At 45.1% G+C, this 57,671-nt stretch carries 45 protein-coding genes (1 of these 45 running past the window's edge); 19 read left to right on the top strand and 26 right to left on the bottom strand.

The annotated features are described in order from the left end of the window. The 3 genes from AB4161_RS18090 to AB4161_RS18080 form a co-directional block, all read right to left on the bottom strand. Window positions 1-199 carry the beginning of a hypothetical protein gene (locus tag AB4161_RS18090; protein ID WP_372083800.1) on the bottom strand. The gene continues 1,130 nt to the left of window position 1, outside the view, so the window shows 199 of its 1,329 coding nt (coding positions 1-199); it begins with the start codon at window positions 197-199; the stop codon falls past the left edge of the window. Window positions 200-612: 413 nt separating this feature from the next. Next, window positions 613-1,761 carry an L-threonine dehydrogenase gene (gene yiaY / locus AB4161_RS18085; protein ID WP_017066575.1) on the bottom strand — a complete coding sequence of 383 codons (1,149 nt, stop codon included), beginning with the start codon at window positions 1,759-1,761 and terminating at the stop codon, window positions 613-615. Between the two features lie 260 nt (window positions 1,762-2,021). Then, complete coding sequence (locus tag AB4161_RS18080) at window positions 2,022-2,174, bottom strand: hypothetical protein (RefSeq protein WP_017066574.1); 153 nt, start codon at window positions 2,172-2,174, stop codon at window positions 2,022-2,024. A 234-nt stretch (window positions 2,175-2,408) separates the two neighbouring features. Between AB4161_RS18080 and yjjG the strand changes: the two genes are divergently transcribed. Both yjjG and yddG read left to right on the top strand, forming a co-directional pair. After that, window positions 2,409-3,083, top strand: a complete 675-nt coding sequence (yjjG, locus tag AB4161_RS18075) for a pyrimidine 5'-nucleotidase (RefSeq protein ID WP_372083798.1) — start codon at window positions 2,409-2,411, stop codon at window positions 3,081-3,083. A 254-nt stretch (window positions 3,084-3,337) separates the two neighbouring features. Next, entirely contained in the window at window positions 3,338-4,270 is a 933-nt protein-coding gene (gene yddG / locus AB4161_RS18070) for an aromatic amino acid DMT transporter YddG (RefSeq protein ID WP_372083797.1), read from the top strand. A 47-nt stretch (window positions 4,271-4,317) separates the two neighbouring features. Here yddG and AB4161_RS18065 read toward each other — a convergent pair whose 3' ends face one another. Beyond that, window positions 4,318-5,214: a cation diffusion facilitator family transporter gene (locus AB4161_RS18065; protein WP_017060900.1), complete on the bottom strand. Its 897-nt coding sequence runs from the start codon at window positions 5,212-5,214 to the stop codon at window positions 4,318-4,320. A gap of 288 nt (window positions 5,215-5,502) precedes the next feature. On the opposite strand from AB4161_RS18065, the gene AB4161_RS18060 reads away from it, so the two are divergent. Further along, window positions 5,503-5,853, top strand: coding sequence for a hypothetical protein (locus AB4161_RS18060; protein WP_017060899.1), 351 nt, complete (start codon window positions 5,503-5,505; stop codon window positions 5,851-5,853). 34 nt (window positions 5,854-5,887) lie between these two features. Here AB4161_RS18060 and AB4161_RS18055 read toward each other — a convergent pair whose 3' ends face one another. Beyond that, on the bottom strand, window positions 5,888-6,766 hold the full coding sequence (locus AB4161_RS18055) for a LysR family transcriptional regulator (RefSeq protein WP_016797108.1): 879 nt from the start codon (window positions 6,764-6,766) through the stop codon (window positions 5,888-5,890). A gap of 161 nt (window positions 6,767-6,927) precedes the next feature. Here AB4161_RS18055 and AB4161_RS18050 point away from each other — a divergent pair, with 161 nt between their 5' ends. The 3 genes from AB4161_RS18050 to AB4161_RS18040 all read left to right on the top strand — a co-directional run bounded on the left by AB4161_RS18050 (window position 6,928) and on the right by AB4161_RS18040 (window position 10,386). Next, the gene (locus AB4161_RS18050; protein WP_017064785.1) at window positions 6,928-7,527 is read left to right on the top strand and encodes a class I SAM-dependent methyltransferase; all 600 of its coding nucleotides are present in this window, start codon (window positions 6,928-6,930) and stop codon (window positions 7,525-7,527) included. Window positions 7,528-7,849: 322 nt separating this feature from the next. After that, window positions 7,850-9,415 carry a YjjI family glycine radical enzyme gene (locus tag AB4161_RS18045; protein ID WP_017060897.1) on the top strand — a complete coding sequence of 522 codons (1,566 nt, stop codon included), beginning with the start codon at window positions 7,850-7,852 and terminating at the stop codon, window positions 9,413-9,415. Window positions 9,416-9,471: 56 nt separating this feature from the next. Beyond that, entirely contained in the window at window positions 9,472-10,386 is a 915-nt protein-coding gene (locus AB4161_RS18040) for a YjjW family glycine radical enzyme activase (RefSeq protein WP_372083795.1), read from the top strand. Window positions 10,387-10,461: 75 nt separating this feature from the next. Here AB4161_RS18040 and AB4161_RS18035 read toward each other — a convergent pair whose 3' ends face one another. From AB4161_RS18035 to yccS, 5 genes are all read right to left on the bottom strand, one after another. Continuing rightward, on the bottom strand, window positions 10,462-11,373 hold the full coding sequence (locus tag AB4161_RS18035; RefSeq protein WP_017060895.1) for a LysR family transcriptional regulator: 912 nt from the start codon (window positions 11,371-11,373) through the stop codon (window positions 10,462-10,464). Between the two features lie 75 nt (window positions 11,374-11,448). Then, a complete protein-coding gene (locus AB4161_RS18030; protein WP_029235254.1) occupies window positions 11,449-12,711 on the bottom strand; it encodes a hydroxymethylglutaryl-CoA reductase in 1,263 nt (420 codons plus the stop codon). 161 nt (window positions 12,712-12,872) lie between these two features. Beyond that, on the bottom strand, window positions 12,873-13,193 hold the full coding sequence (locus AB4161_RS18025; RefSeq protein WP_017060893.1) for a hypothetical protein: 321 nt from the start codon (window positions 13,191-13,193) through the stop codon (window positions 12,873-12,875). Between the two features lie 121 nt (window positions 13,194-13,314). Continuing rightward, complete coding sequence (locus AB4161_RS18020; RefSeq protein WP_029235859.1) at window positions 13,315-13,500, bottom strand: hypothetical protein; 186 nt, start codon at window positions 13,498-13,500, stop codon at window positions 13,315-13,317. 331 nt (window positions 13,501-13,831) lie between these two features. Continuing rightward, window positions 13,832-16,015 carry a YccS family putative transporter gene (yccS, locus tag AB4161_RS18015; protein ID WP_372083793.1) on the bottom strand — a complete coding sequence of 728 codons (2,184 nt, stop codon included), beginning with the start codon at window positions 16,013-16,015 and terminating at the stop codon, window positions 13,832-13,834. A gap of 177 nt (window positions 16,016-16,192) precedes the next feature. Between yccS and helD the strand changes: the two genes are divergently transcribed. Together helD and AB4161_RS18005 are read left to right on the top strand one after the other, a co-directional pair. Then, complete coding sequence (helD, locus tag AB4161_RS18010; RefSeq protein WP_372083791.1) at window positions 16,193-18,268, top strand: DNA helicase IV; 2,076 nt, start codon at window positions 16,193-16,195, stop codon at window positions 18,266-18,268. Between the two features lie 87 nt (window positions 18,269-18,355). Continuing rightward, entirely contained in the window at window positions 18,356-18,706 is a 351-nt protein-coding gene (locus AB4161_RS18005; RefSeq protein WP_017071128.1) for a VOC family protein, read from the top strand. A 120-nt stretch (window positions 18,707-18,826) separates the two neighbouring features. Here the strand turns inward: AB4161_RS18005 and AB4161_RS18000 are convergent, their stop codons facing one another. Together AB4161_RS18000 and torT are read right to left on the bottom strand one after the other, a co-directional pair. Further along, a complete protein-coding gene (locus tag AB4161_RS18000; protein ID WP_017060888.1) occupies window positions 18,827-19,282 on the bottom strand; it encodes a methylglyoxal synthase in 456 nt (151 codons plus the stop codon). 60 nt (window positions 19,283-19,342) lie between these two features. After that, window positions 19,343-20,371, bottom strand: coding sequence for a TMAO reductase system periplasmic protein TorT (torT, locus tag AB4161_RS17995; protein ID WP_102332911.1), 1,029 nt, complete (start codon window positions 20,369-20,371; stop codon window positions 19,343-19,345). 92 nt (window positions 20,372-20,463) lie between these two features. On the opposite strand from torT, the gene torS reads away from it, so the two are divergent. Then, window positions 20,464-23,469, top strand: a complete 3,006-nt coding sequence (torS, locus tag AB4161_RS17990; RefSeq protein ID WP_017060885.1) for a TMAO reductase system sensor histidine kinase/response regulator TorS — start codon at window positions 20,464-20,466, stop codon at window positions 23,467-23,469. A 135-nt stretch (window positions 23,470-23,604) separates the two neighbouring features. On the opposite strand, the gene AB4161_RS17985 is transcribed toward torS, so the two are convergent. Genes AB4161_RS17985 through AB4161_RS17975 form a run of 3 tightly spaced genes read right to left on the bottom strand, consistent with a single transcriptional unit; the run spans window position 23,605 to window position 27,645 of the window. Then, window positions 23,605-25,185, bottom strand: coding sequence for a hydantoinase/oxoprolinase N-terminal domain-containing protein (locus AB4161_RS17985; RefSeq protein ID WP_017064777.1), 1,581 nt, complete (start codon window positions 25,183-25,185; stop codon window positions 23,605-23,607). Next, a complete protein-coding gene (locus AB4161_RS17980) occupies window positions 25,166-26,314 on the bottom strand; it encodes a DUF917 domain-containing protein (protein ID WP_372083789.1) in 1,149 nt (382 codons plus the stop codon). Before AB4161_RS17980 ends, AB4161_RS17985 begins: the two co-directional genes overlap by 20 nt. A 5-nt stretch (window positions 26,315-26,319) precedes the next feature. Then, window positions 26,320-27,645: a cytosine permease gene (locus AB4161_RS17975; protein WP_017064775.1), complete on the bottom strand. Its 1,326-nt coding sequence runs from the start codon at window positions 27,643-27,645 to the stop codon at window positions 26,320-26,322. A gap of 93 nt (window positions 27,646-27,738) precedes the next feature. Here AB4161_RS17975 and AB4161_RS17970 point away from each other — a divergent pair, with 93 nt between their 5' ends. After that, window positions 27,739-28,677, top strand: coding sequence for a LysR family transcriptional regulator (locus tag AB4161_RS17970; RefSeq protein ID WP_372058269.1), 939 nt, complete (start codon window positions 27,739-27,741; stop codon window positions 28,675-28,677). Between the two features lie 102 nt (window positions 28,678-28,779). Here AB4161_RS17970 and AB4161_RS17965 read toward each other — a convergent pair whose 3' ends face one another. The 3 genes from AB4161_RS17965 to AB4161_RS17955 all read right to left on the bottom strand — a co-directional run bounded on the left by AB4161_RS17965 (window position 28,780) and on the right by AB4161_RS17955 (window position 34,317). Continuing rightward, a complete protein-coding gene (locus AB4161_RS17965) occupies window positions 28,780-31,134 on the bottom strand; it encodes a fatty acid cis/trans isomerase (RefSeq protein WP_372083787.1) in 2,355 nt (784 codons plus the stop codon). A 222-nt stretch (window positions 31,135-31,356) separates the two neighbouring features. Then, window positions 31,357-33,021 carry a VRR-NUC domain-containing protein gene (locus AB4161_RS17960; protein WP_372083785.1) on the bottom strand — a complete coding sequence of 555 codons (1,665 nt, stop codon included), beginning with the start codon at window positions 33,019-33,021 and terminating at the stop codon, window positions 31,357-31,359. A gap of 57 nt (window positions 33,022-33,078) precedes the next feature. Continuing rightward, window positions 33,079-34,317: an OFA family MFS transporter gene (locus AB4161_RS17955; RefSeq protein WP_372083783.1), complete on the bottom strand. Its 1,239-nt coding sequence runs from the start codon at window positions 34,315-34,317 to the stop codon at window positions 33,079-33,081. A 594-nt stretch (window positions 34,318-34,911) separates the two neighbouring features. Between AB4161_RS17955 and AB4161_RS17950 the strand changes: the two genes are divergently transcribed. Further along, on the top strand, window positions 34,912-35,292 hold the full coding sequence (locus AB4161_RS17950) for a hypothetical protein (protein ID WP_017064770.1): 381 nt from the start codon (window positions 34,912-34,914) through the stop codon (window positions 35,290-35,292). A 180-nt stretch (window positions 35,293-35,472) separates the two neighbouring features. Here AB4161_RS17950 and AB4161_RS17945 read toward each other — a convergent pair whose 3' ends face one another. Further along, window positions 35,473-35,817, bottom strand: a complete 345-nt coding sequence (locus tag AB4161_RS17945) for a YajD family HNH nuclease (RefSeq protein ID WP_017060876.1) — start codon at window positions 35,815-35,817, stop codon at window positions 35,473-35,475. A gap of 284 nt (window positions 35,818-36,101) precedes the next feature. On the opposite strand from AB4161_RS17945, the gene yghU reads away from it, so the two are divergent. The 5 genes from yghU to AB4161_RS17920 all read left to right on the top strand — a co-directional run bounded on the left by yghU (window position 36,102) and on the right by AB4161_RS17920 (window position 40,626). Next, the gene (gene yghU, locus AB4161_RS17940; protein ID WP_372083781.1) at window positions 36,102-36,959 is read left to right on the top strand and encodes a glutathione-dependent disulfide-bond oxidoreductase; all 858 of its coding nucleotides are present in this window, start codon (window positions 36,102-36,104) and stop codon (window positions 36,957-36,959) included. 318 nt (window positions 36,960-37,277) lie between these two features. Further along, on the top strand, window positions 37,278-38,414 hold the full coding sequence (locus AB4161_RS17935; protein WP_372083779.1) for a hypothetical protein: 1,137 nt from the start codon (window positions 37,278-37,280) through the stop codon (window positions 38,412-38,414). 16 nt (window positions 38,415-38,430) lie between these two features. Beyond that, window positions 38,431-39,336 (top strand): metal ABC transporter solute-binding protein, Zn/Mn family, encoded by a 906-nt coding sequence (locus AB4161_RS17930; protein ID WP_108189298.1) that lies wholly within the window; start codon window positions 38,431-38,433, stop codon window positions 39,334-39,336. 2 nt (window positions 39,337-39,338) lie between these two features. Continuing rightward, window positions 39,339-40,136, top strand: a complete 798-nt coding sequence (locus AB4161_RS17925; protein WP_372083811.1) for a metal ABC transporter permease — start codon at window positions 39,339-39,341, stop codon at window positions 40,134-40,136. Between the two features lie 166 nt (window positions 40,137-40,302). Then, the gene (locus tag AB4161_RS17920; protein ID WP_017060873.1) at window positions 40,303-40,626 is read left to right on the top strand and encodes a DOPA 4,5-dioxygenase family protein; all 324 of its coding nucleotides are present in this window, start codon (window positions 40,303-40,305) and stop codon (window positions 40,624-40,626) included. A gap of 165 nt (window positions 40,627-40,791) precedes the next feature. Here the strand turns inward: AB4161_RS17920 and fruA are convergent, their stop codons facing one another. The 3 genes from fruA to fruB are packed head-to-tail and all read right to left on the bottom strand — an operon-like array spanning window position 40,792 to window position 44,688. Next, on the bottom strand, window positions 40,792-42,552 hold the full coding sequence (fruA, locus tag AB4161_RS17915; protein WP_372083777.1) for a PTS fructose transporter subunit IIBC: 1,761 nt from the start codon (window positions 42,550-42,552) through the stop codon (window positions 40,792-40,794). A 15-nt stretch (window positions 42,553-42,567) separates the two neighbouring features. After that, on the bottom strand, window positions 42,568-43,545 hold the full coding sequence (gene pfkB / locus AB4161_RS17910) for a 1-phosphofructokinase (protein WP_017090852.1): 978 nt from the start codon (window positions 43,543-43,545) through the stop codon (window positions 42,568-42,570). Between the two features lie 9 nt (window positions 43,546-43,554). After that, the gene (fruB, locus tag AB4161_RS17905; RefSeq protein ID WP_372083775.1) at window positions 43,555-44,688 is read right to left on the bottom strand and encodes a fused PTS fructose transporter subunit IIA/HPr protein; all 1,134 of its coding nucleotides are present in this window, start codon (window positions 44,686-44,688) and stop codon (window positions 43,555-43,557) included. A gap of 385 nt (window positions 44,689-45,073) precedes the next feature. Here fruB and cra point away from each other — a divergent pair, with 385 nt between their 5' ends. Next, a complete protein-coding gene (cra, locus tag AB4161_RS17900) occupies window positions 45,074-46,078 on the top strand; it encodes a catabolite repressor/activator (RefSeq protein WP_050654049.1) in 1,005 nt (334 codons plus the stop codon). A gap of 72 nt (window positions 46,079-46,150) precedes the next feature. Here cra and AB4161_RS17895 read toward each other — a convergent pair whose 3' ends face one another. From AB4161_RS17895 to nirB, 4 genes are all read right to left on the bottom strand, one after another. After that, window positions 46,151-47,941 (bottom strand): protein kinase domain-containing protein, encoded by a 1,791-nt coding sequence (locus AB4161_RS17895; protein WP_372083773.1) that lies wholly within the window; start codon window positions 47,939-47,941, stop codon window positions 46,151-46,153. A gap of 167 nt (window positions 47,942-48,108) precedes the next feature. After that, complete coding sequence (locus AB4161_RS17890; protein ID WP_017060867.1) at window positions 48,109-49,578, bottom strand: NarK family nitrate/nitrite MFS transporter; 1,470 nt, start codon at window positions 49,576-49,578, stop codon at window positions 48,109-48,111. 143 nt (window positions 49,579-49,721) lie between these two features. Beyond that, window positions 49,722-50,066, bottom strand: coding sequence for a nitrite reductase small subunit NirD (gene nirD, locus AB4161_RS17885; RefSeq protein WP_012600889.1), 345 nt, complete (start codon window positions 50,064-50,066; stop codon window positions 49,722-49,724). Between the two features lie 58 nt (window positions 50,067-50,124). Continuing rightward, window positions 50,125-52,707: a nitrite reductase large subunit NirB gene (gene nirB, locus AB4161_RS17880; RefSeq protein ID WP_372083771.1), complete on the bottom strand. Its 2,583-nt coding sequence runs from the start codon at window positions 52,705-52,707 to the stop codon at window positions 50,125-50,127. A gap of 473 nt (window positions 52,708-53,180) precedes the next feature. Here nirB and AB4161_RS17875 point away from each other — a divergent pair, with 473 nt between their 5' ends. Beyond that, window positions 53,181-55,763 carry a molybdopterin oxidoreductase family protein gene (locus AB4161_RS17875; RefSeq protein ID WP_372083769.1) on the top strand — a complete coding sequence of 861 codons (2,583 nt, stop codon included), beginning with the start codon at window positions 53,181-53,183 and terminating at the stop codon, window positions 55,761-55,763. 344 nt (window positions 55,764-56,107) lie between these two features. Next, a complete protein-coding gene (locus AB4161_RS17870) occupies window positions 56,108-57,127 on the top strand; it encodes a hypothetical protein (RefSeq protein WP_133160488.1) in 1,020 nt (339 codons plus the stop codon). The last annotated feature ends 544 nt before the right edge of the window (window positions 57,128-57,671 follow it).

The raw sequence follows: 57,671 nt of genomic DNA, 5'->3' as shown, positions 1-57,671 counted from the left end.
CGGTGGGCTCTCCGCTATCTAAAACGTAGTTCTTATTGAGATCCAGCCAGATAGTGGCATCACGAAGATAACCGTCAATGGCTGTCACACTATAAGAGCTGGTATCACTAGATGAGTCTGTATCTGAGTCGTCAAAACACCCGACCAGACTCACACTAGCGCTTAGCCCTAGCACAATAGTGAGTGGGTTCTTTTTCATTGGTTCATCCTAAACTGACGTTGTATAGAGTTGTTGCATATGAAAGCTAGGAAACGAATTTCAGTTGTGCAAGGTGCGCAAAGTGGCCATTTTTTTATAAGAATATTAAGGCTTGGTATATATTTGTTTAGCTGATATTTCACCAGCCATATAACATCAAGATAAATAAAGGCAATTAATCAGAGTGTTTTTAGCAACAAGAAAGATGTTGATTGTGCGGGGAGTAGTACGGTCTTCGAAAATAACGAGTGCTATTGTTTGAATGTGTGATCTGTTTCACTTTTTAAGTGTGATGTCACTCGATAAAAAAGCGGGCTCACCAGTGGTAAGCCCGCACTAAAACTAGAATATAAAGTTGCTCTCTTATAACGCTTCTATACGGAAGCTCCTCAAGAGGATGCCACTACTGAGAGTTACATTGCCGCTTCGAAAATCGCAGAGATTTCTTCGTGGGTCGCTTGTTTAGGATTAGTAAAACCACATGCGTCTTTCAGTGCGTTGTCAGACAGAGTAGGGATATCTTCTAGCTTCGCACCAAGTTGCGCGATACCTGTTGGGATGTTCACGTCATTTGCTAGTTGAACAATTGCTTCGATCGCAGCTTCTGCACCTTGCTCTGGTGACATACCTTCAACGTTAACGCCCATTGCTTTTGCAACATCACGTAGACGCTCAGGACAAACTTGCGCGTTGTAGCGTTGAACGTGTGGTAGCAAGATAGCATTACACACACCGTGTGGAAGATCGTAGAAGCCGCCTAGCTGATGCGCCATCGCATGAACATAACCTAGTGACGCGTTGTTGAACGCCATACCCGCCATGAACTGTGCGTAAGCCATTTGCTCACGAGCTTCAATGTCTTCGCCGTGCGTAACCGCTGTTCTTAGGTGTGCTTGCACAAGCTCGATTGCTTTGATTGCTACAGCGTCGGTAATTGGCGTTGCTGCGATTGAAACGTAAGCTTCGATTGCGTGCGTTAACGCATCCATACCAGTTGCAGCAGTTAATGATGCAGGTTTAGCAAGCATCAACTCAGGATCGTTTACTGAGATAAGCGGTGTTGTGTGCTTATCAACGATAGCCATCTTAATGTGACGAGCTTCGTCAGTAATGATGCAGAAACGAGTCATCTCAGATGCCGTACCAGCCGTGGTGTTGATAGCGATCAATGGCATCATTGGCTTTTCAGATTGGTCTACGCCTTCGTAATCTGCAATCTTGCCGCCGTTAGAAGCAACCAGAGCGATACCTTTTGCACAGTCGTGTGGAGAACCGCCACCTAGAGAAACAACAAAATCACAATCGTTGTCAGTCAGCAATTCTAGACCATCGTTCACGTTAGTGATGGTTGGGTTTGGTTGAGTGCCGTCGAATACAACTGCGTCTACGCCACGCTGGCTAAGAAGGTCTTGTACCTGCTTAACTACGCCAATTTGATTCAGGATCTTATCAGTAACGATCAGACCTTTTTTAAAGCCTTGAGACTGAATGCTATCAGCAGCATCCTTCAGACAGCCAGTACCCATGAAGTTGATTGTAGGGATGTAAAATGCAGTAGACATTGGAAAACTCCGTTAATTATTATTTTTAATTTCCTACATGTTGTCGGCATTCAAGTGGTCGACCATTGATCTGGAACAACTTTGATTCCGAACTACCACTTTGTGGCTAGTCGTTGTGATAGGGCTCATATAGCAATCGTTTTCATGGTTTTTGGCTGTGTTCTTTGTCAGTAGTGATTAGCGATAAATTGGCTCCACCAAGAGCAGAATGGTGCTCTATAACAATGAAAATTAAGGTTTTTCATTGAAAGCTGTTTTGGTTAGGCTGGTGTCGACGTTTTATCGGAGTCATCACTGCACTCAATTTGAGGATCTTGCGACTCTTCAGACTCAAGGGTGTCTTCTGGCTCCTCGTCATAGTATTTGACAAGAAATGGGGTGAGCATGACAGATGACGGTAAGAAGTGCTTCATAATACCTCCCGGTACTTAAATGTATTTCTTGTATGGTATTGGTTTAATATGTGGCAAAATTTGCGATACATCATGACTTGCTGCTTGTTTTCTATAAATTATTAGATTTATATACAGGCTCACAGATTTACGAGTAAAGTGATTGCCAGCCTACAAGGCGAAGAGAAAAATTAAGCAAAACTACGATAAAAACAAACACAGCACTGCTCAACAACGCGAATAACAGGACAGAAAATGAAGTACGATTGGATATTCTTTGATGCGGATGAAACCTTGTTCCACTTTGATGCTTTTCAAGGAATGAAGCTGATGTTCTCCCGTTTTGGTGTGGACTTTAGTGAACAGGATTATTCGGTTTACCAAGAGGTTAATTTACCACTTTGGGTAGATTATCAAGATGGCCGCATTACGGCAGCTCAACTGAAGCACGCGCGTTTTGAAAGCTGGGCAACAAAGTTAGAGACAACAACAGCAGAACTAAACAGTGCATTTTTGACCGCAATGGCGGATATCTGTTCTCTGCTCCCAGGTGCAAAAGAGTTGATGGAGTCTTTAAAAGGCAAAGTGAACATGGGTATCATCACGAATGGGTTTACCGAGCTGCAATCTATACGTTTAGAACGCACAGGCATGACAGATTACTTTGACCATGTGATCATCTCTGAAGAAGTCGGTGTCGCGAAACCAGACGCTGAAATCTTTAAACATGCACACAAGCTTGTTGGCTTACCAGCAAAACAACGCGTATTGATGGTCGGAGATAACCCGCATTCAGATATTTTAGGCGGCTTGGATTTTGGTATTGAGACGTGTTGGTTGAACAGCCAAGAGAAAGCAGCACCAGCAGGTATTAACCCTCACTACCAAGTGAAGTCTTTGGCTGACTTGCAAGCTCTACTGCTGGCTTAGTGAATAGTTAACAACTGACCGCCACTAGCGAATACACAATCATAATCGGTTGATTTCTTTAATCGACCAATGCTTTGTAAATTGATTGGCGTTTCGTTAATTGACCAGTGATTTGTTAATTGACTGATACTTCGTAGATTGATAGATACTTTGTAAACAAAGTGTTGATGGCCGAGTACGAAAATGTACTCGGCCAATTATTTTGAACTTGGTTTTACCATAGAGTGACCATCAAAACAGATAAAGGAAAAGGTGTGCTGAAATCTCATCGTTATAGCTGCTACGGTATTATCGCCATTTTACTATGGAGCTGCTTGATTGCTCTGTCTCGTAGCGTCTCAGAACAGCTAGGTCCAATTGGTGGTGCGGCCAGTCTTTATACGGTGAGTTCGCTGTTGTTGGTCTGTGTTATGGGGCTACCTAAGTTTTCACGCTTTTCTAAGTCTTACTTGCTGATTGGCGGCGCCTTGTTCGTTTGTTATGAGATCTTCTTGGCTTTGGCGTTGGGAATGGCGAACAGCCGACATCAAGCGATAGAGATGGCGGTAATCAACTATCTATGGCCGGCACTGACGGTGTTATTTGCGGTGCTGCTGAGCGACAAGAAGATTAACTGGCTGGTTTATCCAAGTATCTTCTTGGCATTCTTTGGTGTGGCTTGGAGCATCAGCGGTGACCAAGGTCTCTCTGTCGACCAAATTGCTGCCAACATTGCGACCAACCCTAAAACCTATTCTATGGCGTTTTTCGGTGCGATTATTTGGGCTGTTTACTGTAACTACACCCAGCGTGTCGCGAAAGGGCAGAATGCGATTGTACTTTTCTTTATCGCTACGGCGATCACTCTGTGGATCAAATACGCATTGAGTGATGAAACCGGCATGGTGATGACAACGAGTGCGGCGATTGATTTAGCGCTAGCTGGCGCTTGCATGGGGGCAGGCTACGCACTTTGGAACACGGCGATACTTGGCGGCAATATGGTCTTCTTGGCGACCATGTCGTATTTCACGCCTATTTTTGCGACCTTACTGTCTTCTATTATTTTGGGTTTGTCATTGAGCATGACGTTTTGGCAGGGCGTTTGTATGGTAACGATTGGCTCTTTAGCTTGCTGGTGGGTAACCAGAGACAAAAAGCCGACGGTTACGGCGTCGGCTTCTAAAAAGGTTCAATCAGAGTCTTAGTCAGCGAGAGGTTGATTGGTTAGCTCTTGGTTCTTAACTCTCGACTCTTAACTCGCGATATTGAGATTCAATTGAAGCTCATAAGGCATCTTCGATAAGCGCCGCTTAAGTTGGCGGCGCGTACGTTCAATATCATCGACCGCAATCGCTTGTTGGTCGTTGGTATGAATATCAACATTGATTCGTAATTCTGGACCAACCTTAGTCACACCCATCAGCTCCAAATCTTGCTCCGCTTCTTTGTCTACCGCGACAACGTTCTTATCTACCGCATCACAAATATCTTTGTTTGCCGACATCATAAGCAGTTCGCGCATCGCCTCACGTAACATGTCGAAAGGCACTTTGATGAAGTAGAAAGACATTAGCAACATCATCATTGGGTCGGCATAGACTGCGTATTCTGCAAGCGGAGAAAAAGTAATTAACCAAGCCGCTACGAAACCCGCTGTTACCGCTACACTCAGTAGCGTATCCATCTGCCACTGCTTAGATTCAGCCTGAATCAGACCTGAAGAAATACGTTTGCTCTTATTCGCGATGTACCACCAAGCGTAACCACAACCCAACACGTTGAAAATACCAAACAGAGTTGCAATAGAAGCATCAACTTCACGACCACCCGTCATTAGGGCACCAATCGCAGAGTAAAGTGAATAACCAACCACAAGCAGAATCACAACGGCTTTAATCGCAATCACAATCGGCTCGATGATAGCTCGACCGAACGGGAACTCTCTATCTGAAGGGCGGTTAATGTATTTTGAAGCAGCTAGTGACAATAAAGTTAACAGTAAGCTGATAAGAGAATAGACACCGTCAAACACTATGACCAGAGAGCCAACGAGAAGACCCAACACCAATCCGCCAATTGCGAAGCCTGATGCTAAAAGGGCTGAGAACAATAGTACTCGATTTTCGTTTTGGCTTTTCCTGTCACACATAATATTTTCCAGATGTTTTTGATAACTTCATTGTTCTAATAATGAGCTAACTTTACAAACTTTATCTGATGATGTTTATATGTCTTATTTAATTCGAACATATAAATCAATAAAATTCAGTGATTTAAGATCAGGGTGTGGTGTCAATAAAGTTGACGTTGAGTGTTTTTTGGTGATGGTGTGCAACTGAAATAGGATCGTTTATGATTAATAAAACACATTAGTCGCTAAGGTCTTATTGGTCTTCTAGATTTGACTGCGACTGCGATGGACAAGGAGTGAATCAATATGAAGTTTGACGATATCAGTGATAATGAGTTGTGGGCGATTGCTAACCCGATCATGGATAATCTGATGGATGGTTCAACTAAGGTTGATCATGAACAGCACTGTCGAGATTTTACTCAAAGGATGAAAGACATTGTTACGCCAGAATATTTAGAAAAGGTGTGTCACCATTATCAGCACAGTAATGGCTTTTTTGCTGAGCGTGAGCAAGTTGCTTTATTTAGACGTTCAGACTCCATCGCTTTTGTGTGGAAACAAGCTTACACCATCGCCAAAGGCGAGTTTGTCGCCGAAATGGTATTGGTTGAAGAAGACGGACGCTACTTAGTGGATCACGTGATGGTTTTCTAGAGCAAGACTTAAGTATGGAGTAAAAGTCGTCCGTCTAGAAATCAAACAAATAATCACTAAGCTGGTCGGCCAACCAATTCATTCCTGGGTGCTCTGCCATGCCAGCCGCGGTAAACATACAGTAGTCTTCTTGTGTTAAACCGTAAGTGTGTTTGATCACGGCAAGCTCTTGTTCACGCAGTAAATGGCGAATCAATGGCTCAGGCATTACGCCCCATGCTTCTTCACGTAGAATCGTATCCAACATAAAGTCGAAGCTAGAGAAGCCAATGTAACGACGCGAGAAGGGCTCAAGCTCAGGATTATCCTTTTCATTAAGATAAACCATGGTTGCTTGCATCGAATTTCTCAGTACTTCATCAGACACTCGTCGCATCGCACTCAAATCATGTCCTTTCTTACATACAGACATCATTCGAATCTTACCAAGCGGGTTGTAGATAATTCTTGGGTCATCGACGCGTTCGTAATCGACACCAAATGCGAAGTCGACTTGCTGAGTTTCAACTAGGTTAGCTAAGTCACCGCTCGATGCGAGAACGAAGTTGAATGAGGTAGAAGGGTACTTGTTATTTAAGGCGTGAGATAAGTCCTGCCACATTTCATCGGGTAGGGAGTCATCTCGTGCTATCCAAATTTCTGCGTTGAATTCGCCCGAAACATGCAAGCAGGTTTGTTTAATACGCGCGGCTGTCACCAACATGCCTTCGCAATCTTTGTAAATCGCTTTACCCGCTTCTGAAAGCTCAACGTGGTTTCCGCTGCGGACGAACAGCTCGACATCTAACTCTTTTTCCAAGGCTTTAATCGACATGCTGAGTTTGGTTCGGTTGCATTCTAACTGGCGTGCAGCTTCAGAAACTGATCCTAAATCAGCAACGGAACAAAAGGCTTGGACTTGAGAAAGGTTCATTTCATTTCCATATTGAGCGGGGGTTGGTGCATATTATCTGAATATTGTGCTGACTATCTTAGAAATAGTCCATCTTTGCATGATAACTCTATGACGAATTGACTAATTTGGTTTACTCTGGGGAAGTTCCGAACCTACAAGAAGTAAAGATGGAGGCCATGATGGCGAAACAATGGGACGAATACGCCGTTGATTGGGATAAAGATCCCGCAACTGCAGTATTCGCACAATCCGTATTTGACCAGTTAACACAGCTCGTTGATTTAAACGGAACCCGTGTCCTTGATTTTGGTTGTGGTACAGGACTACTCAGCCAGAAAATATCTCCTTTAGCAAAAGAGATCATCGCACTTGATATCTCTGAAGGGATGATTGAAGAGTTAGATAAGAAAGAGTTACCTAACGTTGAACCGGTAGTTGATATTTTATCGCGCGGACTTGCAGCGCAGCATCCAGCATTCAGAAACCAGTTTGACCTAGTGGTAGCCTCTTCGGTGTGTGGTTTTATCCCGAACCTACAAGACACAGTCAGTCTGATTTACACGCTGCTTGAAAACGACGGTACGTTTGTACACTGGGATTGGTACTTGGAAAGCGACAGTGAAGACTACGGTGTAAGCCAACAGCGCTCAGAAAATGTATTGAGTGCAGCGGGCTTTGCAGTAGTTGAAGTCTCTACACCGTTCTCGATTGACACTCCACAAGGAGAGTTAAAGGTATTAATGGGTGTTGGACGTAAACAAGCGCTTCCAGATCTGTAATCGTGTGTATGCCTTGAGCTAGCATTCAGAATGCTCATTTAAACTACTAAACCCACATTAACGACTCTAACGTCAGTTATGTGGGTTTTCTCTTTTTGGCGCTATCGTTTTAAACAGAACGAATTAGCGCTTTCTCATTTCTTCACTACTAACTCTGGTTTCTCTATTTCTCTATTTCTCATCTCGCTCATAGAAAACTCAACACCGCTAATTTACAAATTATTTATTTCCATTTTGGAAATGTAGTCTTGCATACATTTCATTAGTGGAAATATAACGGTGAGATATAAAATAAGCCCATAACAACACTAAGGGTTTAATCATGAGCCACCAATCTGCGTCATCTACTTCTTCACCACTTTCAGAGCAACAACAACGCTTTAGCAATATCATTTCAGATGCCAACCTGTCACCAAAACAGAAGTCGAGCTATCTTGCCTTAGAAGCTGAAGCCAGCTTACCGTATATGCCGGTAAGCAAAGAAGTAGAGCAAGCCTTACAACAAGGTGTGCTGTGTGACATGTTTGAAGGGCACGCCCCATTTAAGCCGCGCTATGTACTTCCAGATTATTCTAAATACTTACATCAAGGCTCAGAGTATTTAGAGCTTAGCGCGGCAACCAACTTCGATGAAGCATTGAACATGCTTACCATCCTTTACCACCATGTTCCGTCTGTCACTTCAATTCCGGTTTACCTAGGTCAGTTGGATGATGTGTTGATGCCTTTCGTGGGCGACTTAACAGAAGAGCAGGTATACCAAAAGATTAAGCTGTTCTGGATCATGTTGGATCGCACACTGCCAGACGCCTTTATGCATGTGAATATCGGCCCGACAGACAACATTATCTGCCGTACGATTTTACGTGTAGACGCTGAATTGAAGCAGATCGCGCCAAACTTAACCTTTATGTACGACCCAGCCGTGACACCTGATGATCTACTTCGTCATGCGGCGAGCAACATCTGTGAATGCAGTAAACCACATATTGCAAACTATCCAGCGCATGCCGAGGCTTACGGCGATAAGCGTTTTGGTATTGTGAGCTGCTACAACTCTCTGCCGTTAGCGGGTGGTTCAAACACCTTGGTGCGTATGAACCTTAAGCAAGTGGCGTTGAAGTCTGAGGACAGTGCTGATTTCTTACAACAAGTATTGCCGAACTACAGTGGCATCATGGTTGAGTTGATGAACGTTCGAAGCCGCTTCTTGCATGAAGAGTCTAACTTCTTCGAAGGCTTCTTAACCAAAGAAGGTTTGATCGAAGAGGATCGCTTTGCGCCAATGTTTGGTATTTACGGCATGGCGGAAGCAGTCAACATCTTGTTGGAGAAAGAAGGTCAAGCAGGGCGTTATGGTCACGATGAACTGGCGAATCAGCTTGGTCATCGTATCTCTGAAAAGCTGGCTGAGATCGTTGAACGCTCTGAAGTGAAATATGGATTAGAAGGTAAAGCTCTGCTGCATGCTCAAGGCGGTATTAGCTTAGATGAAGATGTGACGCCGGGTGTCCGTATTCCTTATGGTACCGAACCGGATCCTGTCTCTTACGTTCGTGCAACCGCGGGTCACCATAAGTTCTACACCTCGGGCATCAGTGACATTCTGACCATCGACGAAACAGTGAAATCTAACCCTGAAGCGATGTTTAACCTGTGTAAAGGCGCGATTCAAGCGGGTTACCGAGAGTTCACGGCTAACGTTGCATCAAATGATTTGGTTCGTGTCACGGGTTACATGATTAAGCTATCTGACATTGCCAAATATGACGAGCAAGGCTCACGCACCAATACCACCTTTTTAGGTGCCGAAGCTGCGAAGAACACGGGCATATTAGAGCGTAAACCACGCGTGGCGAGTTTAGAGATGTCGCCGACATACGAATAGCTTTAACGTGCGTGCGTTATGTGTATGGTGCGTTTCGAATACGAACAATGTGAATTATGAAAATTTCTGATCTAACAACTCAAATGGCTAGGGTTAAAAGTAATAAGACAGAAAAACAAGCGAAGGTCAGCCGTGTGCTGACCTTTTCTTGTGTTGATGGACCGGGAAATCGCCTAGTGCTGTTTCTACAAGGGTGCAATTTCGATTGTATAACCTGCCATAACCCACACACTATTAATCACTGTAACCATTGCGGAGACTGCATAAGTGGGTGTCCAAGCGGCGCATTAAGCTCTGTAGATGGTAAGGTGAAGTGGGATCCGGTCGCGTGTACCAACTGCGATCAGTGCGTCGATATTTGTGATCATAAGTCGAGCCCCAAAATCACCACGATGACGGTATCCGAGGTTCTGGAGCTTGTCAGGCATAATCAGTTTTTCTTGAGTGGCATTACCGTTTCTGGCGGTGAAGCGACCATGCAGTTGCCGTTTATCATAGAGCTGTTTCAAGCGATTAAACGTGATCCACAGTTAGCGCATCTCACGTGTTTTATTGATAGTAATGGTTCGCTGTCACTTCAAGGGTGGGACAAGGTGTTGCCTTATCTTGATGGCGCGATGATTGACCTAAAATCATGGCAATCGGAAACACATCAATGGTTAGTGGCTAGAGGTAATCATAGGGTGTTTGAAACCATTAACTACTTAGCAGATAAAGGAAAACTGCACGAAGTTAGGTTGCTACATATCCCAAATAAAAGCGATCTTGAGGACGAAATTGAACAAGTGGGGCGTTACTTGAAGACTCTACCAAGTGATATTCGAATTCGGCTGAATGCGTTTCAGCATCATGGTGTCATTGGCGACGCGTTAGATTGGCCGAAATGCACCGAAAAACAGATGCAGAGCTTTCACGATAAGCTCTACACCATAGTTCAAAGACCGATGCAAACTCCTGAGGTTTATACCTAGTCTTTAGATTTCTTAGGCGGTCAATCAGGCTTCTAAGAACGTTAACTTTCTAAAGATATTAAGTCTCTAAAAATATTAAGCTTCTAAAAACAGGTCACACAACCATTTGATCGCTTGATCATTCATGTTGGGTTTATTCCACACCAAGCTGTACGCCACCTTACCGTAATCAAAAGGCAAGGGCTTGCTCACTAAGCCCTGAGCTTGTTTAGCATGCTCAGCCCACTGTTTAGAGCAAGTGAACAGGAAAGGTGTGTGGTGACACAACACAGCCGCAGCGCCGAAGTCCGCGACCGATATTGCCATCTCTCTTGGTTGGTGGCATTGAACCAAGTTTTGTTCAAAGTAAGGCTGAGACAGTTCGTTATCTAAAATCCCAATGTGCTTGTAATCTAAGTAGCCTTCTACCGTCAGTTCTTGCTGAGCGAGAGGGTGGTGTGCGCCCATCAAACAAACCATTTCATCTGGAAGAATTGTTTCCCAAACCAGCTCTTTGTTATCGGTCGGCGGCTGAGATATATCATGAGGCAACAAGATCAAATTGACCTTGCCACTGAGTAAAGCATCGAAGCCGAGCTGTTGTTTCGAATAGATGTTGAGCTTCGCGTTTGGCGCCAGTTCAGTAGTGATTTTACTTATCTTAGAGGCAAATACTTCGAAGGTACTTTCACGCATCGAAAGTGAAAAACTGCCTTGGTACTCTTGAGGGGTAAAACTCTTTTGATGAAGCAGTCCATTCATGCTTGAAAGAATTGCGTGAACAGTGGGCGCTATCTTCAGAGCAAAGGGAGTCGGGATAAGCTTGGTACCATCTCGATAGAAAAGCTCATCATTCAGGATGTCACGCAACTGAGACAGGGTTTTGCTTACACTCGAAGGGCTGACACAGAGTTGCTCTGAGGTCTGAGTGACGCTGTGGGTGTTCAGCATAATATGAAGCGCAGTGAGGTGCTTAAGGCTCACCCTAGATAAGTGTAAGTAATCCATTTATGACTCACGCATTCAGATTGGCTTGTGATTTTGCATGAACGACAAAATCGAACAAGCCAAATTGGATAAAGGTTATTTACGAGCTAGCTTATGGTGCGCTCGTGAAAAGTGGCCTGCGCAAAATGCGCCCACAATCGATAGTTCACCCGCTAAACACAGTGCAGCACAAACTTCAGCTAGGGCTTGTGATTTACCGTTACCATGCAGCCCAAGTAAATCTAAACAGGCTTTTTGACTTGGCAAGCCAGTACCACCGCCGACAGTCCCCACCATTAGGTTAGGCAGTGTCACGCTAGCGTATAAACCGCCTTCTTTGTTGAGTTCCATACGCGTCATACCAATCGCTGACTCGGCGACACAGGCCGCGTCTTGGCCACAAGCGATGTAAAGTGCCGCCAGTGCATTCGCATAATGGGCGTTGATACCGATAGTGCCGCTCAAAGCGCCACCGACTGTGGTCATTTGGCCAAACTGGACCATCTTCTCTGGTGTCGTGTGTAGGTACTTCGCGACAAGCTCTGCAGGGATATTAACCTCAGCAGTTACCTTTTTGCCACGAACGCTGCGCAAGGTTTGGGTATTGGCTTTCTTATCGCCTGACAAGTTGCCATCAAGGAAAGCGTGGTCAGGCTTAACTGGCGTATTTTCGATGATGTACTCAAACACGGCATTGGTTGCGATGGTCACCATATTCTGACCAGAAGCGTCTCCGGTTAGAAATTCGAACACCAAGTAAACATGGTTACCTTCGATGTTGATATTAATGTCGGTCAGCTTGCCGTGTGATGTTGTTGATTCTGCCAAGATCTTGAACTGGTCATACTGAGTCACAGCCCAAGCCACAAACTGTCCGGCTTCAACTAATCCTTGAAATGCAAAGCCAGGAGTACGTGTTACGCCTTCATTGAGCAACATAGCACTTGCGCCACCACAAGCCGTAATCAGCTTAGAACCACGGTTATAAGACGCGACAAGCGCAGCTTCTGTGGTCGCGAGTGGTACGAGGTAATCGCCCGTAGCAAATAGGCCATTGACTCTTAAAGGGCCAGATATTCCCACAGGGACTTTAACGGTGCCAATAAAGTGCTCAATGTTTTTCTCATAAGCTTGGAACTGACTTTGTGTATGAGGGTCGAGCAGTTCTTGCTGTGAATCTGCATTATCGAGCGCTGTCCAGCGACGTGTGAGATTCTTTTCTGTCAGGTAGGGGCTAGGTGTCAGCTTATTTACTGGCTTTTCAAAATGAGGCTGAAGCTTTTTTTCTAATTCGTCTGCGGAGATGTCGCCTCCTAAAATAGAAACATAGTCACGGCGATGCAGATTTAGTTTTGGCATAAATAGTATGAAGTAAAGTTTGTGCAGCAAATTGGTTTGCGCTGATTCTACCGAGTAATAAACCAGAAACAAGCGCCTGATATAATGAGTTACAGTTTGTGTGGTTGTTGAAGCAAAAAGCAGCGAAGTTTCGCGAAATATAGGCTGTATTTGAGCGAAATTTAGATATGAATGTCGAGAAGGCTACCGATGGCTTCGTTTTGACGATCAACCACACTTGCACCAACGCGGTTATAACTTGCGCTTTGTGTCAGTTTAATCAGGGAATCGGTTGAAGATGAAGCAGGTTCAGGTTCTTTGTCTTTAAAGGAAATGGCTTGTTCAGGCTCTATTTGATTAAAGCTGAGATCGCTAGCTTCGAAAGTGTCGTCGGATTCTAGAGCGTGTTTGGAGGCTTGGTTGAGCTCGATTGCGGCTTCTTCAGCCATGTTGGTGGATTGCTGAATAATGGCGTAACCAGATTGAATACCAGATATCGACATATCAGAACCTTTTATTGACGTATGAAATGAGTCTAGGCGGACGATATTTTGAGCGCAATGGTGAACAGATGAAATTTACGGTGAAAATGTGAACTTAAGCTAAAATAGTGATGTCTGTCTATTAACTGAACAGGTCATTTAGCGCGTTTAATTCTTCATCAGTAAGCAAAGAAGGCTTCTCTGTTTCAAGGTTGCCGTCGATCTCACCCTGAAGTGCTTTTAATTGTTGTGGGCTAAGAAGCTGTATTTGCTGCTTAAATGCTTCAAATTGCTGTGTATTCATAGTGTGACCTTTGTTCAAATCAATATGCTCTTTAGAGCATAGTCTACTGATTCAGGAAATCAAACAAGATTAAGTGAATTTTAAATGATGTTTGAAGTTTCTTGAAACTAAGACAACTATAAATTCCTGTGGTCGTTTTTGTCCGAGAAATGTTAGGAAAAGTTAAGGCTTGGTCAATCAAAGTCAGAAAATTCCTACAATGTAAAAACGCCTTCAACCCTTGTGGCACAAGGGTAGGTAAGTAATTTCTCTACCCAATTAGGGGTATGGGTAAAGCAATGTATAAATATTTGTGATGATCAAAAGATAAGCAATTGGCGTTATCTTTTTGTTTTTACGGTATTTTGTTTGTTGCTCAAGAAGCTTCTGTTTCAAACGACTTGTCGATCTTAACCTTAACTGCAAACTTGGTCGCTAAGGTATGCAGTTCTGGAAGCATTCGATAGATCAAATGGAGCTGTTGTAGAACCATTTTGACAGAATTCTCATCTTCTTCTCGCCATTCACTCAAACGTTTATCCAGCTCCGGGTCATAAGCGTTTTTCACTTCACAATGCTCTTTATGAGAATAGAGTTGATCATTTAGAGCGTCGAGATGCTGGTGGATTACTCTGTGCGCATCTAGCACCAGTTTGTGTGTCGCTTCATCATCAATACGCGTTCTGTGAGCACCCAGAGCCGAGATATAGCTAAGTAGAGCATGATTGAGTGTTAAGAATCGGAAGCTCTCATCTTCAGAGGTGCGGTACTTACCCGGTTCAACCAACATGCTACTGATCGCGGCAGTCAGGTTTGCATCATTATTATGCGCACTACGTCGAGCGATACGATAGTTTAGGCTATCTTTCTTACCGACACGGTATTGGCCGATGATCTGAGCGAGATAGTTCTTATTGGAATCGAGCGCATTCGCCATCACTTTGTGCAGTCGCTTCGACTGCCAATCAGGTAACACATAAATGACAGCAAGCACGGCGAGAGCACAACCAATAAAGGTATCCGCTAACCTTGGCAATACTACCGCGTAGCCTTCACCTAATTGGTTAAAGCAGAAGAGCACAAGCAGTGTGATAAAGCCGGTCGCAAACCCGTAGTTATTGATTCGAAACGCAAAGAACATCACGCCACTGATCACAATGAACACTAATTGGCTCTCTTGCGACGGGAAGAAAGTCAGTAACGGTACTCCGATCAATAAGCCTGCGACCGTGCCAATGACACGCGCCGTCAGTTTTTGACGGGTTGCACTGTAGTTTGGCTGACACACAAACAGTGTCGTCAGTAGAATCCAATAACCTCGTTCGATATCAAAACCCTGGATAATCCCGTAGCCCAGCGTCAAAGTGATCGCCATGCGAATCGCGTGGCGGAATAGCATAGAATCGGTGTGCAAGTTAGCTTTGATCTTGTGCCACATTGCCGTCAAAGTATGAGGGTTGGTATCGTTCAATACACCTTCTTCAATCTTCTCTGCATCTGGGTTGCTGATATTCGAGAGCTGTTTTTCAACGGTTGCTAGGTTATTGAATAAGTAATCCAACTGGTTCAGCAGTGATTTCCATTTAGGATTATTCTGTTGGTGCAGATGATTGAGCGAAGACATCAGCTCATCGAGTGCCAATACAGACTTGTCACCATGCTGGTATTCAGCGCCAACTTTCAACGAGCTCGCCACTTCTTTACACGCAGTGGCCTGCGCTTCCAGTAGATACTTAAATCTAAACAACACGTCAGAGCGCTCAAAGTGTTTTGCTAGCTCTTGATAGCGATAGTGGCTAGAGCTGACGCGTTCATGAATATCTTGTGCGATGAAGTAGGTGTTAAGAAATCGGTCACTAGGGCCGTCAATGTGTCCGCGCTTAGAGCGATTAAGCAGCGTCGCTTTACACATGTTGAGTGCGTTAACGGTACTCGCGTTGAGTTTGGCTTCAATGATTCGGTGTGGCTGGGGAATCAAGTCAGAAACGGGGTAGAAGAGTTCCGCTTTTGAATCGATGTAGTTACCGATTTGATCGAATACCGTGGCTAAGTTTTGCTGCACGGGTTGCATTGGCCACACTATCTGCCAAATCATCGACATGAAGTAGTACCAAGCGGCGCCAGTTAACAGTAGAAGCGGTTGAAACCAAAGGTTGGTGCTCTCGTGTGCACCAAGCATGGTATAGATGGCAACCAAGAGAGAACCAAACGCGATACTCGCGTATTTAGGGCCAATTGCCCCGAGAATGATAAAAGAGAAGGTTGAAACAAAAAGCCCTATCGCGAACAGCCAAGGCGTATCGAAGAGAAGCTCAATAGAGAAAGCCGCAACGGCGAAACAGATAAAGGTCAGCGTGAGTGCTTTCAAGCGCCCGGTAAAGCTGTCATCACTTTCCGCAAGAGCCGCAGCAATAACGCCTAAGATCAAAGGCGTGATCAGTGTGTTTTGTCCATAATACCAAGCAGGCACCACCACGCCGAGCAGAGTGATGAGAATTAATACGCTGTAATTTATGGTTTTATTCGCCCAATAGAGGCGTAATTTGGCTGAAAAGTCCACAGTCGCTCACTTGACACACTAAAAACCATAATCCTAACAGAAATCAAGCACAGGAATTTGATACTTATCCATAATTGCCCGTAGGTGGTCATGAAAGCGTCGATAAGATATGAGATATTATTAATTCTCATTGCATCATGATATAAATTCAATATTCCCAATTAAGAGCACACTCCAATGCAGCTAAGCGCTAACAAGACTGCACAGTTTTTTATTCAAAATGAATATCATCAGGTTGAACTTGATGGTCCACGCTTGCTGTTATCTTCAGTAGGCAGTGAAGAGCGTATCCCATTTACTATTTGGAGTGGCAAGATCGCGATAAAGCGCGGATTGTTCTGGGGATCGCTACAATTTTTTGCTAATCAACAAGATGGAACACAGCGCAGTTGGTTAGTACAAGGCTTACCTTGGGATCAATGCCGTCAATTTGCACGCGCGTCAGTTAGTGCTTATCAGAAGTGGCACGACACTCAATGTGAACAATTGGCTGAACACGTACCTCAGTGGGAAGCTGAATTAACACGTCTTGAGCAATTACCAGCCTTTCTACCGCATTCTAAGGTCAACACTTGGGTTGATATGGTCAACTCAGGCTTAGAGAGTATGACAATGACGCTAGAAGAGGCCGCACAACGCATGCCAAACCGCATCGCAAGAATGCAGCCATGGTTATCTGAAACGGAAATCAAGCAAGCTGAAAGAAACCAGCAATGGCTAGAGACCGAGCGAAAAAACTGGGAAGTGTTGTTTGCGCAATGTGAGTCGTCACCACTGAACTTATCGCAGCAATATGCGGTGTTGATGAATGATGATCACAACCTTATTTTAGCGGGTGCAGGCTCGGGTAAAACCAGTGTTCTAACGGCTCGCGTCGCGTATTTACTGCAAAGCCATCAAGCTCAAGCTGAAGAGTTGCTATTGCTCGCTTTTGGTCGTGAAGCGGCAGAAGAGATGAAGCAACGTCTCGACAGCAAAATTGGTTTATCAGCAGAGAAGGTGCAAGTCAGCACTTTCCACCAGTTGGGTTTAAAGATACTGAATCAAGTTGAACCCGAACGTGTGGTTATTTCTCCTTTAGCGCTCGATGACAACCAACGCCAAGCATGGTGCATTGATTGGTTGAAGAAGCACTGGATGACACCGACCAACTTTAAACGTTGGCAAAAGCATTTGTCTAAATGGCCAATCGCTTATTTAACCGGTGACGATGAGCTTGGTAGCCACGTTTCAAACTTCAAATTGATCGGTTGGCTTGAAAAGCAGCTAGAACAGTTGAATGCGTCGGGTTTAACCAAAAAAGAAGTACAGCAACAGCTGATTGATCACCGAGACTATACGCGCCTCAACAGCGAGCTTTCACTGTGTTGGCCATGTGTAACCGCGTGGCAAAAGGAGTTGAAAGAACAGAATCATATCGACTTCTCAATCATGATCAGCCGAGCGACTCAGTATGTCGAGAAGGGCAAGTTTATCTCACCTTGGAAGTTCATCATGATCGATGAATACCAAGATATCTCACCTGATCGTCTTGCCTTGGTTGAAGCACTGTGTAATCAGTCTAAAGCCGAGCATCAAGCCTCTATTTTTGCAGTAGGCGATGACTGGCAGTCGATTTACCAGTTTGCAGGTGCGGATGTGGATTTGACCACGGGCTTTAAGGATCGTTTTGAAAGCTCGACCATTCATCACCTAGATACCACTTACCGCTTTAACAATCAGTTAGGTGCGGTGGCTAATCGCTTTGTACAAGAAAACCCAATTCAGATTCCGAAAGAACTGAACAGCTTCAAGCAACAGAAGCAGAAGGCGGTGTACAGTGCGCCAAGTAAAGAAGTTGAGAAGATTCTTGATCAACTGAACCGTCAATCCAAAGGCAAAACCAATAAATCGGTGCTGCTACTTGGACGTAATCATTACCACAAGCCAGAGTTGTTGGAAGATTGGAAGAAGATCTTCACTTCCATTGATATCAAGTTCATGACTTGCCACGGCAGTAAAGGTAAAGAGGCGGACTTTGTCATTATTCTTTGTGTTGACGAAGGACAGTTCCCGACCAAGAAGAAACAGCTGCATATTGATGGCGCATTGACTGAATCATCAGACGCGTTCCCTTATGCTGAAGAGCGTCGTTTATTCTATGTAGCAATGACGCGGGCAAAAGAGAAAGTATGGATCACGCACAGTGGCGACGGCTCTGGCTTTGTGCAGGAGCTGCATGGTTCTGATTACCCAGTTGTTCGTAAAAAGTGATGTTACTTGACTTGATTGTCTAAGATTAGATCTTCAATCCCTGCCCTAATATCACAAGGCAGACGCATAAAGCATAAGGAATTTGCTATGGAACACGGCTCTATTAACTACATTGAATTTGCTGCGAAAGACATCGCCGCAACTAAGGCATTTTTCAGTCAAGTGTTTGGTTGGAGCTTTGAAGACTATGGCCCTGAGTATTCTGCGTTTGAAGGCAAAGGCTTAATGGGCGGCTTCTATTTGGCGGATCTGGCGTCGAATACGGATAATGGCGCGGCGCTGATGGTTTTTTATAGCCAAGATCTTGAGCAAACCGAGCGCGATGTAATTGATGCTGGTGGTCAGATAAACCGTGAGATCTTTAGCTTTCCCGGCGGCAGACGTTTCCATTTCAGAGAGCCAAGTGGCAACGAGATGGCAGTGTGGAGCGATAAATAGAGAGACTCTCGCACTGTTTTATGATTGAACTGTTTAATGTCTGAAAACGAGACATAAAAAAGCCTGCGATAAAATGCAGGCTTTTTAGTCTGTTCAGTAGAGAGCACATTTAACGTGCGATTACGTGCGCTCAGCTAGGTACGCTTCGTAGTCTGGGATCTCGATGATTACTTCTTCTTCAAGCAGTGAAGAGTTAAACAAGAAATTAGCGGTAGCGCGGTTAGTGGCCACAGGAATGTTCCAAACACTTGCGATACGAAGCAGTGCTTTTACGTCTGGGTCATGTGGTACAGCATTAAGTGGATCCCAGAAGAAAATCAGCATATCGATCTTGCCTTCAGAGATAAGCGCGCCAAGTTGTTGGTCACCGCCCATAGGGCCGCTGATCATGCTCTTGATTGCTAAGTCTGTCTCTTTACTTAGTAAAGAACCAGTCGTGCCCGTTGCGTAAAGGAAGTGCTTTTGTAGTTTTTCTTTGTTCTCTTTGACCCATCTTAGTAGCTCAGGTTTGAAGTGGTCATGAGCGACCAAAGCGATATGCTTGTGTGTTGGCATAGTGCGCGTTGTTTTTTGCATGAATGTTCCCTAAATTGTTGTTTCGTTTTTATTGTTTTGAGTTCTTCAGTCAATATAGCACTATGGATTCACACTGAATACCGGACGAAACTCAGAAGGTGACAATGAGTCGGCGATAATTTGATCTTTGAGAGTTGCAGGTGTCAGCGCTTCGATAATCGGTGCGCTGTGTTGCTCGTAAGGTTGACCGCGTAAGTAACTCGTGGCTTGTTTTACCGACAAGCGACCTTGCTCAACCATTTTATCTGTTGGCGCAAAAAGTACCTTGTTACGGAGTAAACCACGGTAGGTTCCGTGACTTAGGTAACTTGAGATTAACCCAATATCTTCGGTTTTATCGGCCGCTCGTAGCTCACTGATCGCTGCTTCAATCGCGACGGCACTTCCGACTATATATTGGATATCAGGTTCTTCTATCACCTGCTGTACTAGATTTCTTTGAAGTTCTTTATCGTTATCTGCCCAATAGCTGATCGCAATTTTGATATCACTCGACTTGATCGCATCATAAAACCCCAGTGCTACAGGCTTAGTGCCGCCACTCGCTTGTGGGCCAAGTAACAGGGCGATAGGTGTTTCGCCTGATCCTTTCGGGTGTCGTTTCGACAAAAAATCTCCGACTTGGTATCCCATTTGGTACCAATCGACACCGACCGTACCTTTTAATACCTTCTGTTGTTCTTCATTGACGGTTAACTCATTTACCGTAGCAAACACAGGCGTCGAGCCAACCCAATCGCTGAGATTGTCATGATACGCATCGGGTGAAACCGTACCTAAAATAATGGCATCGGCTCCCCATTGCGTGCAAAGCACCAGTTGCGAGGCTTGTTTGGCCACGTTGGGGTAACCGCCAGCTTCCAATACTCTTAGCTCAACTTGCTGCTTTTCTGCTTCAGAGATCATTCCATAGTTTACCGACAACCAATAAGAGTCTTTGAGGTGCGGATAAATGGCACAGATTTTCTCTTTTTGTGATGTGGCATTGGCGGGTTTTATTGGGCTCAAAGGCTCACTAGCACCTGCGACAGTAGTCACTGAGGCCAGTAGTGAGAGAAGAATTATTGAAGCGAAAGGTCTAGATAGCATGAATTGCCGTTTTGTTGGTTTTAGATAAGAAACACTGCAAAATATAGCGTATTCTGCATGGGTAAAGAAGAACGTTTTAAGGTTTAGAGTTTATGTTGTTAGCTTCAGCGAGTATTGGACGCAAGCTGCTGGCCTCATTCTTAGTGATGGCACTGTTGGTTCTATTGTCTGCATTGATCGGTGTTTCTGGTTTTAGCTTTGTAGCCAAAACGGAAAGAAACGTCGTTGATTCGGCGCTTCCTGCCATGATCGAAGCTCGTCAGGTTTCTGAGTTGAGTAACCGTATTATTTCGTCAGTACAAACACTTTCTAATGCGAGAAACGAAGCTGAAAGAAAAGAGGCTGGCACCGTACTGTTTGACCAACTTGAGTCGCTTCTTCAACATATCAAAGAGCTTGGTGTCGACAGTTTCGATTCTCAGCTCCTCAATAAACTCGAAAACAATGTTCAAAGCGTTATTAACACACTGGCTGAGTTGGGTGTGTCGGTTGAGCGTAAGCTTTGGTTAAGCAAAGAGTTGTCGTCTCGTGTCGAAGAGATGCGCCTATTGGCCGAAGAGCTAGAGCAGTTGACGCGAACCCAAGTTTTGAACACGGCTACCATTGCGGTTGCTAACGTCACGCATATCTATGACCTGCTAGAAACCAAAGAAACGGATAAAGCCTACCAAGCCTTAGATGCGCTTGTAGAGGTTGACCTTGATTTGTCTGAGCGCCTACACGAATTGCATTTGCTGGCGTTCAAAATGCTTAACCAAATTGAAGAAACGCAAACCGTTACCAACGTAGAGCGTATTCATCAAATCCAATCAGAATTTGAATCCAACCTAAGAATCATGGCGCGCCGCGTTAAAGCGGTCGAAGATCCTACTCGTTCAGCGCAGATGTCTCAGCTTCTAGAAGAGCTCAGAAAACGCCAAGTCGTGTTCGATATTTCATTAGAACAATATGAGAACACCAAAAAGTCAGAGTTTCTGATGCAAAATACGTTGGAGCTGTTCTCTCAGCTGAATACAACGGTTAACCAACTGGTTGATGATTCAAACCGCAGTACCAAAAAAGCGGTTGATGAGCTGACCAGCACGTTGAATTTGGCTCAATGGTCACTGTCTGTGATTTCGGTTATTGGTTTGGTTATCGTTGCATTTATCGTGTGGCGAGTGGTGTATATCTCGGTTGTTAAACGTCTTACTGAATACTCATCGGCCTTGATGTCTATCGCACAAGGTCGCCTGAATATTGATATCTCGGTAAAGGGTAATGATGAGCTGGCTCATATGGGCGAGGCGATCATCACTGCCAGAAACACCGCGCAGGCGCTACAAGTGGTTGCGGTGGGTGAAGCAAAGGCGAAACGCGAACTTGAAGAGCACAAAGAACACTTAGAAGAGTTGGTCACAGACCGAACCTACCAGCTGCAAAAGACCAATGAGAAGCTGAACATCGAGGTAGGGAACCACGCTAAGGCTCGTAACGCCGCAGAACAAGCAAGCCGCGCAAAATCCGCTTTCCTTGCGACGATGAGTCATGAAATACGAACGCCGATGAACGGTGTATTAGGTACTGCAAGATTGCTCAAAGATACCGGGTTAGACCCGCTGCAATCCGGCTATGCAGACATCATTAACCGCAGCGGTAAGAACCTACTCGCGATTTTGAATGACGTGTTGGATTACTCAAAGATTGAAGCTGGGCATTTAGAAATCCGCACTGCTTCGTTTGATCTTCATCAGATGGTTCAAGATACCTACCAATTGATGGAAGGGCGTGCCGCTGAGAAGAAGCTGAACTTTGATTTCCATATTGAAAGTGATGTGCAACGCTATTGGCGTGGTGACGTAACGCGAATCAGCCAAATCTTGAATAATTTGGTCGGTAACGCGATTAAGTTTACGGAAAGTGGCTCGGTCGATATCTTTATCAGCTTAGATATCGAAGATGAAAATCGAGTGATGTTTGAAGTGTCAGATACAGGTGTCGGTATTGATGCTAGCGAACAAGCTTGTCTGTTTGATGCCTTTACCCAAACCGATAGCGGTCGCAACAAAACCGGCGGCACAGGGCTTGGATTAGCGATCAGTAAAAGCATCATGTTGGCAATGAACGGGGATATTGGCGTTCATTCTGAAGAAGGCGAGGGTAGCCAGTTTTGGTTCTCACTGCCACTTGAAGCCGGTGAGAAGATAGAAACGAAAGTACCGGTCATTGAAGCGTGTATTCGAGCTAAAGTACTTCTGATTGAAGATAACCCCGTAAACTGCATCGTTGCTGAAGGCTTCTTGCATAACTTGGGGCACGAGGTTGTGATTGCGACAACCGGACAAGAAGCGAGAGCCATATTCAGTGAGCAAGAGTTCGATATTGCGCTGGTGGACATTAACTTACCCGACTGCGATGGCGTCGAGTTAATTCAACAACTCAAAGACGATGCGCTTCAGCATAAAAGTGAAGAAGACGTAATTCGAAAAGTACCCCCAATGATCGCAGTATCGGCTCATGTGTTTAACGAAGAAGTGGAAAGCTATTTGTCGTCTGGCTTTGATGGATTCTTACCTAAGCCGTTAGAGAAGGAAGCATTATCGGAATTGATTGTTGAGCAGTTGGACGGTCACACGCTGTTGCTGCCTCAGCCGGATCCGTCAGATGCTGTTTGCTGTCAGCTAAACTCTAAACCTCAGGAAACCGAGCTAGACTTATCAGCATTGGCATTTGCAAGCTCGACACAACGAGCAAACCAAGACGCGGAACATAATCAAGGAGAACCGATTGTGCAGATGATTAACCCTAAGATTATCAAAGACGACTTGGCCATTCTCGGTCGAGAAAAAATAGTGCAGATTGTTGGGTTGTTTGACCAAAGCAGCCAAGTCACTCTCGATGAACTGATTGTGGCAAGTGCCGCTGACAACGCTCGTGAAATTAAGTCTTTAGCTCATAAACTGAAAGGGTCTGCCGGCAGCCTAGGATTATCTGCACTGTTTGCTTTATGCCAGAGCATTGAAGCGAGCGAGGATCCATTACTTCAATATCGCGATAATGCAGACTCATTACCTGAATTGGTGAAAGACTCGTTAGCAGCGCTCCGAGAGCAACTATAGAGTGGCTATTGGGCGGAAAGCCCCAAAATAAGAACAGAAAACAAAAAGCAGGCTATTTCTCCGTTTTAATATGAAGAAGTGACCTGCTTTTTTATTGTCGAATAAGAATCTAAGTAAGGCTTTCAAGGAACGGCTCTAAGCCATCTTGATATGTCCAGCAGCTTTGATCTTAACGTGAACCATATTGCCTTGTAGGTAGCTTAATGGAATCTCGCTGCGTTCAATGATCGCGACATTATCGCTGCATGCGCCAGCTTCAATCGCCAGTTGCTTTGATTGCGCTTCCAAGCCCTTTAAGGTCTCTTCACGTGATGCTGGGTCAATCGGTACGATCTTATCGAATTGACCTGATATTTCACCCAACGCAACACCAATCGCATTAGCCACTTCAAAGTGCTCAGGACGAACCACTTGGCTCACACCTTCAAAATGATCTGGGAATAGGGCACTACCACCACCAACCATGATTACGGGTACACTCGCCGCAGAGGTCTTCATCTTATCGATGCCTTCTTCAACATCCGTGACCATTTGTTGATAAATCTTGCTTGCTTGTTCGGCTGAAACACCAATCTCATCACTCAGTTGATGTTCTGCCTGCCACTGCATTTGTCCTGTTTTGAGTGCAATATCGGTGAGCGTAAGTTCATCACCACCAAAGCTACGCGCCGTTTGCGTCAAGGTATGGCCAACACTTTCTGGGCCTAGCTCTATACGCTGCTGTTCAAAGCGAACCTTGGTACCACCACCAATGGCTAACGCCAAAATATCAGGCATACGGAAGTTGGTTCTCACTTCACCGATTTCTACTGCTAAGCTCGATTCTCTTGGGTAGCCGTGAGTCAGTACGCCGATATCAGACGTAGTGCCGCCCACATCGACCACAATCGCGTCTTTTAACTTAGTTAAGTGACTCGCTCCACGAATCGAGTTTGTTGGCCCACAAGCCACGGTAAGAATCGGGTACATCAATGCGAACTGCTGTGACATCAGTGTTCCGTCGTTCTGACCGAAATAAGGCGTGGTGTGGATTTCATGATTGATGAGTGCACTGCAAAAGCCGTCAACGAATCGTTTTGCTGTCCCTTGCAGAGCCGCATTGAGGATAGTGGCGTTCTCACGCTCTAAAAGCCCTAAACTGCCCACTTTATGGGATAACGATAGGTTCACGCCCGGAAGTTCTTGTTGAATCCATTCTGCTGCTTGAAGCTCCTGGTCGCCGTTGACGGGAGAGAACACTCCGCAGATAGCAATGGAATCCACTTGGCCTTTCATTTTCTGGCAAAGCTCGCGGATCTCAGACTCTTGAATGTCGGCAATCAACTGGCCGTCATATTCATAGCCGCCGTGTGCTTGGTAGAAGTGCTGACCAAGCAGGTTTTGCCACGCTTCACTCCAACCACAAAGGGGCGGGACGCTATCACCACTGGGAAGCGCTAAGCGAATCATGCCGACTCTGTCTAAGCCTTTTCGTTCAACGATTGCGTTGGTGCATTGAGTCGTGCCAAGCATCGCGTGTTTCACTTGCTGACCATCAATGTTTGCTTGGTTTAATAGCGCAGAAATCGCGTTGTCGATCCCTGTTGAAACATCATGTGTGGTTGCGGTTTTTACTTTGGCAATCACATTTAAGTCTGCGTCGAGCAGCACACCGTCGGTATTGGTGCCACCTACGTCAATGCCCAAACGGCAGTAATCAAGCGTAATGTTTGTCATGCGACAACCTCTTCAATGCAGACTTTAGTTGTTCAATGGTTTGATACTCGACGGTGTAGCCAAAGTAACCCGGGCCCGCGACTTCAATACCTTTGTCAGTGCGCCATTTGGGGTCGCAAGGGTAAGCGATAAGGTCGATGCGCTGCCCGTAACGAAGTTGTTCGGTTGTGATTGGCTTACCCGTTTCATGATCCAAGATCGAAATAAGATCCGGTGTTGATGCCAGCAGGTTATCTTGGCTCATGTCTGCGCGGCTTGTACCTTTGTGCGCGAGAAGTAATTCGTTTTGGAACTGCACAAACACGTTATCGACGCCGGTATCTTCAAACTGAGCCAGCTTTTCAATCACGACACCACCTGTTGCAAAACCACCATCGGTTTCACGTTGAATATCAACAATCTTGCCACTGATGATGGTATGGCCGCCGACAATGTCTAATACGGCCCGTGTGCCACTCTGATTGTTGTCGTTCGCCATTCTAATCGCTTGACCAATTTTCATCGCTTGGGTCAGTGTTGCGGGCAGTGCGCTGCGTTTTAGGTTCTTACCGTTCATTGGGTAATCGCACATTGCTGCAGAGCCACCCATCTGTTCGGTAATTGGTCTCGCAAACTTTTCAGACCAAATACCGTCAATTGGGTAAAGTGTGACGACATTGCCACGCTCATCGGCCAATGTGTTTGGTGCAGAAGGGAGACCATCAAGAAAGAAGGTCACCATCTGAGCTTCTGGGAACGCACGTCCCATCGCATCACAATCGATCACAGGAATGCTCTTTTGTGCTGCAACGAGAATTGGAATCAATGAATTGAAGCCGCCTACTTCGATAGGAAACGTTGCCGCCACTTCAGTGCCGAGCGCTTTTTCCATCGCTTCGAAAGCAATCAACATTTGATCTTTCGAATTGAGTTTCTCTACTGCGACGGTTGGTGCGCCAATCATTGAAGAGGGCACTGTCATCCAATCGTCTTGCACGTCTTCTAAAGGAATCATGCGTACAGGGTGCTTTGCCGTTGCAATGGCTACTTTCGCCATCAAGGCACCGCTGTATGGGTCACCGCCGCCGCCAGTACCTAATACCGTCGCACCCAGCGCGATATCATCAATCATTTGTTCAGTAATAATCACAACTACTATTCCTTATCACTTGAAGGAGAAAGCTTCATTAGGGCGAGGTAAATCACACCAGCGGCAAGAATGCCGTCTAACGCCGAGATGCTGGTGAACGAAAACAGGTTGAAAAACTCTGGTGCAGTACAAGCGCTGAATGCAGTACCAAATGCCCAAGAAGCCAAGCCTTTAAACATCCAAGCTGGAACTTGTTGGATGTTCTCAAAGCTCATTTTTGTCGAATCTAAAACATAATATTGAACGATGTAGACACCCGCAGCAGGCGCAATGGTTACGCTGAGTAGCATTAAGAAGTCGGTAAACTTGTTCACCATGCCGAGTTGAGCGATACCAATGCCGACGATGGTCATGATCACAACCAGAACAGGGCGCGGAATCTTAGGTAGAACCATCGACATGCATAAGCCGCCAGAGGTTAGGTTGCTACTGTTGGTGGTCCATTGTGCGAATACCAGTACTATAATGGCCGCCATGCCTAAACCTAGGGTGAAGAAGACTTCGACTAGGTCGTCGGTGCCGGTCATTTTGGTCAAGATCAATGCGATAAGAATGATGGCACTGTTGCCGACGAGGAAACCGATACCCGCTCCTAAAATCGCATCACGGCGTGTTTTGGCGTAGCGAGCAATATCAGGTGCAGCAACCGCAGCTAGAATCCAGATAGACATAACAAAAGAGATGGCTTGGCCAAGCGTCAAAGGATCTTCAATCGATGGCGCTGCGCCACCTTGATAATCAGCAGCCATAAACAAACCGATGGTAATCAACGTCACCATCAATGGAACAGAATAGGTACTGAGTTTGCCTAAAGCACGAACGCCATAGATAGCCGTCATCATCATTAACACACTGCCGCCAATAAGAGCGGTGAGGTGTGAAATTATGATGTCGTATTTCGCCAGTGCATCGACCATGATGAAAGCGAAGAAATCAGCCTGGAATGCGAACCAGCCGACTAATGAGATGCCGTTGATGAAGCCAAGAATTTTACCGCCGTTACGGCCAAATACCGCGCTGCTCACCAGCGGGGTAGAGACGCCAGCTTGAAAGCCAATGTTGGCACACAGCATCGCGATGATCGCCAATAAGCCTGAACCAATAAACGTGGCAAGCAGTGCGTCTTCAAAACCAATACCGCTGCTTAGAATCGAGCCGAGAAACAGTCCCGAAATGTCGATGCCGATTGCCAACCAAATAAGGCTGATGACCCACCAAGATCGTTTGGCCTTCTCGGGAACGGGTTCCAACTCGAAGTCATCTATCTTTTTGTGGCTGTGTGTTGCTTCGGGTTTATTCACGTAAGCTTCTGCCGCCATAGTGCCATCCATGCATTGTTATTCCATAAGTGTGAATAAAGCATACTGATGTATTTATTGTTAATAAATGAATATAATCAGATGTAAACATAACAAAAAACAAATGTGAGTGGCAAAGTGAATAAAAACAATAAGTTAGATAAAAGAGACCTACGTAGATTAGAGCTTTTTTGTGAAATTGTTGAACAAGGAGGCATCAATCAGGCGGTCGCAAGCACTGGGATTAGTCAACCAGTGCTGAGTAATCAGCTTATTGCCTTGGAAAAAAGCTTAGAATTAACATTATGCCAACGTGGTCGACGTGGTTTTAAGCTGACTCATGAAGGTGAGCAAGTGTATAAATATGCGAACCAACTAAAATCGACCTTAACCGACTTCGCTTATAAGTTACGAGGTGTACAGACGGAACTCTCTGGGCATGTGCGAATTGGATGTTTGGATAACACCGTCACTTTGCCTTATAACCCACTTCCCAAAGCGATCGAGACGTTTTACCAACGCAGTAACAGTGTTGAGGTGAGTGTTGATGTCGGGGATTTCACCCAGTTGAATGAGAAGTTAGCAAAGAACCAGATTGATATGATGATAGTGGTTCTAGGGTCACATCAAAAATCAGCGTTTCAACATAAATACCCACTGTTTGAAGAGCACAGTTATCTGTATGCGCGTAAGGATCTGGCTGAGAAGATCATGGACAAGGATTTCTCATTGGATGGCTGTCGTATCAACATGGGCGGCTATGCCAAAGATGAGATGTTCCGATTACTGAATATTGAGCAGTACGATTCCGTAAAGCCTTTTGATGGCTGGCATGTCGAGTCGGGTGTAATTTTAACCTTGGCGGGCACACACCTGAGTTTTTTACCGTCTCATTTAATCGACCGTGGCCATTATGACCAAGCCTTGATTCCGCTTCAGCCCGAGAAGTGGAGCCTTAAGAGTCAGTTTTATGTGGTGTTGAAGCAACCTGTAGATTCCCTTTCCCCCGCCGCGCGTGCGTTTTTTGATGAGCTACACCAACCGGAAACATCGGGTTCAATCTAGAGCACTTCTCGCTTCTCAATAGCATTTACGATACTTTTCCCCATAAACAAAAAACCTCTGCCAAGACAGAGGATTTTTGTTTTTAAAAGTTATGCGTGAAAACTAGCGGTTCTCAAAGCGGTTGTAATCCAACAGGCCGAACTCGATAGGTTGCGCTTGTTGATACCAGCGATGGACACGGTCACTGAACGGCCAAAACTCCGGAGAGCTGCGTCGTACAGCAAACTTATCAAGTAACGCCACGTAGTCTTCTTCCGTGTTCAAGTTCTGTAGCGTTTTAACCAGAGTAGGAATCTCGCTCTCGGTTAATGATAGGTAAGCCGCAGGGTAGCTACCGACAACGCCTCGTACGAGGGTAAGGTCATCATTGGCGTAATCACGGTTACCTTCTTCATTAAACAAGCTAGAAATGTTGCTGTGCGCGTTATTGTGAATCATGGTGAACAGTTGCTCTTCGCCGTTTTCGCCTTCAATCATGATCATCACTAATTGAGGCACATGACGCAGGCCTTCGCCCTTTATCAAATTCACTTGGTTAAGCAGTGCTTCATTCTTCCTACCAAAACCTGTTTCAACAATCTCAAAGCGATTATCGAGAACAGGTGCGAGCTTATCTTTGATCATATCAAGCAGTTCGTGTTTCGGATCCGCCGTTTTGTAAACCACGCTGGTCGGCTGATCAAAAGGTGCAATGTTTCGCTGCAAATAGTCACTCAGTTGTGCGCTTTGGTTCTGGTACCAACTAGAGTGTTCAATGTGACGAACGTCTTTAGGAAGAAGGCTTAAGAAGTTACTCTCACCTTCAAGACGCAAGAAGTCCATGAACATGCGTGTAATCAGCTGGTGGCCAAAGTTGCCGTAAACATCGAAGCCTGCAACGAGAAGATAATGAATACGCTCTAGAAGAGCATAATCAAGAATCCACGCAGTCTTAGGTTGCGTGCCAACTAACCCTTGTACAACAGAGGCGCTATCGAAGTGCCTAAAGACGGTGAGAGCAGCATTCGGGTTGATGCCATCGCCATCCCAAATGATGCCAGTGTCTAGGTGGACGCCACTCTCGAACCATTGGTTAGTGAAGTCTGATTTCGCGTTTAGGTATTGCGCTTGTTGCTTTGCGTATCTTACCCAGTTGGTCACAGGTACGGTGTTACTTTTTAGTTCGCTAGGTAGCTTTAAATTTTTCTTTTGACTTGCGTAGAAGGCGTTGATTTCTGGAACATCGGCTTTCTCTGGGTCGATGAAGAAAACCCAAAAACGGTCGTTAATTACGTTCAAGGCAAGTTGACCACGACACACAGGTCCTTTGATGTAGGCCATGATGGTGTTTTGCGCGTTATCTAACATGAAGTTGAAGCGCGAGTTTACTGGCAGCGCTTCAAATGATGTCATTGGGTTTGCTGAAACATCGATGTCGTAACTAGGTAGTTGTTTTACTTCGTAATTTACGTCGACAAACCAGGTGTTCCACTTTTGTAGACGCTCTTTATTAAGCGCGAAAGGCATGTGCGTTTTGTCGACGATAGTGCCTTGTTCTGGAATCAGACGGTAGTAAACACGGTCTACTTTTGGATCGTCATAAGGGCGACGAGTCGTGATGCGTTGTACCGCTTCACCTGGTGGTGTTGCAGAGCGAACAACAGTAAAGAAACGCGTTGGTTGAGCTAAATCAGAAAAATAGACATGAGATAAAAACAGGTGCTCGTAGATATAACGTGCTGAAAGTTGACTCTTATTGTCGCTCTTGTTTAAAAAGCTTTCGTAGACATTAACGAGCTCTTGTTCTGCATCAGTCAATGGAATGTGGTCGTTCATTAACGCGCCATTTTCCAACCAACTCATTAAAGTCGCGTATTCGGTTTTGTCTAAGTTTGGCATCCCATAAGGCATTCCCCAAGTTGGGTAATCTCTCTCGTATTGAGCGTATTCTTCAATGGTTGGGCACTGTTGGTCGCGATCGATTGAAAAGTCGAAACCTTCAAGCTGGGTTTGATCGGGCAGAGGGTGATTCTCTTTCTGGATCAACATACGAGAAACAAGACCAGCATCGAGGTTAGCCGTTGAGTTCTGCATACGCTCATTGAGGACAGGATGAAAATCCGCATCGCGCCACTCTTGCGTGGTTAAAGCATCTTCAAACAAGCGAGTAGGGGCTGATGCCGTTAAGCGGGTGCCTTGATAAACGAGTGCCTTGCTCGCGCCTCGGTCTATACCTTCCACTGAAGACATTTTGAGTTGGCAAGGGGCGTCATAACAAGCGTGACAAACCACGCATCGGTTATCAATGATGGGCTTTACTTCGTCAATGAAGTGCTGCGCTTGAGCTGAAAGAATAGGTGCTTGGCGATCGCGTACTTGTTGTTCACCAAACAGTTCGTCGAAGTTTAAACCCGCGTAGACGGCACAACCTGAGAAGACGCTAACAAAAGCTAAAATGAAGAGTTTTTTCAAATTCATACGTATTTAAATATTAGGCATTTTCTATAATTATATCGAAAATGATTGAAAATGCTCATGTTCTAACAATTTTGTAGACAAGATCTTGATGGGACGAGTGACTTGTCGATGCGCGTCACTCGCTAGTGCTCAGAAATTGATGTTTAGACTTAGCTAGATTTAAGTCCCAAGAGCTAAAAGCTAGCAGTTAAGAGTTAAGAGTTAAGAGTTAAGAGCTAAGACTCATTGATTGACGTAACAAACAGAGAAGGGGACAGACAATCGCTCAAACTCTTTGATCCAGCGCCACTGGTTGTCTTGCAGTTTATCGCCAGGGCCTTTGACTTCAATCCAATGAAACTCATCGCCCTTGAACGCAATCAAATCCGGCATCCCAGTTCTAAATAGCTTTAAGTCACTCAATATCACTTTGAAGAGGTCTACAACCAAGGCATTTGGAATTGAAGCCATGCCGTGTTCGATGAGTGCCTTAGGAAAATAATTCCAATGAACAAAGGGGTTCGCGATACCTTGCTTTTCATCGTAAGTATCAAGAAAATGGTTCAGCCCATGTTTGGATATCGTCTGAAACACGGCTTTAACCTGTTCGGCTCGCTTGTCTGCGAAATCTGAATGGTACAGATCCAATGGTCGATGTTGGTATCGATTGATAAAGGCGCCTTCAACGTCTGCGAAAATGACATCCCAGAAAGCCAAACCAAACAAGCCACATAAAAAGCTGTTTTCAGAAAAGTAGACGTCCCAACCTTGGTTCTCATAATGCTGCTTCACCGCAAGCTCGACTCGCGTTTGGCTGAGGTCTAATTCCAGTTTTATCTCTTTGCAGCTCGGCTTTATGGTCCGTGAAACTTTGTGCCCCTGTTTCCGTAGTAGCCTATCCTCAAGCTTAATCGCGACTTCTAACTCTGACACATCCGATGGATCAGCTTTCATTTGCGTGACAATGTCACACATTAAGTTTAGCTCACCTTGTTTGTCGTAGATGCGAGCAAGTCGCTCTCTGCTAGGAGGAAGTGTAGATTGCCTGAACCAAAAGACAGCTTGGTCGTTTAGGTTAAGCCTTTCAAGATCGCGCGCGATATCGTTGATCAAACGCGATCGTTTTCTGGCTATGCTCCTGTGTTCCGAGTCAGCGGGTATTGATTGCAAAAGGAGTTCAAGAAACTCAGGGTCTTTACGATCACCTTCAGAATATTGGCGTTGAATATCGCGCATCTGGAGTAATTGATTGAGTTGATCTCTAGAAGTGAAGAAGCGGCGCTGCTTGCTTAATGGGTAGTTCTCGAAGGTGTTGAGCCCTAGATCGCTTAACACGAACTGGCTTAGGTCTTGATAAGTATTAGCAAAAAACAGCAAAAGTAATACATCAATAACTTGAGATTCGACAACGTAAATACAGTCGAAGTTTAGGTTTTGAAATTGATCAAAAGGTTGCTGATCAAGCCGTAACAACAGCTCATCTTTCTTCGCGGTTTTGTTGCTCTTAAAGGCAGGGAATACATTCAACAGTTCTGGCTTGGTGAGTAAATGCAACCCGATCTCGACCTTACTAATGACGAGGTGATGCTGTTCTTCGGGATGACTTAACGCAATAAAGCCTGAGCTGTTTAGCTCTTGCAGTACGGTCTTTAGATCTGGGATCTCAACATAGTTGAGTTTATCGCTGCGAAACCAACGGCCTTTACGAGAAAGCAAACGAACCATTAGGCATTGGCTTGAAACAGAAAGACGTTTGTATGCGGACAACCAACGACATTCATCATCACTCAGAAGATCGGGGTAGAGCGTTTGAGCGTGTTCAACCAGTCGATTGAAGTTGTCGAGATAATAAGTGGGGGAGAGCTGAAGAGTGGTTTCGGTCGTCAATGGAGAAGTCGCTTGATACAAAAAGAGCCTAACCCTAAGGTTAAGCTCTTCAGTAACAAATTCAATCTTTTCTGTTGATTAAGCTTGTGGTGCTTTTAGTTCAGCAACTTTAGCTTCAGAGATTGGTTTAGTGATGATTGCTAGAACAATACACACTGCCATCATAACTGCAGAGATTGTGTAAGCTAGGCCGTAACCTTCGCCGTTTGACATTGAGAAGCCAACAACTGCTGCACCGATAGCGCCGCCGATACCCCATGCCGTGTAAAGCACGCCGTAGTTAGTACCGTAGTTTTTCAGGCCGTAGAACTCAGCAGTTAGTGTTGGGAATACTGCTAGAAGCGTACCGTAACCAACCGCTGCGATAGCCGTACCAATGATTAGCGTGAATTCAGAGTTGAACGTAGCGAATAGAGCCATGTTCGCGCCTTGAAGGATGAACGCTAGAAGTAGAGTACGTACGCCACCGATTTTATCTGCAAGCATGCCCGCAGCAACACGGCCGCCTGAGTTGAATACTGCAAGGATAGACGCTAGGTAAACTGCGTTTGGCAGGTTAGCTTGAACGCTAGCAATTGTAGTGATGTTACCGATGATCATTAGACCAACAGATGCAGCGAATGCGTACATGATCCATAGAGAGTAGAACTGAGGAGTCTTCAGCATTACTTTCCAAGTTAGGTCTTCAGTCTTCTTAACCGCTTTAGGAGCTTGGCCTGCTTTTACTTTAGGCTCAGCTGGCGTGTAATCCGCTGGTGGGTTGTTGATTGTTGCTGCTAGAGGTACTGCGATTGCAAGTACACCAACACCAAGAATCATAAAGCTAGTTTGGATACCCATGCTGTCGATTAGCGCAGAAGTTACTGGTGCTAGGTAAATAGCCGCAAGACCGAAGCCTGCTGCGATAAGACCGTTAACCATACCTTTCTTAGAAGAGTGGAACCACTTCATTGCTGATGGAGACAGACATGCGTAACCGAAGCCGATACCTGCACCTGTTAGAATACCGAACGTGATGTTCAGCATCATAGGCGTTGTAGCGAAACCAGAAGCAATCATACCTAGGCCTGTAAGCGCTGTACCTAGGATAAGGATCTTACGTGGACCCATACGGTCTTGTAGGATGCCCGCAACAAGAAGACAAACAGAGAATGTGATAGTTGCAATAGCGTAAGGTGAAGATGCTTCAGCAGCACTCCAACCAGCTTCAGTTACTAGCGCTTTGTTAAATACACTCCAAGCATACAGGATGCCAAGACAAAGGTTGATACAGAAGCCTGCTAGCAGGATACGTGTTGCTTTATCAATCTTGCTCATTTTTATTCTCAGTTTTGTCATCGGTTAGTGGAGAGCCACTTAACTAAAGACGGGTTATTGTGATTGTTTCTTCAAAATTAGTTTGCGTTTATCAACAGATAGCGCAAAAGAGCGCGGATTATAACCAATTAAAATGTGATTGGAATCTCTTTTTCCATTTTTGGTAAATTAAATTCAATTTGTTAATAAGTTGTTTTTCATTGGTTTTTGAAATGTTTTTAACACCTCTCTATTTTGTTCTTTTTCGCTCTGTCTTCTTATTATTTCAGGGATTTTGAGGTGATGGTTTTTGAATAGACGCGTATTGCGTGCGGATATCACAGAGTTACAAATAATTTTAATTAATTTCCAAGGTTAAATTTGTGTAACAAAATAAATCGTAACAGCGCTTTGTTCATATGAGACAAGGAGTAACGGAGTTTTATTAAAAACAGAATGTTAAGAGATTGTTAAGGGTGATTTTTGTTAGTACTTTTGCTTACATTTTGTTCGATTGGAGGGGTTGTGTTGTCCGTAAAAAGTGGGAAAATAGTGTGCAAACTGAGATTCCAAATTTGAAAGGATGCGTTTCCAACTTATGGTGAGGCGAGTATTATGAAACTGTTTTTAATTTTATTGATGTCAATTTCTGGTGGTGTAGCGGCAGCTGACCATATTCACTCTTTCCTATTCGGCTTCTATGTTGCGGCTCTAGCAGTTGGTAGTTGCTACTGGCTTGCATTCCGCAGTACGCGTTTCCCACAGTTGGCATTAGTGCTATTGATGTGTGGCTTTTTTGCGAAAATTGCAGTGACTGTTATCGGTGTTTCTTGGGGTATCTCGAACGATATCATTCAATCGCCGTTCATTTTCTCATTGTCATACCTGTTCTTCTTAGTGGTTGTGTCTTACGTTTGGTTTGCATACCGTGATAAATTGACGCTAAAACAACGCGCTAAGAAGGTAGAAGAGTCTCGCAAGCAAGCGGCAGCATAATTCGATTTGATTCTTAAAAAGCCTTCTTCGGAAGGCTTTTTTGATCCTGCCTACCTGAACTCTATTATTTGGTTATGACGGCAGATAAAAGAAACCCCAGTATGGTGACATACTGGGGTTACTTGTTATGTATCTATTATCTAGCAGTTACCATCTACCAAAGACTACTCTGAAGGTGTGTTATTTCTTCATCATCTTAGCGAGATCGGCGAACGGGTTGTGTGTCGCTGACTGATGATCATCTAAACTCGCTTTTGCATCCACACCATAACGCTCATGGTCAGTGTATTTTGAATGCTCATGATCGTGACAGTACAGGCACAGTAGCTCCCAGTTGCTGCCATCTTCAGGGTTGTTTGTATGGTCGTGATCCACGTGGTGAACGGTAAGCTCTCGGAGGTTTGAGTAAACAAATTCGCGCGCACATTTACCACAAACCCAAGGGTACAGTTTTAGTGCTTTTTCGCGGTAGCCTTTCTCTTGGCGAGCATACGCTGCACTCGAACCTGTGAAATCAGAAGACATTGCCAAATCCTTATCAATTGTAATACCCCGATTTTATCACAGCTTTCTTGAAGCTGTCGGTATGTCGTTCGTAAAATCATTGCTAAATGATGCAGTGGACTTATCGATATTAGATTGAAGTTTGAATACAGACTTACCTTCTACACACTAACGCTTAAGCGGGTTATGTCTTTCTGGAATAAGCCATGCTTAACAGTTTGAAAATAAATCGTATTCAGGGGTTTTAACCGCAGGCATGTGACCTAATATCAGTTTGTGAGACCCTATATTAATAAGGAAATATCATGTCAGAACAATACACTCCGCCAAAAGTTTGGGTTAACGATACTGCTGGTGGTAACAAGTGGGCAAACATCAATAGTCCTGAATCTGGAGCTCGCTTTGATAAAGAGCTTCCTGTTGGTGACCATGCTTTTCAATTGTATTCTCTTGGCACACCTAACGGTCAAAAAGTCACTATCTTGCTGGAAGAGTTGTTAGCGGCGGGTGTTAAAGAAGCTGAATATGATGCGTACTTGATCAACATCAGTGAGGCTGATCAGTTCTCTTCTGGCTTTGTTGGCGTGAATCCAAACTCCAAAATACCAGCACTTGTCGACAAGTCTGGTGACGAAGACGTGAATGTATTCGAATCGGCATCTATCTTGATGCATCTAGCAGAAAAATTTGGTCACTTCTTACCAAAAGAAGGGGCAGCAAGAACGCAAACCATTAACTGGTTGTTCTGGGCACAAGGCTCGGCACCATTCCTAGGCGGTGGTTTCGGCCACTTCTACGCTTACGCGGATGAAAAGCAAGAGTACCCAATTAACCGCTTCGCAATGGAAGCTAAGCGTCAACTAGATGTGTTAGACAAACAGCTCGCAAATAACACATTTGTGGCGGGTGACGAGTTAAGCATCGCTGATATCGCGATTTGGCCTTGGTATGGCAACCTTGTGCTAGGCAAAATTTACGATGCGGCCGAGTTTCTACAAGTTGAGTCATACACCAACGTTGTGCGCTGGGCGAAGCAGCTAGAAGCGCGTGAAGGTTTCCAACGCGGCCGAGTGGTTAATCGTTCATTTGGCGAAGAGTGGGAGCAAGTACCAGAGCGCCATTCTGCAGAAGACATTGACCGTGTTTTAAAGCTACGCCCTTAGTGATTTTAAAACGATAGTCGACACCAGTATCTCTAGAGTTTGTTTTAGCGGCCAACGTTAACTCAAACTCTAGTTTTTTGTTCCATCGAATCATTCCTTCCTTATATCAGCCTTTCGATAAATACAGTTACTATTCGCTTTCACTTGTCAATTGCTGTTTTTATTTATGTGATTGAATATTAACGGCTTTTACCCTGTTTAATACCCTGTTATTAGAGTTGTTTCATACTTTGTTACATTTCAACGATTAACTATTTATTGTAATGTTATCACATAACAATAAATTAATTGGTGATGTATCTTAGAAAGGAAAAAGTTGTGAATAAAAAATTGGTTTCTCTAGCGGTTGGTAGCATTCTCGTTTCCCCTGTTTTTGCCGACACGTTGTCGAACCCTCAAATTGGTGTCGTTCTTGATGGGTATTATCAAGACGGTCAACGTAATAACGCAGAGCGCGGCGAAGGCTTTGGTCTTGGTCATACAGAACTGAACATGTCTGCGAATATCGATGATAAGTTTTATGGCTCTTTGACTACGGTTATTGAAACTCACGATGATGAGACTGAATTACTGCTCGAAGAAGCTTTCATTGAAACACTGACGATGCCTTACGGTTTAAGCATTCGAGGTGGTCGTTTCTTGTCTGATTTCGGCTACCTAAATAACCAACATATGCATACCGATAGCTTTGTTGAGCGTCCTGCTGCTTACCGTACATTTTTAGGCTCTCATTATTACGATGATGGTGTTCGTGCAAACATCGTTCTTCCTACAGATCTGTATGTGAAGTTCGGTGTTGAAGCGCTAAGTGGTAGTAAGATGTCGTCTGTTGATGATGGCTCTGACGTTGGTGTTTACACTACAACTCTTAAGCTAGGTGACGACTTTTCAGAGTCATCAAGCTGGCAGTTTGGTTTGAGCTACTTACGAAATGAAAACGGTAAAGTTCGTGAGTTTGGAGACCATGATCACGGGCATGACCATGACCACGATCATAGCCACGGAGCGGCGGTAACGGGCTCAAACTTATACGGTGCTGACTTTGTATGGAAGTGGGCTCCAAACGGTAACTACAAATACCAAAACTTCACGCTTGCTGCTGAATACATGTTGTTAGATGGCATCGTCGATGACAAATTCAAAAATGACGCAGAATCACCAGATACATTAGCAGGCTACTATGTCTCGGGTGTCTACCGATTTAGCCCAAGCTGGTCTGCTGGCCTGCGTTACGGTGAAGCAGAAAGCTATGATGGACACGCACATGGTGACCACATGCACTTTACTGCAATGAACGACAAAGAAGCAGATGCAATGATCGCTTGGGATTCATCTCATTTTGGTACAGTTAGAGCGCAATACTCTCGCGTTGAAAACCAAAGTAAAGAGACAGATAACGTATTTACCCTTCAGTATGTGATGACCTTTGGGGCGCACGGTGCTCATGCATTCTAGGAAACTCCTACTTACAATGGCAACAGGTGTTGCCATTGTATCCTCATCTATAATGGCATCTTCGTCTGCAATGGCGTTGAATATTTTCGTTTGTGAGCCTGAATGGCAAGCTCTTGTTCATAGTCACGCTCCTGATGCCAACATCTATTCGGCGACTACGGCTAAGCAAGACCCGCACTATGTTCAAGCAAGACCATCACTTATTGCCAAAATGCGTCAAGCAGATATGGCAATGTGTTCAGGGTCTGAATTAGAAGTAGGCTGGTTACCAATGCTGCAAGTACGCAGTGGTAATCCTGCGGTTCAAGATAGCGCGCCCACCATGTTATACGCGAGCGATATGGTAGGTATGCTTGATACCCATGACCATGTCGATCGAAGCATGGGAGACATCCATGCTCACGGAAACCCACATGTTCAGTTTGCTGCTGAATATATGATTCCTATATCGAGAGAAGTTACCAAGCGTTTACAACTGCTTGATCCTGACAATGCACATATCTACATGCGAAATGGCATGAAGTTTCGTGCCAACTGGCGTAATAAATTGGCAGAGTGGGAAACGAAAGCAGAGCCGTTACAAGGTAAAAAAGTGGTCGGGTATCATGCTACATATCGTTACCTCTTTGACTGGTTAGATATGGCGCAAATTGCTGATTTAGAACCTAAGCCTGGGATATCACCGACTACGTCACATTTACAGTCATTGACCAAGTTGGATCCTGCTTCGTTTGATGCGATTGTGTATTCATCACACCAAGACCAACGTCCTGCTAATTGGCTTAACCAGCAAATCAACAAGCCTACGATACAGCTACCATTGACGGTTGCAGAAGGTCAGAGCCTTGACCAAATGTACGATCAAGTCATTGATGAATTGCTTAGAACGCTCGTTAACCCAGACACATCAACGAGATCATAATGTTGAATGAATATGGTTGGCTGGCACCTGCAGTATTGTGTGGATTAATAGCATTAGTTGGCAACATCGTGCTTGGGGAGCAAGTCCTCAAGCGCCAGATCATCTTTATTGATCTCGCTGTCGCGCAAGTGGCTGCCCTTGGCGCTGCCTTGAGCCAGTATTGGCTGAGCCGATATGCATTGTTTAGTGGCTCTTGGTTTGCAGAGATGATTGGCCCGTGGGTCATGTCATTGTTGCTATGCGGATTAATTGCGTTAATGGAAAAGCGTTACAAACAACACTTAGAACCCATGATAGGAAGTTTGTTTGTGGTATCGGCTTCATTAGCGATTCTATTGGTCAGCAAAGATCCTCATGGCGCCGATTTTATTCAAGGCATTCTCAACGGGCAGCTATTGTGGTCTACCTGGGATGATGTCTGGCCATTGGCAATAATCACGACCGCGATGTTGGTGTTGATTAGCGTAAAGCCTGAATTTATGCAGGGAAGTGGCTTTTATCTTATCTTCGCTATTTTGATGCCGATCACCGTAAAGCTGACTGGGATATATTTGGAGTTTGCGTTACTGGTGATACCTGCGTTATGTGCAGCTGCGTATAAAGGCGTTCGCTTCTTTATCGCGAGTATTGGGATTGGCACTGTCGGTATTTTATCGGGCTTAGCGGTGTCGGCTTATTACGATTTGCCAAGTGGCGCCAGCATTGTCATCACGCTGTTTTTGGTGGGGGTGATGTTTAATATTGTGATGAAGTTGATTAGAAGCACTTGTACCGATAGTTCGACACGAGCTTATGGTTAGGAAAAGGCCTCTAAGGTTTAACTTGGAGGCAACGAACCTGACGTTAACAAGACCATGGCGCTTTCTCTGTTTAGAACCGATAGCGCTGGCATATTATATTTAGATTTAGCTATTAAAGGCGGTTTAGGTATAAAATCGAGACATCATAATTCTAAAGGATGGTGCCATGTACCACGGTCATATCTATTTCCCTCTGCGATTTGCAGAGCAAGCAGAAACACTGCGTCAGAAAATTTTAGCGGAACGTAAAGATGTATTAGAGGTTTTCCCATTAATACAGCGTTTGGTTGGTCCACATAAGATGCCAATGTTTGAGATTCACTTTGCGAACAAAGAGTCGGGCATTGTTGAATGGCTTGAGCAAGAACGCGGTGATATGTCGGTGCTTATTCACCCTGTAACTGGCGGTGAAGAAACTTTGGATCACACAGTACGAGCGATCTGGCTTGGTCGTGAATTGGGTGTCTTTGAAGAAACGCTTACTAGCTAATCAAATATACCAATATTGCACTTAACTCATTCCGACCGGAAAATACATGAACAATAAAAAGGCTCCTCAAATGAGGAGCCTTTGTTTTAAGGAGCCGTTTTACCAAGAAACCGGTTATCAAGAGCCTCTGGTTATCGGGCTGAACCGTTAACCAGAGTAGGGAGATTAAGCCTCTGCTGTCACTTTATCGCTGCTCATCTTTTTAAGAGCTGCGTAACCAAAGCCTGTTACTGCTGTACCCGCTGCAATCGCCACTAGGTACATAAGCACTGGAGAGATAGCACCAGGAATTAGTAGTACAAACAAGCCGCCGTGTGGAGCCATAAGCTGAGCACCAAACATCATTGATAGAGCACCAGTTAGTGCACCACCTGCCATACAAGCTGGGATAACACGCATTGGATCTTTCGCTGCGAATGGGATTGCACCTTCAGAGATGAAACATAGACCAAGAACGAATGATGCTTTACCCGCTTCACGCTCGCCTGCTTCAAACTTGTCTTTCACTAGGAAAGTCGCAAGGCCCATACCTAAAGCTGGAACCATACCTGCTGCCATGATTGCTGCCATTGGTGCGTAAGTTTGCGAAGCCAGTAGACCAACACCGAACGTGTAAGCTGCTTTGTTTACAGGGCCACCAAGGTCGAAACACATCATTGCGCCTAGAATCACACCCAGAAGAATCGCGTTAGACGTTCCCATGTTGTTTAGGAAAGTCGTCATTGCGCTCATCACGCCAGAAACAGGGCCACCCACGATGTAAACCATCACAAGACCAGTGAACAAACTCGCGATAAACGGAATGATCAGGATTGGCTTGAGGGCTTCCATGGATTGTGGAAGTTGAACCTTGTCGGCAATGAATTTCGCTGCGTAACCGGCAATGAAACCTGCTGCGATACCACCTAGGAAACCTGCGCCTGTTGAGCTAGCCAACATACCGCCAATTAGACCTGGAGCCAGACCCGGACGGTCAGCAATTGAGAATGCAATGAAACCAGCAAGAACAGGAATCATCAGTGCGAATGCAGAACCACCACCGATAGTCATCAGTGCTGCTGCTAGTGTGCCTTCTTCTTTAAACGCTTCGATACCGAATACGAAAGACAATGCGATGATCAAACCACCCGCAACAACCACAGGAAGCATGTGCGATACACCTGTCATTAGGTGCTTGTACACGCCTTTCTTCTCGTCAGCAGGCGCTGAATTAGAAGACGCTGTGTGTTGGTATGGTTTAGCTTCTGCGAATGCTTTTTCCATCTCTTGCTTTGTTTTCTTCAAAGCAGGACTTGTCGTTGTTTTGTACAGTGCTTTTCCGTTAAAACGATCAAGAGGGACGTCGATATCGGCAGCGATGATAACAAGATCAGCGTCTGCGATTTCTTGGTCAGTCAGTTGGTTTTTCGCACCTACAGAGCCGCGAGTTTCCACTTTAATTTGGTGACCTAGGCGTTTGCCTTCTGCTTCAAGCGCTTCAGCTGCCATAAAGGTATGTGCAACGCCAGTTGGGCAAGCCGTAATCGCTACGATCTTTTTGCTGCCTGTGCTTGCTGTTGTAGAAGAGTCAGGAGAAGTACCAGTAACTTGGATCGATTCTTCAACTTGAGAAGCGTCTAGTACCGTTGCTTCTGCTACCGCTTTCTCTAGAAATGCTTTTGCATCTGCTGTGCATTCAGAGATAGCCGCTTGATACACTTTCTTACCAACAAAACGTGCTTTATCAACATTGGTGTTAGCTGCGATAACCACAACGTCGCTGCTGTCGATAGCGTCTTGCGATACGGTTGAGTCTGGTAGCACGCTTGATTGACATTCAATAGCGGCGTTCCAACCCAGTGCTTTTGTCGCTTGCTCTAACAAGCCTGCGGCGATGATGCTGTTTGCTACGCCACTAGGGCAAGCTGTGATAATGGTAATATTCATAATAAACCTTTTGTCCTATTTGCTTGTGTCTAACTGGCTAGTTGGAGCACTAAGCGACTGTAATTGGATATTTTGTAGTACTGAATCCAGCTCTTGTTGGCTGGTGATGCCCACGCCTACCTGTGAAACTGCTAGAGCAGATAGGGCGGTTGCGAATTTAATAAGTTCTGGTTTTGGCATCTGTTGCATGTGACCCCAACATAGGCCAGCAACCAATGTGTCACCTGCGCCTACTGTGCTTACTACTTGCATGCGCGGTGGTTGAGCATGTAACCATTCACCTTGGTTAAGCCACATCACGCCTTCTGCGCCAAGTGATACCACGATGTTCTCGATGCCTTTTTCACTTAGGGCTTGGCCCGCGTGTTGGCATTGGTCACGAGTTGTCAGCTCTGCATTGAACAGCTGAGACAGCTCTTCATCGTTTGGTTTGATCAACCATGGTTGTGCATTGATACCGGCTTTAAGTGCGTCACGGCTGCTATCAAATAGAACCTTCTTACCTAAATCGTGTAAGCGTTGAACCCAAGAAGCGCAAAGCTCAGGAGAGATACCTTGTGGCAAGCTGCCTGCAATCACGAAGTAATCGTGCGTTTCAGCAAGTTCTAATAGGGTTTCTTCGAACGCTTTAATCGCGTCAGCATCAACAGGAACACCTGGGAAGTTGATGTCGCTTACTTGGCCTGAGTTTTCAACCAGTTTTACGTTGATGCGAGTTGCGCCATCAACACGGATGAAGCGGTCAGTTGCGCCCATCTGTTCAAACAGTTGGCAGAACGCTTCTTCGTTATTGCGACCAAGGAAACCTGTTACGGTCACTTTCGCGCCAAGCTCTGAAAGAACTTTTGCGACGTTTACGCCTTTGCCCGCTGCATGCAGAGAGCCTTTGTTTACTAGGCTAACTGAACCTACATTTAGTGCGTCGATAGCGCCTGTCAGGTCTAGAGCAGGGTTAAGCGTTACAGTAACGGCTTTGATTTGTTTATCAGACATATCGACTCCTTAACCTTCGCCAAGGCCTGAAGCGATAGCTTTGCCAATCGATTCAAGTGCTTGTGCTGCGTCATCACCTTCAGCAACAAACTGAAGCTGGTGGCCGTGTTTAACGCCAAGAGCGATCACTTTCATCAAGCTCTTCGCGTTCACTTCTTTTCCGTCGCCATCTAGGTTTGACACGCGGATTGTTGATTCGAATTTCTTCGCTTCAGCGACTAGCATTGCACCCGGACGAGCGTGCAGGCCGTGTGCGTTTTTGATTTTGAATACTGCGCAGTTGTCATCGTCTTGAGAAGCTGTAGAAACCGCTTCACCTTTCAGAAGACCAATCACTTGCGCTGCGTCAGCGGTTAACAGTTGTTGCTGTTTACCTTCGAAAACCATCTTGCTTAGGTTTGCCAGAATAGATTGGTGCGCGCTGTTGCAAGCTGCGAATGCTACCAATGCTTTAACTGGTGTGCCTTCGTATTCACAATGGTTCGCTGTTGAAACGAAAGATACGCCAGTGCGTGTTACGCCTTTGTCGCTGCCCAACAACCACAGGCCTTGGCCTAGGTGAGTTGGTGTTTTTGTTACTAGGTCAGCAACGAATGCGTTGTCTGTGCAACCTGTGTTCTTAAGTAGGCCACCCGCAACTGCAGACATTTGAATCATGTCGCTCGCAGGGAACAGTAGCTGAACTAAAGAAGCGTCTAGGTCGGCTTCAAGCTGAACTTCGCCGTTAAGTAGAGCGATGATTTCGTCTTCTGATTTCGCTTGCTTTAATTTCTCTTCAACACCGTCAGCTGCTAGCACTTTCGTTAGCTGCTTAAGAATGCCTAAGTGCTCGTCAGATTTAGCTGCAATACCAATCGCAACGTAAACACGGTTGCCGTCTGCCCAATCAATACCTTCAGGGAAGTGGTGTACCGCAACGCCTGTCTCTTTCACTAGGCCACGAGTATCTGTTGTTCCGTGAGGAATCGCGATGCCGTTACCTAGGAACGTAGAGTTCTGGTTTTCACGGTTCAGCATTCCTTCAACGTAACCAGAGTCAACTAAGCATTTAGCTGTCAGGTCGCCAGCAATGTTTTGGATTGCTTTGAATTTGTCTTCGGCAGTTTGGCCTAGAGTGATGTCAGATTTTGATAATTTAAGCATGGTGCCTCTTTAGCGTATCGCTTGAGAATTTGTGTATCGCTACGATTCAGTCTAGAGCAAGATTTATGGATCTTGGCTCGTTGCTTAACTCTTTGTTTTACATTAGCTGAATCGGTTCAGCATTCAGTGTAAAAAAATTCAGCAAAGCCGATTTTGGTTTTCAAAATAGTTTTGCTGCGTGTCGTAATTCCAGTTTCGTTAACAACAAGAAGCTGAATCACGACAAATGACGCTCAATCCATTCAAAAGGATGATTGAAGTCACTTTTCAGATTTTGCTGAATCCTTTCAGCTTTTATACTGAATCGATTCAGCATATAATTCAACTAATCCAAGGATCAGAAGATTGGTTATATGATCCTACGCACAAAATACAGGTCACCCATATGACACTAGATGAGATTGCCAAACTAGCCGGTGTGTCGAAAACCACAGCCAGCTATGTGATTAATGGCAAGGCGCAGAAATACAGAATCAGTGAAAAGACACAGCAGAAAGTCATGGCAGTGGTGGAAGAGTATAACTACCGACCAGACCATGCTGCTTCGTCGTTGCGCGCTGGTAATAGCCGTTCATTTGGTTTGATTATTCCTGACTTGGAAAACAGCAGTTACGCGCGTTTAGCAAAATTGATAGAGCAGAACTCACGTAAAGTGGGTTATCAAATTTTGATTGGTTGCTCAGATGATGACGCTGAAACCGAACGTAAAGTTGCGGAAGCGCTTGTTAGCCGTCGTATCGATGCCTTGCTGGTGGCGAGCTCTATGCCAGACGCCAATGAGTTCTACTTGAAACTGCAAAACTCAGGCACACCAGTCATCGCGATTGACCGTCCGTTAGACGATGAACATTTTGCCTGCGTGATCAGTGAAGACTTCGAAGCGGCATTTGAACTGACGCACTCGATTCTTGATGACAGCATTCATAGTGTTGGTTTGATTGGTGCACTGCCTGATCTGAACATTTCACGTGAACGTCAGTTGGGTTTTGAAGCGGCGAATAAAGCACATACTCAACAAACAGGGCTAACAGAAAACAAGCCGATGGTAGTGGGTTATGGCGAGCACTTTGACAGAGAATCAGGGCGTGAGATTTTTGAGGGCTGGATTGCCAAAGGCACAGTGCCTGATGCCATTGTCACTATGTCTTATACCTTACTAGAAGGTGTGTTGGATGTGATGGTCGAAAAGCCAGAACTGATCAGCCAAGTAAAGCTGGCAACCTTTGGTGATAACCGTTTATTGGATTTCTTACCTTTTAAAGTCCACTCACTGCCACAGCAATTCGAAGTGATTGCAGACAGCGCCTTTGCACTTGCTTTGAACGCGTCAGCTAAACGCTATCAAGCTGGCATTGAGCTAGTGCCGAGAAGCTTAGTAAAACGAGGCTAATTCCAGTTAGTTTACACAAGCTAGGTTAGACTTGGACACTTAGCTCGAACTTGGAATTAACTCGAACCTGTATTAACTAGAACTAAGCAACAACCCCATTTCTACAATGGCAACAATGCCGAGCAACAAAGCCAACACCTTCCAAAACTGGATTGGGTTTCGGTTTATCAAAGGTTGCTTGGCTTTGCTTTTCACCAAGCTTTGGTTTGGTGTGTAAAGGTCTGCTACAAAATCCCCCAACACTTGATGACGTTCGCTTGGTGATTCCGCGCAGGCTTTCTGTAACACTAAATCCACCCAACTCGGTAAGTCCGCTCGTTTCTGAGTGATGGGTTGGTATTCCCATTGATGGTGACGAGATTGTTTAAGCGATTGTGCGGTCATTTCAGAGTAGGGCAATCCACCGGTTAGCATCTCATAGCCGATCACAGCGATAGAGAACAGATCCGAGCTTGTGGTGGCCGTGTTGTGCTTGATGGTCTCTGGCGCTATGTAATTGACCGCGCCTAATGGTGTGTCGTCTTTGTCGGTGAGCTCTCCCTCTTCAAGGCCTCTCACTAATACCGCACCAAGGTCGATGATTTTAACCTCACCATCACGTTGAATCATGATGTTTTCCGGCTTTAAGTCTCGGTGCACCATGTCTGCACGTTGTAATACTCGAATGCCTTGAGTGACCTTTTCTAGTATGTCGCGTACTTCATTGAGTGACGGCTTTGGATTGTCGTACATCCATTGTCTTAGCGTGATACCTTCTACCCATTCGCAGATTTGATATAAAAATTGCGAGTTCTCTGGCGTCGGGTAGACTTTCATGACTCTCTTGTTTTTTAACAAGATCCCCGCCCATTGTTCATTAAAGAAAGCTCTGAGTTGTGATGGGCTATCGTGATATTGAACGGAAGGGACTTTCAGCACGAACTCGGTCTGTGTCTCTTTCTGCATCACACGATACACATGGCTTCTAGATCCTGCATACAACACCTCAAGCACCATGAAGTTGTCGATACTTTGCCCGAGCTTTAAAGCGGGTGGGATGGCCCGTTTAGCCAGCTTCTCATGGAATTCAATCAGCGAAGGTTTAGGCAGATGGCTGACTTGCACAATCAAGCAGCTCACGTTGTCTGAGCTATTGTGGCTTAAAGCGGTGTTACAGATGGTTTGCGCTGCGTATTCGAAATCCGCTCCGGGTTTGTCGATGTGTTCCTTGAAGGTGTTGGGAGAGACAAACTCGTGCACGCCATCAGATGTCAGGATAAAGCAGTCGTTTTTCTTTATAGGTAGGGTTTGATAGTCAACGTTGAGTTGGTTGTCCATGCCTAAGGCGCGTGTTAGATAATGCTTCTGTCCCATATTTTTACGCGTGTGGTCGCGGGTCAGTTGGCGTAATTCTCCATCTCTTAGTAAGTAGATACGGCTGTCGCCCACGTGGAAGATATGCGCGGTGTTTGATTTGAGTATCACGCTGCTGAACGTCGAAACGAGGGCATTGTGGTTCACTTGTTGTGCGGGATGAATATTAGAAACAGACGTGTTGAAGAGCCAAGAATTGAGGGACGTTAAGACCTTTTGCGCCGAACGTTGGATGCTCCAGCTTTGGGGAGTTGCGTAATAGTCGTCGATAAACTGCATCACGCTGGTGTGACTGGCTTTCTGGCCGTGTTCACTGCAACTTGCGCCGTCTGCTATGCAGGCAACACTGCCTTTCAACTCTTGCTCTGCGCGAGTTTTTGGGTGTTTTACAATGATGGCATCTTGGTTTTCATCTCGTACGCCTTGATTCGAATAACCACCAAACTTAAGCGTTAACTGGTTGTTGGATTCTGGCGTGATGACTTGCCCTTGGCTGAATGAAATTGTCATAACTGGTCTTCTTCTTAACTGCTCTTCTTCCCGCTTCCTTGACAGAACATCCTAGGAAGAACAAAAGCCCTAGTGAACTTAGAGCCATTGAACGAAGCACCTAGCATTGATGTATCCGCTAAGGTGCTTCTCCCGATTCAATAATATCAATGCTTCATAGTACAGACCTAGCTTGAAACATTAATCAGCGTGACACTGCCATCGTCGTTTACTTCGGCGATTTGACCGTTAGGCTCTTCCATGAACAGTAGAGTCACAAAGCCAAGTACCGCTGTTGCAGCAATCACTAAGAAGAAGGTTTGGTAGCTCACGAATGACAACACAGTTAGGTAAACTACTGCACCCACGTTACCGTAAGCGCCCGTCATACCTGCAATTTGACCTGTCATACGACGCTTGATTAGAGGAACCGTTGCGAATACCGCACCTTCACCCGCTTGCACGAAGAAAGAACACGCCATCGCCGCAACAACCGCTAGCCATACAGGCCATGTGCTGTCGACTTGACCCATTGCGAAGTAACCCACAGCAAGACCAATCGTTAGAATAAGCAGTGTTGGTTTACGACCGAATTTATCTGAAATCCAACCACCACCTGGGCGAGACATTAGGTTCATAAAGGCATAAGCCGATGCAACCATACCTGCAAGAACCGGTGTTAATTCAAAGGTTTCAGAGAAGAACAGTGGCAGCATAGAAACCACAGCCAGTTCAGAACCAAATGTTGCGAAGTACAATACGTTAAGTACCGCTACTTGCTTGAACTTGTACTGGTGAATCTCAGGCACTTCTTCTTTAAATACGTTCTTGTTTACTTTCCAAACTTGCGACACTTCGTACACGTAAAGTGCTGCTAAACCTGCATACACAGAGTAAACCGCCATGTCAGACAACATGTTGATGTTGCTTGGTGATAGCTTCCAAGTCAGTAGCGCTAAAGCGGCATACATAGGGATCTTCATAATAAGTAGGAAGAAAAAGTCACCCTTTGATGTCACTTCCATTGCTGTTACTTGAGCAGGCTTGAAGTAAGTCGAACCTTTTGGTGTATCTGACACGTTTTTGTAGAAGATAAACGAGAACGCTAAGCTCATTACGCCGGTAATACCGACCGCATAACGCCAGCCGTCTTCACCACCAAACGCTAGAGCGAGAGTTGGAAGTGTGAACGCCGCTGCTGCTGAACCGAAGTTACCCCAGCCGCCGTAAATACCTTCTGCAGTACCCAGTTCGTTGTGTGGGAACCATTCAGACACAAGACGAATACCGACAACGAAACCTGCACCAATGAAGCCCAGTAGGAAACGAGCGATTGCTGCTTGAATGAAAGAGTCTGCCAGAGCAAACATGAAACAAGGGATAGAACAGACCGCGAGTAGCGAAGAGTAAACCAACCTTGGGCCGTATCTATCGGTTAGCATGCCTATTGCGACACGTGCCGGAATGGTCAATGCAACGTTGAGGATCAGGAGGGTTTTGATCTCTTCAGTAGAAAGACCAAGCGTAGTTTTTACCATTTGCAGTAGTGGGGCAAAGTTGAACCACACAACAAAGGTAATGAAAAAGGCCATCCAGCTTAGGTGTAATACCTTCATCTTACCCGTAAATGAAAGCAGCGAAAATTTAGTGTTATCCATGGTTTAAATCCTTTAAATCTGGAAAATTACCCGGTTTGTGCACCTGCGTTACTTCCGAACTTAGAACGCTTTTAATGTGCATAAACCCTGTGCCGAAATTGCGCACGCCAATAAGCGTTTGCATGATGGTGTCGGCGGTTTAGTTAACTGGCGATAGCAAGTGGTGCGAGAACTTGAACTTGTTCTCCTTGCTTGCGAACTTCAAATTTCACGAGCTTGAGCTCAGGCTGTTCAAGACATTCGCCAGTTTCTAAGTGGTAATGCTGCTTGTATAAGGGTGAGGCCACGTAAGGTTCTCCGCTTAATGAACCAATTATACCACGTGACATCACATTCGCCTTGCCGATAGGGTCGTAATTAGAGAGCCCATAAAGCGTGTCGCTGCGCTTGCAGTAAAAAATAGCCACTTGGTTATCGTCTACTTTGGCGCAAATTCCCCCGTTTGGGGTTAGATCGCTGGTGCTGCATACGGTTGTCCAATTTTCCATGACTTTCTCCTAGTCTAAAATTGAGTTTTTATTTTTTTATTGATGAACCTGATGAAATTTATGAAACCTCAGTCACTTCGATTTGGTCTGCTTTAGCGAGCTTTTCATCGCGTTTTGAATTCGAAGCATCACTCAAGCTCGGCTTAGGAAAACGCTGCCCTCGCTCTTTGATGAAAGAGAGGCTAGTGTCCATTTCTTCACTGTTGATGTAGTGCTGGAAGCGCTTCATCTTCTCAGGGTTTTCAATGGTGGTTTTCCATTCACACTGGTACTTCTCGATGTTGAGTGCGATGTCCGCTTCGAGTTCTTCAGCTACGTTGAGCTTGTCTTCAATCACGACTTGCTTGAGGTATTCAATGCCGCCTTCGAGGTTCTCCATCCATACCGATGTACGCTGTAAGCGGTCTGCGGTACGTGTGTAGAACATCAAAACGCGGTCGATGTATTTAAGGAGTGTGGTTTCGTCTAAATCAGTGGCGAATAGGTCTGCATGACGAGGACGCATACCGCCGTTACCACAGATGTAGAGGTTCCAACCTTTGTCGGTGGCGATAACACCAATGTCTTTCGATTGGGCTTCTGCACATTCACGAGTACAGCCAGAAACCGCAAACTTGATCTTGTGTGGTGAACGCAGGCCTTTGTAGCGGTTCTCAAGACGAATCGCTAAGCCAACACTGTCGTCGACGCCGTATCGACACCAAGTGCTACCGACACAAGATTTCACGGTACGAACCGATTTACCGTAGGCGTGGCCCGTTTCAAAACCTGCATCAATCAGCTTTTTCCAGATGATAGGCAGTTCGTTAAGCTGTGCGCCAAACAAGTCGACACGCTGACCGCCCGTGATTTTGGTGTACAGGTCGAACTCTTTAGCGACTTCGCCTAAAACAATCAATTTATCTGGAGTGATTTCACCGCCAGCAATACGCGGAACTACCGAGTAAGTGCCGTCTTTTTGCATGTTGCCAAGGTAGATGTCATTGGTGTCTTGCAGCTCGATATGTTGATCTTCCAGGATGTAATCGTTCCAGTACGAAGCCAGAATCGAACCGACAGCCGGTTTACACACAGTACAGCCCAATCCGTTGCCGTGAGAATCTAACAGCTCGTCGAAGGTCTTGATTTTGTTGACGCGAATGATGTCGGTAAGCTCTTGGCGAGAATAAGCAAAGTGCTCACAGATATCGTTAGAGACTTCCACACCTAGGTTACTTAGCTCGCTATCGAGAACCTGTTTCGCAAGGGCAGAACAACCGCCACAACCTGTTGAAGCATTCGTGGTTTCTTTCAATGCAGCCATCGTGGTGCAGCCAGCTGAAACGGCCTCTTTAATATCGCCTTTGGTCACATCAAAACATGAACAGATCACAGCGCTATCAGGCAGAGCTTCAACACCCATTGCAGAGCCAGAATCATCGGCCACGTTAGGTAAAATTAGCACTGATGGGTTTTCAGGAAGGGGCATATCATTTTGCTTGATTTGCAGTAGCGAACCGTAGGCTTCTGCATCACCGACCAATACTGCGCCGACAATCTTTGTGCCGTCAGCCGAAATGATCAGGCGCTTATAAACTTGTTCTATTTCATCGTTGTAGGTATACGATTGAGCACCTTCTGTCTTGCCGTGCACTTCACCAATACTGGCAACATCGACGCCAAGCAGTTTGAGCTTGGTGCTCATGTCGGCGCCAGTGAACGCAGCGTCGTCAGTACCGTCAGAGACAATATGCGAAGCCGCGACTTTCGCCATGGAATAACCGGGCGCCACTAAGCCGAAGATCTTGTTATCCCAAAGGGCACATTCACCAATCGCGTAGACGTTTTCGATATTGGTTTGGCAGTGGTTGTTGATGACAATACCGCCGCGCTCGCCAATTTCGACATCAGAGCTTCTTGCTAACTCATCTTGAGGGCGAATACCCGCAGAGAATACGATCATATCGGTTTCTAAATGGGTGCCATCGGCGAAGTTCATGCGGTAGCGAGCATTTTCGCCATCGACTATTTCAGAGGTCGCTTTCTCGGTATGAACTTGCACACCAAGGTCTTCAATTTTTCTGCGCAGTAGGGCACCGCCACCATCATCTAATTGAACCGCCATCAGGCGAGGCGCAAATTCAACCACATGGGTTTCTAAGCCAAGGTTTTTGACTGCGTTTGCGGCCTCTAAGCCAAGCAGACCACCACCAATCACCACGCCAGATTTGCTACCTTTGCTTGATAGTTCAATTGCGTCTAAGTCTTCAATAGTCCGATAAACGTGACAGTGTTCTTGATCGTTACCGGGAATAGGGGGAACAAAAGGGAAAGAGCCCGTCGCCAAGATTAGCTTGTCGTAACTTTCGACGTGACCACTTTCAGTGATGACTTGTTGATTGGCAGTGTCTAGCTTGGCAACCTTCTGGTTCAACAAGTAGTTCACGCCGTTGCTTTGGTAATACTCTTCACTGGTCAATGACAGGTCATCAGCACTTTTACCATTAAAGTAAGCCGTCAGCTGAACACGGTCGTACGCTAACCTTGGCTCTTCACTAAAAGTAATCACATCAAATTCATCACTGTCTGATTGCAGGATGTTGTCGATAAATTTGTGTCCAACCATGCCGTTACCAACAACGACGATTTTCTTCTTGCTCATAATCCATTCCTTATTCTCGGCATTATCATCACTAGCATCTAATTTCTAGTAGTTAGCAGATGAATACCGGGTTGAGATTCCACTCAATTCATAATCATCAAGAAAAACAAAAAATGTTTTTTTCAACTCTTGGTTTTTAGTTGAGCAAGGAGGATGCCAGATTACGGTTTGTTCATTTAAATAAAAATTAATGCATGTTTTTCAATGTCTTAAAAAATACGGGTAACACATAATTACCCCTAAAGTAGTATGTAAATTTTTTGTTAGATTTATACAAATGAGTATTTGTGGTGCAACTTTCTGCAAGATGGTGCAAAAATTAAGTTTCTATCGTGGTTAATTTCTATTTTGCTCATTTCTGATAGGTTTGTGTTTATTAAGCTATTGTTTTTATTGTTAAATATTTCTTGCTTATTGATTGCTATGAAGTGGCGTGTTATTTGCTTGGTTTCAGTTATTACAATTATGGATAATTGAGCGAGAAACGGATGATCGATTCAAACAGCGGCTGGATAAAATCGACCTGTGCTTATTGTGGTGTAGGGTGTGGAATAGAAGCGAGACCGACATCGCTAGGGAAACTAGAAGTACGTGGTGATAAAGATCATCCATCAAACTATGGAAAGCTATGTACTAAAGGGATTGCGCTCGGCGACACCGTCACGCCTTTAGGTCGTCTTACACAGCCTGCTCATATTCAGAATGAGCAAAAACAACAGCTGGATTGGAACAGTGCCACTCAGTTGGTCGCAGACAAATTCAATCAAACCATCGAAGAATTTGGGGCCGATTCCGTTGCGTTCTATGTGTCTGGTCAGCTCCTTACCGAAGACTACTATGTTACCAATAAACTGATGAAAGGCTTCATCGGCAGTGGCAACATCGACAGTAACTCTAGGTTGTGTATGGCTTCAACCGTGGTCGGGCATAAGCGAGCATTTGGCGCAGACACAGTACCGGTATGCTACGAAGATCTCGAGCAAGCCGATCTAGTCGTGATTACAGGTTCCAACCTAGCATGGTGTCATCCGGTACTTTTCCAAAGATTAAGAGCCGCAAAACAAACCAACCCTGCATTGAAAGTCATCGTCATCGACCCGCGTTATACCGACACCTGTGAAATTGCTGATATACACTTGGCATTGGAATCAGGCTCAGACGTCGCGTTGTTCAATGGTTTATTGGGTTACCTCGATGATAACGACAAGCTAGATACAGACTACATAGAAAACCACACTCAAGGCTTTACTGAATCGATTCGATCTGCGACTCAATATCGTTATACAGAGTCGGGCTGGGGCGACAAAAGCGTTCCTGAGCTCACAGGGTTAACAGAGCAGCAGCTGAAACAGTTCTACAGTTTGTTTGCATCGAACGAGAAGGTGCTAACCATTTACTCCCAAGGCGTGAACCAATCGACACAAGGGTGTGACAAGGTGAATGCGATTATTAACTGCCATTTAGCCACCGGGAAAATTGGCAAGCCGGGTATGGGGCCATTCTCCGTAACAGGTCAGCCGAATGCAATGGGCGGGCGAGAGGTGGGTGGGTTAGCCAATACTTTAGCGGCGCACTTTGAATTTGGTGATCCGCAATCACACCAAACCGTCAGCGAGTTTTGGCAAACCGACAGCTTAGCCACACATGCGGGTTTAAAAGCGATTGACCTGTTTGATGCCATGAATGAAGGCAAAATCAAAGCGGTGTGGATTATGGCAACCAACCCAGTCGTGAGCCTGCCTGACAGTGAAAAGATCAAAGCGGCATTAGAGAAGTGCCCATTTGTGGTGGTGTCTGATTGTATTGCCGACACTGAAACCACTCGCTTGGCCGATGTAGTGCTGCCCGCACAAGGGTGGAGTGAGAAGTCGGGCACCGTAACCAACTCTGAGCGTCGAATCTCACGCCAACGCCGTATATTACCAAGCCCAGGAGAAGCCAAACCGGATTGGTGGATCTTGAAAGAAGTGGCGCAAAAAATGGGATTCAAAGAGCAGTTTGATTACCGCCACGAAGGCGAGATCTTCAAAGAGTATTGCGAGATGACAGCGCTCGGCAATGAAACGGGCAAAGCGCGAGACTTGTGCTTAATTGGACTCACGCAACTGGATGAAAAAGGCTATGGCGAACTCACTCCACAGCAATGGCCAGTACTTGAGTATCAACCTGAGATCATCGAACAGCGCATGTTCACCAATGGTGAGTTCTTTACCGAATCAGGCAAAGCGCAGTTTATTGCAGTTGAGCACGACAAACCGATTGCCGATACCAGCCTTGAATTCCCACTTATCATGAACACAGGGCGAATCCGAGACCAATGGCACACCATGAGCCGCACAGGTTTGGCGGCAGGCTTAGGTGAACACACCCCAGAACCGTTTGTCGCCATGCACCCAGATACCGTTTCGGAACTAAACTTGGATGAGTTTGGGCTAGATGCGTTCAACCACGCCACTATTAACCCAGTGGTGAAAGTGCGCAGCGCACAAGGGGAGTGCCAAGCGCGATTAGTAGTGACCAAAGAGATGCGCCGTGAACAAGTTTTCATGCCGATTCATTGGAACGCACCGACCGCCAAAGACAGTAAACCATGTGACCTGATCTTGCCTCATACCGATGCCGCATCAGGCCAGCCAGAATTCAAACACACCCCAGTGGTGGTTGAACCGTGTGGCTATCGCAGTGAAGCCGCACTGGTCAGCGACAAAGTGATGGACTGCAGTGGCTTTGATTACTGGGTTCGCCAAAGAGTGGAGGGCGGTTTTCTGTATCGCATCTCATCATCTAAGAACCCTATGGAGTTGGTTATTCAGCTTGCCAACACCCTCGATGCCTTGCCAGAACCTAACGCAGAAGCGATTAAGTCACTCCATTATCATGGCAATAAATCATTCAAGAACTACGGCTCTGCCAAGTTGGGTCAGTCTGGCGTAAAGCAAGCCTTCGTGGTGAACAGTAAGCTCGACCATCAAAGCATCGACTGGCTGGTGGAGTGCCTAACAAGAGAAGCCGATGAAGAGTTTGAAGCCGAGTTTTTGAGTACCATGGCGAAGTAGTTACTACCTCTAACCTATTAATACCAAGAGTTAAGCGCCGACAATTACGTCGGCGTTTTTGTTTGAAAACACGATATTCAAAGATATGACTATTCATTATCGAGCTGCGGTTTACTCACATATTGGGGAGTTTTCTGCATTTTGCAGAAACTATATGGAAAATTTCTGCTTTTCGTCATGTTTGATACGAAGATAAGTAGGTAAGATAATGTTATTAAATGAGTTATTAGACTAAGTGTAGTGTGTCTTGGAAACTAGACAGAATTGTTTCGGGGACAAAATGCAGAATTATTCTGTCTAATATAGCTGTTATGTTCATGCCGTCATGTCATGGCTTACTGATAATGAATAATAAAGAGCATCGTATGTATATAGGTTTTTACACTCAGAAAGAATTAGTCGTAGTTGGTAAAAACGATATGCATTTACTAACTGATAAGACCCCCCTGATCAATAAGTCAAGCCTGGATGATCTCGATAAAATAATCATTACCCATGATTCAGATGACTTTAAAATAACAGTTACTAGAGATGGTTTATTTGGGATCAGGATTAAAAGTATAGAAAGTGATTATCCAAGTCCACAAAGTATGGCTGAACATTGTAACGATAGGTCAACCGAGAAATGGAGATTGTATGTTGATCATATAAATGCATTTCAAGTTGCTTTAATGACAGCATCTTTAATTTCTGGTTTCAAAAGTGATCTTAGCGGTGTACACGATATTACTAGGGAAGATGCACTTATACTAAAAGAAGACATGAGGTTTGAGGGGCTAACTTCAGAGAGTAATAAGACCAAAATTAGAATGTTTGATAGCAACCGAACACGAGTTTTTTGTGCTCAGCAGTTCCTATTCGAAGAATATTTCGAACATTGTTTAGTACGCTTTAAAAGTATTATTAAAGCTAAGGCTATTTCTCATGTAGCAAACTTAGCAAGGTCACTAGTTCATTATCAGTCAGGAAATAATAACCTTGCTTTAGCGTTATCGTGGTTTGATATCGAAATATTGCTAAAGAGAAAGCTAAAGTTGCATTTGGAAGAGCCTTCTATTAACTACACCGTTGATAAAAGTAAAGGTACCAAACGTTTTAATAACGGTCGGTGTAAATATCTTGTAGAAGAAATGGAAGTAGCAAAAGTAGTCGAAATTTTGGAACTACTCGAGTTAATAACGTATGACCTTTATTCTAGTATTTCTAAATGTAGAAAAGAACGAAATAAGATGGTGCACGGTTCGAATCTAGTAGTGAGCAGTGAAACTGCAAATAATTGTATTTCCCTTTTGTTACAGCTTATAAATTCAGAGTTTAACAGTGATTTGAAAATTAACACATCAAGGTCAATGTCTCTTTTTTAGTTCATAAAAATGAACATAACAAGGCGTTTAAACGGAACAAAAACAGTGGGTTACGTTTCGCTTCGCTACACATTATAACCCACAATTTTTGTCCGCTTAATGCGGCTACATGGATTCCCCCGGTTGTCAAACATCCGCTAAACTTATGTTGATGGGTTTTGGACTGCCGCTCTACATTCGGCCTACTTATCGACGATTCGCATCCGTCGTGGCCCTGATGACTTGCGCGACTGCGGTGCCTTATTCGTTAGATGACATCTAGTGTGTCCGCCGCATTAACAGGCTCTCCGCAAGTGGTCTTAACCTATCTCCATCATTAGCGTCTGCAATGACCCGGTGGGTTTAACTCTCTATGCTGCTTAGGTTTCTACTTAAGCAGCATAGTTTGTGCGCCGAGCATGGCGTTGATCTAGGAGGTGAAAGTCCTCTACGGGCTCAGTCGAGCGAGAACCGTTAGCCTATGCAAGGGTGTTCACCGTGAGGTGAAATCTGAAGGAAGCAAATGGCAAAACTTGGTTGTGACGAACAGAAATCTGATAGTAGG

It is taken from the genome of Vibrio sp. 10N.286.51.E5 (genome assembly GCF_041469125.1).
Lineage (GTDB): Bacteria > Pseudomonadota > Gammaproteobacteria > Enterobacterales > Vibrionaceae > Vibrio > Vibrio crassostreae_C.
Note: the sequence above shows the minus strand (reverse complement) of the source record. Positions and strands in the feature narration are given on the sequence as shown.

Bases quoted from the DNA above. Each gene is read 5' to 3' on its own strand.
- yiaY (WP_017066575.1), bottom strand. From the start codon at position 1,761: ATGTCTACTGCATTTTACATCCCTACAATCAACTTCATGGGTACTGGC.
- AB4161_RS18080 (WP_017066574.1), bottom strand. From the start codon at position 2,174: ATGAAGCACTTCTTACCGTCATCTGTCATGCTCACCCCATTTCTTGTC.
- yjjG (WP_372083798.1), top strand. From the start codon at position 2,409: ATGAAGTACGATTGGATATTCTTTGATGCGGATGAAACCTTGTTCCAC.
- AB4161_RS18065 (WP_017060900.1), bottom strand. From the start codon at position 5,214: ATGTGTGACAGGAAAAGCCAAAACGAAAATCGAGTACTATTGTTCTCA.
- AB4161_RS18060 (WP_017060899.1), top strand. From the start codon at position 5,503: ATGAAGTTTGACGATATCAGTGATAATGAGTTGTGGGCGATTGCTAAC.
- AB4161_RS18055 (WP_016797108.1), bottom strand. From the start codon at position 6,766: ATGAACCTTTCTCAAGTCCAAGCCTTTTGTTCCGTTGCTGATTTAGGA.
- AB4161_RS18050 (WP_017064785.1), top strand. From the start codon at position 6,928: ATGGCGAAACAATGGGACGAATACGCCGTTGATTGGGATAAAGATCCC.
- AB4161_RS18045 (WP_017060897.1), top strand. From the start codon at position 7,850: ATGAGCCACCAATCTGCGTCATCTACTTCTTCACCACTTTCAGAGCAA.
- AB4161_RS18040 (WP_372083795.1), top strand. From the start codon at position 9,472: ATGAAAATTTCTGATCTAACAACTCAAATGGCTAGGGTTAAAAGTAAT.
- AB4161_RS18035 (WP_017060895.1), bottom strand. From the start codon at position 11,373: ATGGATTACTTACACTTATCTAGGGTGAGCCTTAAGCACCTCACTGCG.
- AB4161_RS18030 (WP_029235254.1), bottom strand. From the start codon at position 12,711: ATGCCAAAACTAAATCTGCATCGCCGTGACTATGTTTCTATTTTAGGA.
- AB4161_RS18025 (WP_017060893.1), bottom strand. From the start codon at position 13,193: ATGTCGATATCTGGTATTCAATCTGGTTACGCCATTATTCAGCAATCC.
- helD (WP_372083791.1), top strand. From the start codon at position 16,193: ATGCAGCTAAGCGCTAACAAGACTGCACAGTTTTTTATTCAAAATGAA.
- AB4161_RS18005 (WP_017071128.1), top strand. From the start codon at position 18,356: ATGGAACACGGCTCTATTAACTACATTGAATTTGCTGCGAAAGACATC.
- AB4161_RS18000 (WP_017060888.1), bottom strand. From the start codon at position 19,282: ATGCAAAAAACAACGCGCACTATGCCAACACACAAGCATATCGCTTTG.
- torT (WP_102332911.1), bottom strand. From the start codon at position 20,371: ATGCTATCTAGACCTTTCGCTTCAATAATTCTTCTCTCACTACTGGCC.
- torS (WP_017060885.1), top strand. From the start codon at position 20,464: ATGTTGTTAGCTTCAGCGAGTATTGGACGCAAGCTGCTGGCCTCATTC.
- AB4161_RS17985 (WP_017064777.1), bottom strand. From the start codon at position 25,185: ATGACAAACATTACGCTTGATTACTGCCGTTTGGGCATTGACGTAGGT.
- AB4161_RS17975 (WP_017064775.1), bottom strand. From the start codon at position 27,645: ATGGATGGCACTATGGCGGCAGAAGCTTACGTGAATAAACCCGAAGCA.
- AB4161_RS17965 (WP_372083787.1), bottom strand. From the start codon at position 31,134: ATGAATTTGAAAAAACTCTTCATTTTAGCTTTTGTTAGCGTCTTCTCA.
- AB4161_RS17955 (WP_372083783.1), bottom strand. From the start codon at position 34,317: ATGAGCAAGATTGATAAAGCAACACGTATCCTGCTAGCAGGCTTCTGT.
- AB4161_RS17950 (WP_017064770.1), top strand. From the start codon at position 34,912: ATGAAACTGTTTTTAATTTTATTGATGTCAATTTCTGGTGGTGTAGCG.
- AB4161_RS17945 (WP_017060876.1), bottom strand. From the start codon at position 35,817: ATGTCTTCTGATTTCACAGGTTCGAGTGCAGCGTATGCTCGCCAAGAG.
- yghU (WP_372083781.1), top strand. From the start codon at position 36,102: ATGTCAGAACAATACACTCCGCCAAAAGTTTGGGTTAACGATACTGCT.
- AB4161_RS17930 (WP_108189298.1), top strand. From the start codon at position 38,431: ATGGCAACAGGTGTTGCCATTGTATCCTCATCTATAATGGCATCTTCG.
- AB4161_RS17920 (WP_017060873.1), top strand. From the start codon at position 40,303: ATGTACCACGGTCATATCTATTTCCCTCTGCGATTTGCAGAGCAAGCA.
- fruA (WP_372083777.1), bottom strand. From the start codon at position 42,552: ATGAATATTACCATTATCACAGCTTGCCCTAGTGGCGTAGCAAACAGC.
- pfkB (WP_017090852.1), bottom strand. From the start codon at position 43,545: ATGTCTGATAAACAAATCAAAGCCGTTACTGTAACGCTTAACCCTGCT.
- fruB (WP_372083775.1), bottom strand. From the start codon at position 44,688: ATGCTTAAATTATCAAAATCTGACATCACTCTAGGCCAAACTGCCGAA.
- cra (WP_050654049.1), top strand. From the start codon at position 45,074: ATGACACTAGATGAGATTGCCAAACTAGCCGGTGTGTCGAAAACCACA.
- AB4161_RS17895 (WP_372083773.1), bottom strand. From the start codon at position 47,941: ATGACAATTTCATTCAGCCAAGGGCAAGTCATCACGCCAGAATCCAAC.
- AB4161_RS17890 (WP_017060867.1), bottom strand. From the start codon at position 49,578: ATGGATAACACTAAATTTTCGCTGCTTTCATTTACGGGTAAGATGAAG.
- nirD (WP_012600889.1), bottom strand. From the start codon at position 50,066: ATGGAAAATTGGACAACCGTATGCAGCACCAGCGATCTAACCCCAAAC.
- nirB (WP_372083771.1), bottom strand. From the start codon at position 52,707: ATGAGCAAGAAGAAAATCGTCGTTGTTGGTAACGGCATGGTTGGACAC.
- AB4161_RS17870 (WP_133160488.1), top strand. From the start codon at position 56,108: ATGAATAATAAAGAGCATCGTATGTATATAGGTTTTTACACTCAGAAA.